The organism is Micrococcales bacterium (genome assembly GCA_009784895.1).
Taxonomy (GTDB): Bacteria; Actinomycetota; Actinomycetes; order Actinomycetales; family WQXJ01; genus WQXJ01.
In genome coordinates this window covers 1-41,411 of sequence record WQXJ01000019.1, presented here as the reverse complement: position 1 = coordinate 41,411, position 41,411 = coordinate 1, and the positions used below count along the sequence as shown (strand labels likewise).

Below are 41,411 nucleotides of genomic sequence, written 5' to 3'. Positions count from 1 at the left end.
TACGATGATCCATGAGTCGAGTCCTTTCAAAACTCTTCGACTTGAAGGCGGCGGGGCACCAGCCCCGCCGCCACTATTGTCCAACCACCAAACCAACCCAGCCAATCACCACATAGTGTCTCGAGGGATGGGGACGGGCTGGGTCAGAATCCGGCAGGATGGACACTATGACAACCGCGATTGTGTATGCCTCGAAGCATGGCACCACCGGGGACATCGCCCAACTGTTGGCGACGGAACTGGGCGAAGACACCGCCTTGTTTGACCTAACCGAGGGCCCGGCGTCCTTGGATGGCTACGACACCATTGTCCTTGGCACGGCCATCTACGCCGGTCAGCCGGTCAAGGCCATGAGGCAGTTTGCTGAGGGGTTTGACCCGTCTGGCCAACAGTTGGCGTTGTTCGTATGCGGCATGGAGCAAGGACAAGACACGCGCGCCAAGGAACTGGCCACAGCCTTTCCGCAAGCCCTGCATGACCAGGCCAAGGCTGCTGTCTTTTTCGCCGGGCGGTTCCAGTTCGACAAGCTGAACAAAGCCGAACGCTTCATTATTCGCCGGGTCGCTAAGACTAAGACCGATGTCGACCAGGTTGACCCAGAGGCCATTGCCAGCTTCGCCGCCAAGGTGCGCGCCTAGGGGGTTGGTGAATAATGCGCGCCGAAACGAGGATCGTCACCAGGTGATGCATCGCAAGGCGGAGGTCTGCCCCGCTAGCAGGGCTAACGGGGTACGGCCGACAACGAAGCGAGGCGCCGCCTGGGGGCGACCGCAGCCGGCGGGAATTGTTCACCAGCCCCCTAGGCCCTCGAACGGCTAAATCGCGGCAAACAGGAATAGGGCTCCGCCCGCGATGAAAAGTGCCGTGATGAACCAGCGGTGTTTGATCTCGGCCACGTAGTGACGTTTCGGGTTATCCGGTTGATAGAAGACGGTCACCACCTGGCCTTCATCCAGCCGCCGGTACTGCAGCCAGGAAACCCGGCGTCTTTTTTCAACACGGGAGCCTTCCGCCGAGTACTCATATTTGACGTAACGGGTGGTGGTCGATGGGTCGTCACCTGCCCCTAGGTTGACATCTACGCGCATGGAGGTAACACGGCCCTGGGCCTGCACTGTGCAGTTCTTCTTGGCGAAGTAGCGACTGAGCACCCGGAAAACGCCTATTCCAAGCAAGCCAAATCCGGCCACCCACATGCCAATATCAAGTGCGTCCACGGTCTACCAGCCCCGTCCTTGCCTAATACCTGGCGACATCTGTCCCCGTGCCGTCCAGCTGTCATGGATGGCAACACAATCAACCCTAGGGCCCGTCCCAAGGCGCGGGCCAGGGGCCAGCGGCCAACGGGCGCAGGGGCGAGGACCGTGACCAGGGGGTCCCCCGGCCCTGTGACCTGGTCAAACGTTGAAGCGGAATTCGACCACATCGCCTTCTTGCATGACGTAGTCCTTGCCCTCTAGGCGTAACTTGCCGTGGGAGCGGGCCTCGGCCAGGGAACCTAGTTCAACCAGATCCTCGTAGCTGACCACGGCCGCCTTGATGAAACCCCGTTCGAAATCGGTATGGATTACGCCGGCGGCTTGCGGTGCGGTGGCACCTTTCCGAATTGTCCAAGCCCGGGTCTCGTCCGGTCCAGTGGTCAGATAGGTCTGTAAGCCAAGGGCGGCAAAACCGACCCGGGCCAGGGTGTTTAGGCCCGGTTCTTTTTGCCCAGACTCAGCCAGCAATTCGGCCGCGTCTGGCGCATCGAGCACGGCCAGCTCAGCTTCGAATTTGGCGTCGAGAATAATGGCCTCGGCCGGGGCAACCAAACCACGCAGAAAGGCACGCTTTTCGCTCGAGCCCAATACGGCATCGTCGGCATTGAACACGCAGAGGAAAGGTTTGGTCGTCATCAATGTCAGCTCGCGCAACGGCGCGGGATCAAAGGTGCCTTGCTGGGCGGCGGCGTGAAGGGTGGTACCGGAGTCGAGCAGGTCGTTGGCCTGTTGGGCCGCCGCAAGTTCTGCCGGGTCGCCCTGTTTGATCCTGACCTGCTTTTCCAGGCGCGGAATGGCCTTCTCGAGGGTCTGGAGGTCCGCCAGGATCAGCTCGGTGTTGATGATGTCAATGTCGGCCGCCGGGTCGACCCGGCCTTCCACGTGGACAATGTCACCGTCCTCAAAGACCCGAATGACCTGGCAAATCGCGTCAGCCTCGCGGATTGAAGCCAAAAACTGGTTGCCCAGACCCTCGCCCCTGGACGAGCCACGTCCAAGGCCAGCAATGTCCACGAACGAAACGGTCGCTGGGGTGATCTTGGCCGAGTCGAAGATCTCCGCCAATACCGCCAGGCGCGAATCAGGCAAATCGACCGCGCCGACGTTGGCCTCGACGGTGGCAAAGGGATAATTCACCGCCGGCACATCGTTCTTGGTCAAGGCGTTGAAGACGGTGGACTTACCCACATTGGGCAGCCCAACAATACCGATGGTAAGAGCCACGGCGTACCACCTTAGCCTCCCGCCGATGCCGGCCGGGGACTTGGCGACGGCAGGCCCCTTTGGTGCGGCAGCCGGTTCGCAGGATGCCAAGACCAGCTTCGACCAGGTCGTCACAAAGCCGGAGGGGCCAAGATCGCCGCCAGCTTGGTACCAGGTGCCTGGTGCCACGAACTTCGTGGCACACTAGGTTCGTGATTGAACAGGGGGTTCATGGTGCCAAATGTCACAATCACCGCTAGCGCCGAAGTGCTGAAACGGCTGCGCATCGAAGCCGCCAACCACAATTTGAGTATGTCCCGGTTTGTTGGGCAGGTCCTGGCCGAGCGGTTCAGCGACCAAGACCACTTTCACCAGGCCATGACCGACCTATTCGCTCGTGGCCCCTACCTTCGACTGCCCGAGCGCGACGACGGCCGGACCGTTCCAACCCGTGCCGAAATCTACGACCGGCCGGTTACGAAATGACGCCAGAAGGCTTGGTTTTTGTCGACACCAACATCCTGGTTTGTTTTCGCGACAACACAGACGCGCGCAAAAACGCCATCGCCACCGACTGGCTGCGGAAACTGGCTCAGTCCAGGCGGGGTCGGATTTCCACCCAAATTCTGGCGGAGTTCTATGCGGTGGCGACTCGGGGCGACGAGTTGGCCCGGGAGACCGCCGCCGCTCAGGCCGATGTCGAATCCTTTACCACGTGGGACCCTGTCCAGCCAGACATCGAACTGTTTCGGCGCGCCTGGAAGGTGGCCGAAAGGTATTCCCTGTCATGGTGGGACTCAATGGTTGTGGCCGCCGCCCTCATGGCCGGCTGCGACACGCTCTTGTCCGAGGATCTGCAACACGGTTTGGTCGTTGAACAGACTCTCACCATCATCAATCCGTTCATCGACCAGTGAAACCGCCGGACTGGAACAGCTAATGGCCAGGCAGAAGCGAGCGACACGAAGGCTGATGGCCGCATGGCTAACCCAGATAGTTCGAAGTGGTGGTCCGCCATGATCAACCATCGGCACACGGGCGGTCCCCCAAGGAAAGTCGCTTGGCTGGGGCCACTGTTATTGGCGGGTGTTTTTGGGCTGATCCTATTTGCCTCAAATGACGAAAAACCCTTGCGGAATGACTGGCGGGCTACGCCCAAAATTGCAGCAGAAGGCGAATTAGCGCCAGGTAACACCGTGCGAGCGTCCCTGGTGGATCTCAAGCTGCCGCAGGAATGCGACATTGGTTCGTTCGAATGGAAAGTGTCGCATGGCGGTTGGCTCGGAGACGGATACTCTGTCCAGGGTGAATCGTTTCAGATTACGCCAATGATGGCCGGCACTAGACTGGAACTGACCATGCGGCCATACGGCATGTGCCCGGGCATGTTTTTTGCCTACGAGGCTAGTTGGGAAATTCAGGTCAACACTGAAGACACCATCAGAAACCTGACCCCTCCCCGCCTGGAGGGGGATTTGCGCGCCGGTGGCACGGCCCAGATTGTGCCAGGTACTTGGCATCCCAGCGCTGCCGACGTGGTCTACGTCTGGGGAGACAGATTGCATTCTGAGAACGAAAATGAGGCTTTGGCTCTAAACGCCGCGATGGCCGGTTACAGCATGTTTCTTAACATTTCGGAAGATCCCCCCGCACTGACCTTTGCTGAGGATCAGACGAATACCATTGCCGTGTGGGCGGTCGTGTCATTCCGCAACTACCAGCCGCTGGCCTACCTCATTGAGGAGGTCAGTTTTGACCCGTGACCGGCGCCTGACAACCTGGGCCAAGCGGCTAACCCAAAAGAGCCGCCGCTGGCTGGTCTTTGCCCTGGTGGGCGCTCTGGTGGTGGCCGGCGTGACCATTTGGTACCTAAGGAAACCGCAGATGCTAGCTGTTACAGGCCACATTGCCTCTGGTGAAACCGTCAAAGCCACCCAGGGTAGCGTGCGCCTGCCCTGGGGCTGCAAACCGAAGTCGTGGCTATGGATTGTGGCGGAGCCGAACTACGGCAGTGGCTCTTACGAAATTAGGGGACAGACCCTGGAAATCACACCCGCCATGGCTGGAGCCAGGCTTGGGCTGTGGATGCTCCCGCAGGGCCGTTGCGACCCAGATGAGCACAAACACTTTGCTGGGTTTTGGGACATTCCCGTAAACCCAGACAACCCAATTGAGAACCTGGCGCCACCAAAGCTGGAAGGTGACATCAGGCTCGGAGGGACCGCTGTGGTGACGCCCGGCGAATGGGCGCCGGCAGAGGTTGATGTCAAATACGTCTGGACACCGGACGGAGTGGATTTCAAATCTGCCGTGGCAGTGGAAGGTTTTCTCCAAAATAGACCGGACATTTCCGGAACCGGCACAGAGGTGATGCTACCCCTGGGTGAATACTACGGTGTAGCGGCGTGGGCAGTCGTGGGTTACCGGGACTATCCCCCAGTCGTCATGCTAATCGATTCGGTTAGCTGGTCCGTGCTGGAGGTCGCCAGCGATTCCATTGCCTCCGAACTTGGGGCTAGACATTGAAGCGGAATTCGATTACATCGCCTTCTTGCACAAGGTAGTCTTTGCCCTCGATCCGTAGCTTTCCTTGGGCGCGAGCCTCGGGCAGCGAACCGATCGCCTCCAATTCATCGAAACCAATGACCTCGGCTTTGATGAAACCGCGCTCAAAGTCGGTGTGGATTACCCCAGCCGCCCGTGGCGCCGTGCAGCCGCGCGGGATGGTCCAGGCCCGGGCCGCTGTCGAATTAGCCGTGAGGAAGGTTTGCAGCCCCAGCGTTTCGAGACCGACCCGGGCCAAAGTGGCCAGTCCGGGCTCGCTTTGCCCAGTTTCCGCCAGCAGCTCCAAGGCGTCATCGTCGTCTAGTTCGATCAGCTCAGCCTCGAATTTGGCGTCCATGATGATGGCCTCGGCCGGCGCCACCAGCTGGCGCAGCTGGCTGACCCGCTCGGGTGATTCCAGAACCGAATCGTCAGAGTTGAAGACGTACAGAAAGGGCTTGGCCGTCATCAGCGACAGTTCACGCAGAGGCTCAAGGTCTATCAAGCCTTGGTGAGCAGCACTGTCAAGCGTGGTTCCGGCATCGAGCAACTCCTTGGCCGCCAGGGCCGCCGCCAGTTCAGCTGGGTCGCCACGTTTGATCTTGACGTCCTTTTCTAGACGCGCGATGGCCTTTTCGAGGGTTTGCAGGTCCGCCAGCATCAGCTCGGTGTTGATGATCTCGATGTCGTCTGCTGGGTCGACCCGGCCCTCGACATGGACCACGTCGCCGTCGCCAAAGACCCGGATGACCTGGCAAATCGCGTCCGCCTGGCGAATGTGGGAAAGGAACTGGTTGCCTAGGCCCTCTCCGGTCGAGGCGCCGCGCACAATACCGGCGATGTCGACGAACGAGACAGTGGCAGCAATGGTCTTTGGCGAATTGAAGACCCCGGCCAGCACTTCTAGCCGCGGGTCGGGCAGCGGCACCACACCGACATTGGGTTCGATGGTGGCGAATGGGTAGTTTTCCGCTAGGACCTGGTTCCGCGTCAAGGCGTTGAACAGGGTTGATTTGCCCACGTTGGGCAGGCCAACTATGCCGATTGTCAGTGCCACGCCGCCCACCTTAGCGCCAACCATGTCGGTGGTTGATGCATAAGTGAATGGCTGACAGCTACTAAGCGCGGTGCGGCAACTGTTCGACCGGCAACCCGGCCTTGACCAAATCCAGGCGCAGTTCTCGCGGCAGCGCGAAGGCCAGAGCATCGGCTGATGTGGCCACTTCTTCGACTTGACCAAATCCCAGCTCGGCTAGCCGGGCCAGCACCTCGTCTACCAGCACTTCTGGCACCGAGGCGCCAGAGGTCAGCCCAACAACCTTGACGCCGGCCAGCCAGGCTGGATCGAGCTCATTGGCCGAATCGACCCGGTGGGCTGCCGCCGCGCCGTTCTCGAGGGCGACCTCGACTAACCGGACAGAGTTGGAGGAGTTGGCCGAGCCGACTACAACTACTACCTCGGCCCGGCCGGCGATCAGTTTGACCGCGTTTTGCCGGTTTTGGGTGGCATAGCAGATGTCGTCAGAAGGCGGGTCGGTTAGTGCCGGAAACCGGTGCCGCAGCTTCGAGACCACTTTGGCCGTCTCGTCAACCGACAAGGTCGTCTGCGACAGCCAGGCCACCTTTGACTCGTCTTTCAGCTCGATCTGGTCGACCTGACCCGGCGAAGAGACGACCGTGATCCGGTTCGGCGCCTCGCCGGCCGTGCCTTCGACTTCTTCGTGTCCGGCGTGCCCAACCAGCACAATCGAGAGGTCCCGGGCGGCGAACTTGCCAACCTCGCGGTGGACTTTGGTCACCAGTGGGCAGGTGGCGTCGATGGTCAACAGCCCAAGGGCGGCCGCCTGGTCGCGCACTGCCGGCGCGATCCCGTGGGCGGAAAAGACCACCCGCGCGCCGGGGGGAACCAGGTCGAGCTCGGGCACAAAGACCACACCTCGCCCAGCCAAACGCGCCACCACCTGGGAGTTGTGGACAATCTCTTTGCGCACATAAAGGGGCGGCCCGTACAGGTCCAGGGCCCGCTCAACTGTCACCACAGCCCGGTCAACCCCGGCGCAGTAGCCTCGAGGCGAGGCCAGCAGGACGTGACCAGCAGGGCGCTGACCAACGGGCTCCGCCCGGTCCGAGCACAGTTGACTCGAAGCATCTACCAGCGAAGATGCGGCCCACGCAGGCTGCCTGGACCCAAGGTTCGGGTCAGATGGCTGGCTCCGGGGGTTCGATCTAGTCACGGAAGTCAATGGTAGGGCGGATTGGTCCGCCGTCGGTGCGTCCATCACACGGCCAGGGCACGATTTGAGAGGGTTTGGGCATGGCGGCGTCTAGTCCTGAACAACCGTGGCCGGTCCATGTTGTCTCCGGCCACGTCAAAGGCTGGGTCGAGAAGCTGGGCTGGGTTTGGATGGAAGGCCAAGTAGTCCAACTCAACCATCGCCCCGGCGCCTCAATGGCCTACGCCGTGCTGCGCGACCCTAACCAGGACGCCTCGGTTGACCTGACCATGTTCACCGGGGTGTTGAGCGGACTGGAGCTTCAGCAGGGCCACAAGGTGGTCGTCAACGCCAAGCCGGAATTCTGGGTCAAGCGAGGCCGGCTCTCCTTCAAGGTCAGGGAAATCCGCCTGGCCGGTATTGGTCATTTGCTGGCCCAGATTGAAAAGCGTAAACGCGCCCTGGCAGCCGAGGGCCTCTTCGACCAAGACCGCAAGAAACCACTGCCCTTCGCCCCGGGGTTGGTGGGCCTGATTACGGGCCGGGATTCGGATGCAAAAAAGGACGTCATCACCGTCGCCACCGCCCGCTGGCCCAGTGTCGAGTTTGCTATCGAAGAAGTTGCCGTCCAAGGTCTTACCGCCACCGACCAAATCTGCCAAGCCCTGGCCAGACTCGAGAACAACCCCAAGGTCGAAGTCATCGTCATAGCTCGCGGCGGCGGCGCGGTCGAAGACCTGCTGCCATTCAGCGACGAGGCCATGATCCGAGCAGTCGCCAATGCCCACAAGCCGATTGTCAGCGCCATCGGCCACCAAGCCGATTCCCCCCTACTTGACCTGGTGGCGGACTATAGGGCAGCCACCCCTACCGACGCCGCCAAACACCTGGTGCCTAACGCCGCTTACGAGGCGACCGGGGTCAACCAGGCGATCAGCCGCATGACGGCGGCACTTCAGCGGCGGCTAGCCAGCGAACGCCAAGGCCTAGCGGCCACCAAATCAAGGCCCGTCTTGGCTGATCCTCAGTGGATCATCGCCGCCAGGCGGCAGGAGATCGCGGCGCTGGCGACCGACTCGACCAGCACCCTGGAGCGGATCTTGACCATTCAAGTGGCCGGCGTCGCCACTCTGGTGGCCAAACTAGCCGCCCTGTCGCCGCAGGGCACCTTGGACCGCGGTTACGCCTTGGTGGTGGCGGAAGACGGCCAATTGGTGACCCAAGTGGAACAGGCCCCGCCGGGCACCAAACTTAGACTCCGCCTGGCCAAAGGCACATTGGCGGCAACAGCAACCAAGGTCGAAAACGGGAGACGAAAATGAGCCAGGCCATCAAGCCGCAGGAAATGACCTATGAACAGGCCCGGGCCGAGTTGATACAGGTGGTCCAAGCGCTTGAGTCCGGTTCGCAATCCCTAGAAGAGGCACTAGCCCAATGGGAACGCGGCCAACAGCTGGCCGCCCGCTGCCAGGAATGGCTTGACCAGGCCAAGGCCCGGATTGAGGCCGCCAGCCCCGAAGCGAAACCGGCCCAAGACTCACCTGAGCCAGCCAATCAGGCCATCTGACTGGCCGGGTCTGGCCGGAACACCGCCCAGCCGAACGCTAGGGCGCCTGGCCGGCTTTGACCTTTGCTACAGCCTGCTCTAAGGGGTCGGTGGTCCAATTGGCAAAGGGGTACATTTTCCCACCCTGGTAGGACAACAAAACCCAAGGGGTGCCTTTGAAGCCCTCAGCCGTGGTCACCGTCGCGGTCGACTGGATGACCCATTCGGCGAACGGCTGTTCAGGCAGTTTGGCCACTACATCGGCCGGCACCCCGGCTTGTTTGGCCAGTTCGGCAAGCTTGGCATCGGAGAGGCCGGGGCCGCCTTCGGCTGGTTGGTTTTCCCACAAAAGCGCGTCGAAGTCGAGGAACTTGGCTGGAGCAAAGGCCGCCACGGTCACGGCCGCGTTGGCGGCGCGGGTCGAATACTCATCTTCTGAAAAAGTGTCGAGGTACCCCAGTGGGTGGACCACCCAAATGATTTCGCCGGCCGCTGACATCGTGCGCAGTTGCTCACCCAAGAGGTCTTCTATGTGCTTGCACCAAGGACAGATGTAGTCGGTGACGACGTCCACCTGGACGGCGTCATTGGGCACCGGACCGCCCGGCTCGCCGTTTTGGCCAATCGTGATGCCACCGATCGGGGTAGCGCCCGGCGGCGCATCTGGCGCGTCCGATGGCGGCGCTTCGGTCGTCTCGGTCGGGGTCGCCTCGGTGGGTCTGGCCTCAGGGGTGTTGGTCTCGGCCGGAGGGCTTTCGTCTTTGGACGAGCAGGAGGCTAGTGGCATTGACAAGCCCACTGCCGCCACCAGGGCGAACAGAGCGGCGACTCGACGTCGCCTTGGTTTGGCTGTGGACCTGGGGTGGTGGGCATTGTTGGCCATGGACGGTCAGTCTAGTGGCACCGCCTGGCCGCTGGCTGTTTGGCTACTCTGGTCAATGCCTTGGGTCCAGCGTGGCTTCTGCAGCCATTGGATCAGGGTTGGGTGGCTGCCTAGGGCATTTCTTCGGGGACTGGTTCGGGGACAGTTTCGTCCTGAGCCGGGGCTGGGGGCAACCCGGCTTTGACGTTGGCCAGGGCCTGGTCGAGGTCAGTCTGTGACCAGTCGAACTGCCACATTTGGCCACCCGGCAGGGACAGCGTGACCAAAGGGGTGCCCTGAAAGCCCTCGACCGAGGCCACTAGCTGGGTCTTCTGCGCCACCCAGTCGGCATACGGCATGGTCGGGATCACCGCCACCACATCGAGCGGCACCTCGGCCTCTTTGGCCAAGTCAACCAGTTCCTCGTCGCTAAGTCCGGGGCCGTTTTCTGGCGGCTGGTTTTGCCAGAGAAGCTGGTCAAAAGCCCGGAATTGGTCCGGCGCCAAGGCCGCCACGGTAACTGCGGCGCCGGCCGCGCGCGATGAGTAATTGGTTGTGGAAAAGTTGTCCAGCAGACCCAGTGGGTGGATCACTAGGGCGATTTCGCCGGCAGCTGATTTCTGCCACAGCGTGGCGCCCATTTGCTGATCGAAACGCTGGCAAAACGGGCAGATGTAGTCGACAAAGACGTCGACTTGAACCACGCCGGGCGGCACTTCACCGCCGGGTTTGCCATCCTGGCCAATCATGATGCCGCCTATTTCTGTGGTCGCTGGCGGGTCACCTGGTGGAACAGAAATAGTTGGCGACGGCAGGGCCGTTTCCTCGGCGGCGTTGGTGCCCCGCCCACCGGTCAGCGAGCCAAACCCGAGTCCAACCGAAAACCCCACTGATAAGGCCACCACAGCTACGGCCCACGGCCCGGGATGGCGCCACCACTTGGCACGCCCAGTTTCTTCCATGAGCCCACAGTCTATGGGCCTTTCTGCTTGTGGGCTCATCTGTCACGGGGCCATGAGGTCTCCCACACCAAATACCCATGTCCGTGAGGTCGAGCTTTGGGTTCTTTCCCCAACCGGGAGGCGGCATCGGGCAATTGACGGACAGCCGGCGCGCAGGCTACGGGCTCCTAGCGCCCCAGGCGGCGCTCTCGGGCGGCGAATGAACGCAAGGCGCGCAAATAGTCGACCTTGCGGAAATCAGGCCAATAGGCCTCGCAGAAATAGAATTCCGAATGGACCGACTGCCACATCAAGAAGCCTGATAGCCGCTGTTCGCCGGAGGTGCGGATAACCAGGTCTGGGTCTGGCTGGCCGGAGGTGTAGAGGTGTTTGGCGATGTGTTCAACGTCGACCTTTTGAGCCAACTGTGCCAAAGTCACGCCAGCCTTGGCTTGTTCGTCGAGCAGCGAACGGACGGCGTCGGCTATCTCCTTGCGCCCGCCGTAGCCAATGGCGACGTTGACATGCAGACCGTCAACCCCAGCGGTGGCGGCCTCGGCGGCGTGCAGACGCTCGACCGTCTGGTATGGCAGCAGGTCAAGCGCACCGACCACCTGGACCTGCCAACGGCCGGCCAGGGCCAAGTCGCTGACCGCCTGCTCAATAATCGTGACCAGTTCCTCCAGCTCGGTGGCAGGGCGGGCCAAGTTGTCAGTCGACAGCATCCAGAGCGTCACCATCTCGACGCCAACGTCTTCTGACCAGGTCAGGAATTCGGCAATCTTGTCTGCACCGGCCCTGTGCCCAGCGGCGGCCCCTTCGCCTGCGGCCCTGGCCCAGCGGCGGTTGCCGTCAAGGATTACGCCGACGTGACGCGGCATGGCGTCCTGCGGCAAGGCCGCCTTGAGGCGACCTTCGTACCAGCGATAAAGGCTGCCAGAGAGTTGCATGGCGCTTAGAATGCTACCGGACTGAAGAACTTACGGTAGCGTAGGTTACGTGACTTCGAGCCTTGCTTCTCCCGCCGCCATGCCGGAGCTGGTAGAGCCCAAGCCGCGGCTGCGCGGCTGGTTCCACGCTGGCATGGTGCCGTTGGTTATCGCCTCCGGCGTGGTTCTGATCGCCTTGGCCCACGGCCGGGCAGCCAAAGCAGCCAGTTCGGTCTTTGTAGCCAGCGCCATCATGCTTTTCGCCAATTCTGCGATTTACCACCTGGGCCGGTGGGGCCGGACAGTTTCTGGCGTACTGCGGCGCCTTGACCACTCGAATATCGCTCTGATCATTGCCGGCACCTACACACCCCTGTGCGTTCTGCTGCTCTCAGGCCGTTCGGAGCGGCTGCTGCTCTGGCTGATTTGGTGCGGAGCTGCGGCGGCGATCCTTATTAGGGTGTTGTGGCTTCGAGCCCCTCGCTGGAGCTACGTTCCGATTTACGTGGTTCTAGGCTGGACAGCCCTCTGGTTCTTGCCGAGCTTTTGGCGGTCTGGCGGTCCGGCGCTGGTCTGGCTGATCCTGGCCGGCGGATTGGCCTACACCGCCGGGGCCGTCATTTACGCCCTCAAGTGGCCCAACCCGGCACCGCGCTGGTTTGGCTTCCACGAGATTTTCCACCTTTGCACCATTGCCGGTTACACCTGCCACTTCACGGCCGTGATGATTGCCGCCCTGCGCTGATGCCAAGCCCTGGACTGGCGGTTGGAGGATGCTGGCTAGCGCAGTCCAGCAAACAAATCGTCTTCGGTCTCTCCTGGCTCAGGGGCCGGCTGGGCTCGCATGAATTCTTCCCAAGGCCAGATTTCACGCTCAATCGCCCGCGGCACGGCGAAAAACCAGCCGTTCGGATCGACCTGAGTGGCATGTGCCCTCAGCGCGGCATCGCGGGCGTCAAGGAACCCGGCAACGTTGATCCGGGCGCTGACGCCGCCTGGCTGTGCGCCTTGGCGGCGCCGGCGTTCAATCCACTCAACGAAAGGTGAATCCAGGCCGCGCTGGGTCATGGCGCGATCAATCGCCTGCAAGCGCTCAAGGGTAAAGCCGCGGTCGTAGTAAACCTTGGCCACTTCATGGGCCGAGCCCAGGTCCGGTAGGGCGGTTGGATCGCAAGCCAGAGCCAGCGCAGCCAGGGTGACAACGTGGGTCTGGATGTGGTCTGGGTGGGGGTATCCGCCTGTCTCGTCATAGGTCGTCAGCACCTGGGGTTTGACTTCGCGGATAAGCGCCACCAGCGGCTCGGCCGCCTCGGCCGGTGGAAGGGCGGCGAAGCAGCCCTCAGGCAAAGGCGGCAGGGGATCGCCCTCCGGTAGGCCCGAATCGACATGACCCAAGAAGCGGTGCTCAACCCCCAGGGCAGCCGCGGCAGCAGCCATTTCGTCGCGCCTGACCTGGGTGAGGTTGTCCAAAATGTCCTGCCGGTGGGCCAACTTTGGGTTGAGGATTCCTCCCCGTTCCCCGCCGGTGAACGTAGCCACCACCACTCGGATGCCTTGGGCAGCGTATTTGGCCATGGTGGCGCCGCCCTTGGACGATTCGTCATCTGGATGGGCGTGGACAGCCAGAATCGACAGGTCTTTCGTCACCCGTCAAGCATCGCCCAAAGCGTCCAATTGGTCTAGCTTGGCCGATCACCACCGAAGCGGGGCAAAGTCCAGGGCATCAGTTGGTGTCCACCGTGGGAGGCCGAGACGGCATCTGGCAGGGTCCAGCCGGATTCGACAGGTAGCATCCAACTCAACAAGGCGCGACCAGTTATCCACAGCCCGGCCGCCAGCTCTAGGCAGGAGGCGGCAAAGTCGGCAGGCTGTGATGGGTGGGGCCGGCTGGGCGGACCCGCCCTGGGGCAGCACCTGCCTAGTAGGGAGGTAAGCATGCAGCTCAAACCTGGGCTGAAGGTCTACCAACGCAGCTATTGCAGCGCCCAAGTGGGCGAAGACCACCGCATCAGAGTCATCTTGGACCTGGAGGGACCCGGCGAAATAGAACTGCTACGAGCGCTGGCCCATGAGTCTTCGAGCGCCAATCTGCGCGGGATCCTCTTGCGCCACGGCGGTGCGCCTCACCGGGCCCACGAACTAACAAAGCAACTGGGCGACGCGGGCTGCCTGACTCGGCGCGCCGCCAACCAATCGCACCAATGGAACGTCCCGCCCCTGCAACGTGAGCGCCTGGCGGCCGAGGCAGAAACCCGGTCTCTGGTCGAACCCGAGGGTTGGTACGCGGCCGCCAGCCGCCTGCGTCAGGCCGTGTCGGTCTACGGCCTTGGGCGAACTGGAGCTCAATTGGCAGTTAACCTGGCCGCCGCCGGCCTTGGCAGCCTCCAGCTGTTCGACCGCCAGGATGTGGCGGGTCGTGACGTGGGGCAGGTCTACAGCCCAGAACACATCGGCATGCCCAGGATCCAGGCGCTGACCAGAATCATCGATTTGGCTGGGTATCCGTGCGAGGTTCGCGCCAAAGGTCCGCTGAGCCAACCCAACGCCGCGGTTATCACCGGCTGCGACGTGGTCGATCCGCATCGCGCTGATTTCCTCTCATCCCACATGGTGCCGCATTTGCCCATCGTCATAGGCGAGATCTCAATCACCTGCGGGCCTTGGGTCAATCCTCTGACTGGACCTTGCACCTGGTGCCAGGCCTTGTGGCGGGCCGAGGCCGACCCGGCCTGGTACGTCGTGGCCAGTCAGCAATGCGCCGCCTCACCCCTGGGCCGGCGCGGTGAGGACACGACTCTGGCTGCCCTGGCCGGTGCCCACGGCGCCGCCCAGGTTCTGGCGGCCCTGGCTGGCGAGACCCCCACCACCCAGGGCCGGTCCATTACTTTCTCGCTGCCCGACTACTCACCGTCCTGGGCTGAACACCAAATCCACCCAGACTGCACCCGCCACGGCACAGCCCGCCTGGGGGACCTAGCCACCAGCTGGAGCATCTGGGCGGCCGACGATCCGGCCTGGTATTGATGTGCCTAGCTAGATTCGTCCGGTTGAAACGCGGCCAACAAGCCCAGCAATTCCTCACCGTAACGCTCAAGCTTGGACGGCCCGATCCCAGGTATGGCAGCCAGGTCCTTGACGGTGGTTGGCCCCTCAACCGCCAGGGCTCGCAAGGTGACGTTGGTCAGAACCGTGAAAGCTGGAAGGCCGGCCTGTTTGGCCAGGTCCAGTCGCCATTGTTTGAGGGCTTCGAACACCGCGGCTTGTTGGGCCGTTAGGTCTGCCAGGGCTGGAACTGCCGGCTTGCCACCTGAGCTGGTGGACCGGCGGGCGCCGGGCCACAGACCCTTGAGGAAGCGCGACGCCCGGCGATTGGCCGAGCCACCGACCACTCTGGCGGCGGCAAAGGACAAGAACAGGTGGACCTTGGCGCGGGTGATGCCAACGTACAAAAGCCGACGTTCCTCCTCAACCTGGGCTGGGGTGTCCGCCAGGGATATTGGCATCAGGCCGTTGGACAGACCAACCAGGAAAACGGCCTCCCATTCAAGTCCCTTGGAGGCGTGAAGCGAAGCCAATTGCACACCGGCCGGCGTGGGGGCGTGCTGGTTCGAGGCCCTGAAGTCGATTTGGGCGACCAGCTCGGCCAACGTGCCGGCTCCGCCGGACAGCAGGTCTTGACTCAAGGAGGCCAAGGCATCGAGCGACTCCCAGGTCTCACGCTGGGCGCCGCGCGTCGACGGCGGCTGCGGCGTCCAACCGCTACCCCGCAGCACTTCATGCACCCGCTCCAACTCAGTCAGGTCGGAACTTGTCTTTGATTCGGCTCGCAACAAAACCAAGGCCTGGCGCACCTCAGGTCTGTCGAAAAAGCGTTCGCCGCCGCGCACCTTATGGGCAATGCCGGCGCTGGCCAGAGCCGCTTCGAAGGGCTCAGATTGGGAATTGGCGCGGTACAAAACCGCGATTTCCTCCGCCGGCACACCCTGTTCGATCAGGTCTGCAATTTGCTGGACCACCCCGGTTGCCTCTTCGGTGTCATCGCCGTAACGCTGGAAGCGAACCTCAGGACCCGCAGGGCGTTGCGCCACCAATTCAACCGCGCCAACCCCTGGCCCAGCCCGGACAACGGCGTTGGCCAGCCCAACGACTTGGGGGGTTGAACGGTAGTCCCGCACCAACTCGAGCCGGACCGCCTTGGGGTAGCGACGGGTGAAACCAGTCAGGAAATCGGATCGCGCCCCAGCAAAGGTGTAGATGGTCTGGGCAGGGTCACCGACCACACAGACTTCCTGCCTCTCCCCCAGCCACAAATCCAATAGGCGCTGTTGCAGCGGCGACACGTCTTGGTATTCGTCCACCACATAATGCCGGTATTGCGACCGGACTTGGTTCGCCACCGCCGGATGGGACATCAACAAACCCGCCGTGGCCAGCAAAACGTCCTCGAAGTCCATTGCCTGAGACTCGCTCAGGATCTCCTCATAGAGATTCATTAGCCTGGCCACCGCCAGCGGCGCATAGCCACCTGGCTGGCCCCGGCCGGCCTTGGCGGCCTTGGTCTGATAGTCCTGGGCGGTCCACAGGTTGACTTTGGCCCATTCGATCTCTGCCGCCAGGTCACGAATGGCCGCCCGGTCTACTTCGAGCCCAAGTCGCCGCGCCGCCGTTGCCACCAGCCGAGCCTTATGTTCCACCAACCGCGGCACCGCTCGATGCTCAACCCGCGGCAGGAAATAGCTCAACTGCCTCAGCGCGGCCGAATGGAAAGTCCTGGCTTGAACCCCGCTAACCCCCAAGGCGGCTAAGCGTTCACGCAGTTCACCTGCCGCCTTGGTGGTGAAGGTCAATGCCATGACAGCCGCCGGGTTGTACGTACCGGTGCGCACGCCATAGGCGATGCGGTGAGTTACTGCCCGGGTTTTGCCCGTGCCTGCCCCGGCCACCACACATACTGGACCCACCAGCGCGGCTGCCACTTGCCGCTGTTCGGGGTCCAAACCCTCCAGGATGCGCTCGGCATCGTCATGTCTTGACACGCTGACCATCTTCTCAAGTACCACCGACATTCGACCCTACGGTTAGAGGGTGGTAGACACCAATGCGAATCCCTATGCCCTGGCGGCGCTGGCAACTGCGGCGGTGCCGGGGCTGGACCTGACCAGCGTGGCAATGAGCCACATTGGCGCGGATTTCAGTTATGCCACAGCCCAAGACGCCACCAAGCGCCGCTGGGTTATTCGCATTCCCCACAACAAGGCCGCCGCCGACGGCCAAGAAGCCGAAGTCAAACTACTGCGCCTACTTGAAGGCGCGGCCGGTGGCGGCGCGCTGCCGTTTGAAGTGGTCCGCCCACGTGGCTTTGCTGTCGCTCCCACCGGCATGGCCGTAATGGTCTACCCCGAGCCGCCCGGTACCCAGCTGGTCATCGAACTACTCGACCCCGGCCCAGGTTTGGCCGCAGGCTTGGGCCGGGCGCTAGCTGCATTCCACACCCTGCCACCGGAACTGCCGCGCAAAGCCGGTCAACCGGTCCTAACCCCAGACACTTACCGCGGCAACTTGCGCAAAGAGGTTGGCCGGGCCGCGGCATCGGGCCACGTCACCGAACGCCTAGTCGACCGCTGGCAAGCCCGCCTTGACGACGATGACATGTGGGTTTTCACCCCCGTGGTGATACACGGCGACATGGCACCCGAACACGTCCAAGTTGAAGCCGGCAGGGTGACGGCCCTGCTTGACCTGGCCGCCGTGCGGGTATCCGATCCAGCTGAGGATCTAGCCCCACTACTGGCGGCGACAGCCCCTGATGTGGCCGAATCAGTCATCGCCTCCTATCGCCGCCACCGCCTTGACCTCGAAGATCCTCACCTTGAGGGCCGGGCTGGTTTCCTGGCGGAGATCGCGGTTGTGCGTTGGCTGCTTCATGGCCTGGACGCGTCCGAAGCCGACATTGTCGAAGACGCTCGGTCAATGCTGGCGGACCTCGACCAGGCCGTGGCGGCTGAGGACGCCGAGGCCGAACACCAGGCCGCCCTAGCCGAAGACAACCGGCAACGCCTCGAAGCCGCCAAGCGGGCCTCGGCCGCGGCTGCCCGCGAACACCAGCGCCTGACTTCCGAATCAATTCCAAAGGTCGGTGAGGCGCTGGCTGAGACCGAGACCGTCCGGTTAGACCGGCCAAAGCGGTGGCAGGAACCAGACACGTCCGATGACGGCCCTCGCCCAGGTGGACCGACTCGCCTGCCGGTGACGGCTGGTGGGGTTGATATGTGGGGCAACACCGGTTCGCAGATCCCAGCCTGGGGCGACGAACTGGCCGATATCGCGCCAGTGGCTGAGCCGGCCCAAGTGCCTGGAGACGAACCCGGCGCCGAACCTAAGTCTGGTTTCAAGTCCAGATTCGGCACTATCACTAAGCCAGCGCTCGACCAGGATGAGGCATCAGAACCAGGTGGCGAACCCGGCGCTGAACCTAAGCCCGGTTTCAAGTCCAGATTCGGCTCTATCACCAAGCCAGCGCTCGACCAGGATGAGGCATCAGAACCTGGGCCTGAATTCGAACCTAAGGCTGGTTTCAAGTCCAGATTCGGCTCTATCACCAAGCCAGCGCCCGACCAGGATGAGGCATCAGAACCAGGTGACGAACCCGGCGCTGAACCCAAGTCCGGTTTCAAGTCCAGATTCGGCTCCATTGCTCAACCTAGGCCCGCCTTCGGGTCCAGACTCGGCTCCGCGGCCAAGCCGGGACCGGAACCAGAACCGGAACCAGAGCTAGAGTCCGCCGCTGAAGACCTTGAAAGTGCCCAGTCCAATTTGCCGGACTTTTTGCGCGATCAAGCCGAGGCCCCGGCAGATCTGCCTGACGATGACGCCCAAACCGGCCAGGACAAGAACTAGGCGCCCAAGGCTTTGAGTTGGGCCGCTAGCTCGGTCGCGGCCGAACCGGCCTCAGCCTGACCGGCTTCCACATCCTTGCCAGTGCCGGCGTAGTGGGCCACGGCCCTTATGGTGCTTGGGTCCACATCTTGGTGAAGGGCCAGCATGGCCCGGTATCGCCTCAGTTGATCGAGATGTGATCGGTTCTCGCTGCCGGTCTTCCAATCGACCACCACCAAATGGCCGGTCTGGTCCTCGAAAATGGCGTCGACCCGTCCGCGCAGTACCGTGCCGGACAGGCGCACTGCTAGATCGTGTTCGGTGGCGACTAGTTTCAGGCCCGAGCTCGGATTGACCCACTTTGATTGCTTGAACTTCTCCACCAATTTGGCTACGCGCCGGCTGTCTGGATCGTCACTGCCACTGTCTGCGGCTTCTTCTAGGCCAAGTTCACCTTGGCCCGAACCGGCCCAGAGCAGGGCCTCAACTTGTTGATGGAACAACGTGCCCACGTTGGCCGAGGCCTGGGGTGGTTGGGGCATGGGCCGGCGGATCTGTTGGGCATAAGCCATTGGGTCCTGAAGCCAGCTGTCCAAGGCTGTGACCGTGAAGTGTCTGGGCGCGTGAAGCGTTGCCTCAGCCTTGCCTCGGGATTGTTCCCGCAGCAGCAGTGCGGCCTGGCTCGCCAAAGCACCATCCATGGCGCTCAGCCGTCCGGTCAACTCCGATTGGTCGATCTCGCCGCCAACCAGCTCCATGGCTGCCCTAACCCGGCCGGCCGCTGTCACCACCGCCGCGCGGTGAACGCCCTCGGCCCCTTCGGATGGTGGAACAGGCGGCCAGAGCTCGCTGCGGCCCTCGGCCCTAAGCGCTTTGTCGCCTTCCCCCGGTTCAGCTGCCCATTGGTCCTGGCTAACCAGCCCTTCTTCGACCAGCTCGTTTAGGAAGATCGATGGCGGCAGCGGGTCCTTGCGGCTGCCGCCAAAATAGGAACCGGTCAAAAGCAGCCGAGAGCGCGGCCTGGTCACGGCAACGTATGCCAGGCGCCGTTCCTCCCTGAGCCTATGCTCACCGGCCTTGGCCACGAAGCGGGCATATTCCTGGTTGAGTTCAACTGTGTCTTGGCAGCTTTGGTACCCGAAACTGGGCAACGAAGCCGAATCCAATCGCAGCGACCAGGGCAAAGCCCCTGTCCCGGCACCAAAGTAGGCAGAATCCCTGCGCTGGCCGTCCCTATTGGGGGCGACAACCGGGAACTGGGTTTCGCTTAGGCCGCAGACCACCACCAAGTCCCATTCCAACCCCTTGGCGGCGTGAATCGTCATTACCTGGACGGCCTGGTCGTTGACGTTGACCTGACCGGGTTCCAGCCCGCGGTCCTGGGCGGCCTCCTCGTCCAGCCAGTCAAGGAAGTCGACGGCGCTGCCCCCGTAACTGCCAGCGAACTGGTGGGCCAATTGGACCAGCTGTTCGACATGCACCCGGCCGGTAGGCCCGCGGCGGGACATCAGGTCAATATCCAATCCCAGCGCCCGCTCGGCCCCAACAACCTGCTCCGCCAAAGGCAGTTGTCCGGCCTGTCGGATCCGCCTCAGCGCCCCGGCTAAGCTGCGCAGACGTCGCCAACCCGACTTGGAAAAAGCAACCGCCTGCTTGGCGTCAAGGCTGTCCAACACGTCAATTATGGAGATTTGGCTATCAGGACCTTCTAGACGCGGGCCGTCAGCCAACGCCACCTGCTGACGAGTCGAGCGCTTGGCTATTGCCCCCAGGGCGCTAAGATCCCTCAAACCCAAGGCGTAGCGGGCTCCAGCCGCCAGGCGCATCAGGGCTTCGCCGTGGTCTGGTTGGTGGGCCGCCCGCAGGGCCGCCAGAACGTCTTGGACCTCCGGCAGGGCGATCAAACCACCGGTACCCACCACTTCGTATTCCAACCCGGCTTTTTTCAGCGCCTCGACCACTGGTCCAAAGAAGTCTCGCTTGCGGCAAAGCACCGCCGCCGTTCGCGGCCTGGAACCAACCTTTGGTTTGTCCCGCCACTCGCGCGCCAGGTATTCCGCAATGCCCAGGGCCTCCGCCTGGTCGGTGTCGAAATAGGCAGCCGTGACCTGCCCCTGGCTAGCCCCTTTCTTTGGATCCAGAATCGGTAGCTTGACCGGTGAGACTTGCCTAAGGGGCTTAGCAACGGCGTTGGCTACATCCAAAATGGCCCGGTCGGAGCGCCAAGCCATACCAAGAGTCAGCGTCGTGGTGTCCGCTTCGGCTTGGTCGGCAAACGACCGGCCAAAACCGGCCAGCCCTTCAGCGCTGGCCCCGCGCCAGCCATAGATCGACTGGTTCGGGTCGCCCACCGCCATGACGGGATGGCCCCGATACAACTGGGACAGGAGCTTGATTTGAATGGCCGAACTGTCTTGATATTCGTCTAACAAAACCGTGGTGAAGCGCTGCCGCTCACCGTGGCCAATCTCGGGACGCTTTTGAACCAGCTCCAGGGCGATGGCCTCCTGATCGATGTAACTGACAAAGCCACGTTGTTTTTTTAGCTCAATCAGATTCTCAACCAGCTCGAACAAGTCGACACGTTTAGCCAAGTTGGCCCCGGCTGCTTTGACCGGGTCATCTAGCCCTTTCATGCGCCCGGATTTGGGGTTGACGCCGCGTGGTCTGGACGCAAAATGTGCGGCCATGGCTTCGACCGCTTGACGCGCCTGAGCGGGCGTAGTGAGGTTCCCAACGCATTCCGCAGCCAGCGATAGGACCCGGCCGGCCAGCGTCGAGGCGGCCAACTCAGGTTCTTTGCACGGCCAGGCCTCGACCACTTCCATGGCCAGCCGCCAGGCACCTCCCTCAGTTAGGAGCTCGGCCTCTGGGTCGAATCCCAGGCGCAGGGCATGATCACGCATCAAACTGGCGGCGTATGAGTTGTAAGTCGAGACGTTGGGGGCGTCGACGCCTTCGAAGTTCAGCCGGGCCAAATAGGAGCTGATCCGCTCGGCCAATTCGCCAGCGGCCTTTCGGGTGAAGGTCAAGCCCAGGATGTTGCCAGGCTCAACCAGATGGTTAGCCACCAAGTAGGCCACCCTTAGCGCCATGGTGGCGGTCTTGCCCGAACCAGCCCCGGCCACCACCAAAACAGGTTCCAGCGGCGCCTCAATCACCCTGGCTTGGTCGTCTGTGGGCTGAGGCAGGCTCAGGTCGCTGGCCAAGGATTTGGCCGAACATTTGGCCAAAGTCATGCCGTCACCTGCCTGCCTTGATCATCGACCGGACAACAGCCCGCGACCGGGCAATTGCGGCAGTTTTCGTTGGTGCTGGCTTCGATCTGCCTGCCCGTCCCGGCCCAGTAACAACGTTGAAGCAATTCAGCCGCCCAGTTGGGGTCTTCGGAGTTGACCAGGGCGGGCTGTCGGTAGGTCCTGATGGGCTCGGCTTTGGTGCCGTTGTCCGCCAGGTAGATCAAGGCAGCCTCGGCCACCTGACTGTCCTGACTGGCGTTCCAAGCCAGTTGGTAAACGCCAAGCTGGCAATTGAGCTGAGCCTGTTTCCCGGTTGGCAACTTCGAGCCGGTCTTGTAGTCGACCAGCCGCACAGCGCCGGGTTGGCCACACTGCTCGACCCGGTCGATCGAGCCGAACACTCGCACCGAGGGAGCGCCGGCAGACTTGGCCACACCGGCCGGAGTTGTGCTGGCCAAGACCGGCCCGGGCGAGGCTTCTACCCGCCTCAAATCCTCAGGGCCAAAAGTTGCCTCGACCCTAACCTCGCTGCCAAGACGGTTGCGGTGGTCTTGCTGGTATTGCCCCAGGTGCGTCACCATTTTCTCCGCCATTCGGCGGAGTTTGCTGGCGCTGTATCCGGGCGTCAAGCCAAGAGAGGCCCAGCGCTGGTCGAGCGCAGCCAACAGTTGGTTGGCACCGGCCTCTGGGTAATCCTGAGCCAGCCCGTGGATCAGGCTGCCAAGGGTGGCCACTTCAACCTGCGGCGGCGAACCGCCAGCTTGTTCCAGGGCCCAGCGCAGCGGGCAGGTGTCTAGGGCTTCGATCTTTGACGGACTCAAGACCACGGTTTGGCCGGGCGCAAACACCGGCTCATCGCTCGACCGTGGCGCCAGCCCGGCCCATCGCTCCGGGTCAGCTCCTGGCACGCCGGCCTTCGCCAAAAGCGCCAACACCTCGACCGCCTTGGCCGCCTCAGCGCTGCCCGGCCGCTCGACCACCTCTTGCCTGGCCTGAGCCACCAAACCTCGCAGGTCAAAGGGGGTTTCCATTGATTGGGGCTGTCTCAACAACAAGAGCCGCTCGGCGTAGTTGTCCCAGTTCTCGTCTTGGCCCTTTGGTGGCCATGGGACCATGGCGTCAACAAAGGCCGAGGGGCTGGTGTCGGTGTCGTTGACCACCACCAGACACAAGTGTTGCTTGGCCCGGGACACGGCCAGCACCGCCATACGGGCTTCATCGTCTATGACGGCCCGGCGCCGCTCTAGAAAATCGCTGTCTTGGCCCCTGCCATCCAGGAAACCCGCCAAGACCCCGGCTCCCAGCAGTGAATCCCTTAGCCGGGTGTTAGGCCAAACGTCGCTTTGCAGACCCGTCACCACGACGGTGTCCCACTCGCGGCCAACTGCCGCAGCGGCGGTCGCCACGGTCACTTGGTCTCCTGGCGGGGCATGCCCAGCCACCGTGTCACTGGGAACCTCCTGGCCTTCGAGATAGCGGGCAAAACCGGCCGGCCCGGCCCCAACCACCCTGGCGTCAAACCGCTCGGCTGCGGCAAACAAGGCACAAATCGCGTCCAGATTCCGGTCCGCCCGCCGCCCATCGGTGCCGCCGCGCAAGGCTGCCTGACGCCAGGGCTCAGCCAAGTCAGAGGCCTGCCACAACTCCCAAAGGACCCCGTGTGCCCCCATTGACTGGGCCACGGCTCGACGACCCCGTTCCATCACCTGCGCCACTTTGGCCACAGGCGCTGCCAAATCAGGGTCCAGATTGGCCAGGTCAACCGACCCGGCCAGCGCGCCGGCCACAAGCTCGCCGGACGTCAGGGCTTTGTCATCAACCGACCGCCTGGCCCGCAACAGGCGCCGTAGGCGCCGCAGTGCGACTTGATCCATTTGGCCAATGGGGCCGGTCAACAAGGCTTTGGCCGTGTTGGTCTCAAGCCAATTGGCGCCAGTGGGACCAGACACTGCCGAAAGCGCTGTCAGAAAGGCCCGGGCGGCCGGCTGGTCCAGGCTCAGCACCTCAGAGCCCGGAACCTGCGCCGGTACGCCTGCTAAGGCCAGCCCGGTTCGCAATTCGCTGACCTGGCGCCCGGTCCGGGTCAGCACAGCCATGTTGCCCCAGGCCACACCGCCCAGCAGATGGCGCTGACGCAGTCTCCGGGCGACGGCCGCAACTCCTTGGGCTTCAGAACCGGCTACCAGCACGCTGGTGGCCGCTTCATATGAGGCACCCCAGGGGCCGCCAGTTCCACCACCCGGTTTCCCGGGCCCACGGGCAGTAGTCACTAGCGCGTTCTGGCCAGCGCCACCAGGCCCAGGCAAGGCGGCCAGATCTAACGCGGACCGCAGCTTGTGCCCCAGTTGCCGCGTCCGGATCAACCGGCAGGTTCGCCCGGTTACGCCCGCTAGTTCGCCGGCCTGCCGGTGGACCTGTTCCAACACCATAGGCTTGGCGCCAAACCCCGCCGGCGGGTCATCACTGGCCCGTTCTAGTTGATCCGCAATGGCACCGCGATAGCCCTGAACTGCCAGGTCAGGGCAGCCCAACAGGACAATTTGGGCGCCGTGGCCGGCCAGCAAACCAAGCAGCTTGGCCAAGGCCGAACCGGCCTCTTGGTAGTCGTCAACAACCACCAGATCCCAGCTAGGCCGCAGCCTGGGGTCGAGGCGCAGGCTGACGCCCCCGGCCGGAGGTTCATACGGTTCCGCCCAGAGCTGAAGGGCCGTCGCCGCCATTGACACCATGGCCGCGGCGTCCAGGGCCAGGCCGGCATCTGCCGCCGTTCGTAACCCCAGGCCATCAAGGTAAGCGCCGAAGATTTGGGCCGCCGCCACCCATTCCGGCCGCCCTTGTTGATCACCCAGCGCCGCCAAGCCCTCCGGGCTGAGGCCGCGCTCGGCCGCGCGCATCATCAAGTCACGCAACTCGTTGCGAAAGGCCGCCAAACCAAGGGCCTGGGGCGGCACCGACGGGGGCCACGGCGTGGCCGCCACCTGCCCGCTTCGCTCCGCCTCCAAAAGCGAGGCGATGGCCGCTGCCTGGTCCGCCCCGCTGACCATTTGTGGCCGCTCGGCGCTAGCCCAACGCGCCGCCCCGGCCTGGCCGGAGGCGGCGATGGCATCTGCCCGCCGGTTGAGAATGCTCATTGCCAGCGCCACCGGGGTCATCACCACTTGGCCCTCGATTTGGTTGACCGTCGCCTCAAGCCGTTGGCGCAACGATGCCGCCGTTCGCCGGGTTGGCGACAACAACGCCACCTTTGATCCACTAGCCAAAGCCGTCACCGCCAAATGCAAGGCCAGGTTGGTCTTGCCGCTGCCAGGCGCACCGGCCACTGCCACCGCCCCACCAGCGGCCACAGCCCGCACCACGGCTTCACCGCTGGCGTCCAAACTCGCCAGGGCCTCCACCCCGGCGGCCGGTACCAGTCGCAATTCCGCTTGCATGGTTCCATCCCACCACACGGCACGGACACGGCTCAGTTCCCAGGGCCTAACAACGCAACTAGGGGGCTGGTAGAAAATTCCCTAGGCGTCGCCAACCAGTCGGTGTTGTCCATCGCCCAGGCGCAGTCAGTAGGATCGCCCTGTGGAAATCACCATCGGGCTGCGTCAAGCTCAACGCGAACTGACCATCAAGTCGCCACCCGACCAAGATCAGATCAGAGCCAAAGTTGCCACCGCCATTGAACAGGGCAGCGGCCTGCTTGAACTGGCTGATCAGAACGGAGATACCCACCTGATTCCAGTCCGGGCCATCGCCTATGTCACCATTGGCAACAGCGCGCCACGCCGAGTCGGGTTTGGTTCCTGACCAGTTGCTGACCACCACGGACAGCCGCCTTCACTCGATCAGCGAACACCCGCCACCGCCAGGGCGGCTAGACTGGAGGCAAAACGACGGCTGACCGGCCGCAAGCGAGATGTAACCAGAGATTTGTGCGATCGGCTGCCACGGGACGCTACCTAGTCCACGTCCCGACCGATCTATAACTGGAGATATTTTGACTGCCACCTATGCGGCGCCGGTCGGCGAGACCTTTTTAGACCTGGGCGTTGACCAACGCATTGTCGACGCTTTGGCGAGCTACGACATCGTCCATCCCTTTCCCATCCAAGCTCTTACCCTGCCTGTCGCCCTAGCCGGCCACGACATTATTGGCCAGGCCAAAACCGGCACCGGCAAGACCCTCGGTTTCGGCATTCCGCTGCTGCAAAAGGCCGCCGGACCAGATGAAAGCGGTTGGAACGGGCTTGAAGCACCGGGCAAGCCACAAGCGGTCGTGATAGTGCCGACCCGCGAACTGGCCGTCCAAGTGGCCGGCGACCTTGAACTGGCCGCAACCAACCGCTCCGTCAGGGTGCTGCAGGTTTACGGCGGGCGGGCCTTCGAGCCGCAAATCGCCGCCTTGAACTCCGGGGTTGAGGTTGTAGTTGGCACACCAGGCAGAATGATCGACCTGATGCGCCAAGGCCGCCTCGATTTGGGCCACGTCACCACAGTGGTACTGGATGAGGCTGACGAGATGCTTGATATGGGTTTCTTGCCAAATGTCGAAACCCTGCTGGCGGCTATGCCGACTGAACGCCACACCATGTTGTTTAGCGCCACAATGCCCGGCCCGGTGGTGACAATGGCCCGGCGCTATATGGTCCAGGCCACCCACATCCGCGCCCAAGACCCAGAAGATGAAGGCGCCACCGTCAAAGACATTCACCAGGTCGCCTACCGGGTGCATTCGCTCAACAAGGTCGAGATCCTGGCCCGGCTCTTGCAGGCCAAGGACCGCGGCCGGACCATCATTTTCGCCAGGACCAAACGCACTGCCGCCAAAGTGGCGGACGACTTGGCCGGCCGGGGTTTCGCCGCCGCCTCGATCCATGGAGACCTTGGTCAAGGCGCCCGCGAACAGGCCCTGCGAGCCTTCCGCAAAGGCAAGGTTGACGTGCTGGTGGCGACCGATGTGGCTGCCCGGGGCATCGATGTCGACGATGTCACCCACGTCATCAATTTCCAGTGCCCGGAGGATGACAAGATCTACCTGCACCGTACCGGGCGCACCGGACGGGCTGGCAACAAAGGCACCGCCATAACCTTCGTCGACTGGGATGAGATGCCGCGCTGGGGTCTTATCAATAAGGCCCTTGACCTTGGCATTTCCGAACCGCCAGAGACCTACCACACATCTGACCACCTCTATTCAGACCTGGACATAGACGCCTCAGCTGGTAGCTTCCTGCCCAAGGCGCAGCGAACCCTAGCCGGCCTGGCGGCAGAGGAGGTCGAAGATCTGGGTGAAACCGGAAAGCGTCGCTTCGATGGCCGGTCCAAAGCCAGGTCGCGGGCCAGCGGTTCCGCCCCCCGGACGCATGACCCCAAGCGTCGCCAAGGCGGGGGCAAAAGCCGGCAGGGCGCTCAGGGTGGCCAGGCCAAGGACCGTCCGTTGCCCGATGCCGAGTCGCCAGTTCGCCGGCAACGCTCCAGGCGCCGTACCCGAGGGGGCAAACCAGTCGCGCCTAGTTCGCCGCGCGGCTAGTCGTGTGGCCTAGGGGACTGGTGTTCAACACCAGTCCCCTAGGCCACTAACTGTGCTTGCCACCGCGTTTTCGCAGGTGGCGCTCGCGCCACCTTGCGTGCAAGGCGGCCGGGGCGTGGTTATTCACCACGCCCCTAGGGCCAAATCTGTATTAGCCAGTAGATTCCGGGCAAGGTCAGGAACATCATGGCGTTGGACTGGACCACACTTTGGGCGCAGAAACGGTAGGCCCGGCCGCTGCGGGCTGCCAGCATCACGGTCATAGTGCCACAGGGCATGGCGAACAAGATGGTGGCCGAATTGACCGCCAAAGTGTCCAGCCCCAAAAGCCGGCCTGCCACCAACACCAGCACCGGCCAAAACAGCAGCCTCATGCCGCCAGCCAGGTAGCCAAAGGGATTCCTGATCAGCTCGCCCAGGTAAGACTCAGCCAACCCAAACCCAACAATCATCATGGCGATCGGCGCCATGGCCCCACCCAACATGGCGAAGGCCGAGCCAAAGGCGTCCGGCACCGGCAGCCGGCCAAAAAAGATCACCACCGCCACGACACAGGCAATCACCACCGGCGAGGTCACTATGGTCTTCAGCTTGAAGCCGACCGAGCCCATGTAGTTTTCGGCGAAGGTGAAGAAAAACAGGTTGAAGACCAAATTGGCCACCACCGCGCAGAGCAACCCGGCCGCCCCGAACAGCTCGGCCACAATCGGCATACCAATGAAGGTCATATTAGGGAAGGTTGAAAGGCAGACCAAAGCCCGGCGTTCTGCCACCTCCATTGGCGTCATCCGGGAGACGGCCACACCTAGGGCCACTGCCAGGACAAAGTAGGTCACCGAAACCGCCAGCGTGGTGTACAGCGAGGAGGCCAGCTCAGCCTGGTAGGGGCGAGTGGCTGCGGCCACAATGGCGAACGGCGCGATCACGCTCAGCAGCAGTTTGCCCAGATCCTGGGCCAGCTCGGCCGTGACGAAGCCCTTTCGGCGCAGCCCAAACCCCAACAGTCCAGCTAGGACAACTTTGACGCCAACGCCAGCCAGCGCGCCCACTAGATTTTGTCGGCCCCCGCCGGACCAAGCTCGCCTTGAGCCACGATCTCTAACAGAACCTCCAGTGGAGTGGTGTTTTCGCCCAGCCGGTTAGCCTTGCCTTCGCCGTGATAGTCAGAGCTGCCGGTTACCAGCAGGTCGAGCTGCTCGGCCAGGGCCAACAACCGGGCCCGCTGCGGCGCGGGGTTGTCGCGGTGATAGACCTCGAGCCCGGCCAGGCCGGCCTCGGCCATTTCCATAATGGCCTGGTCTCCCACTAGGCGCTGGCGGTGAATTGCTCCGGGATGGGCAAAGACGGGCACGCCACCGGCGGCCCGGATAATCTCAACCATGACTATGGCATCGGAGGAATAATGCCGCACGCAATAGGGACTGCGGGAGTGCAGGATCTCTTTGAAAGCGGCCGTCCGGTTTGGCGCCACACCAGCGGCAACTAGGGCGTCGGCCACATGCGGGCGGCCAACGGCGGCCCCCGGCCCGGTCTGTGCCACCACGTCCTCCCAGGTGATGGGGAAATCCTGGGCCACCATTTCGACCATCACCCTGGCTCGGTCCAGCCTGGCCTGACGCACCCGGTGGAGTTCTTCGACCAGCGGCGGGAAGGCCGGTTCATGCAGGTAGGACAGCATATGAACGGCCACACCCTGCCACAGGCAGGTAAACTCGGCCCCCCGGATGAGGCAAACTCCCGACCTCGACGCGGTCCGCACGGCATCATCCCAGCCGGCCGAGGAGTCGTGGTCGGTCAGAGCGACCACATCCAGTTCCGCCTCCGCCGCCTTCCTGACAAGCTGTATTGGCGTGTCGGTACCGTCCGAGACGGTCGAGTGGGCGTGGAGGTCGATTTTCACAAGGTTAAGTGTGACAGGTTTGCCCGATGCTGAGTGCCCCAGTTGTGTAGGCGAAGCCACCTTTTTTGCCCCCGACAGAGGGCCGGCCGGATTGACAGCCCGTTACAACCAGTCTTTGCGCTTGAACAGGAAGAACAACAGCCCGGCCGAGACCAGCATCATACTGACGGCGAATGGGTAACCCATAATCCAGTCCAGCTCTGGCATACGCTTGAAGTTCATGCCATAAACGCCGGTGATGACGGTCGGGGTGAAGATTATGGCGGCCCAAGCCGAGATGCGTCGCATCTGCTCGTTCTCGGCCTTGGATTGCTCCGCCAAGTGTTTCATCTCTTCGTTCTGGCGCTGGGCCACCAAAGTGGCGTTGACAGTCAGAATGTCGCGCAGCGAATGGTGGAAGGCGTCGGTTCGTTCCCTGACTTCCGTGACGTGATCAGCCACGTCACGCAGGTATGACTGCAGTTCGGGGGCGACGTGGTACTTGGCGAAGCCAGCCGAAAGGTCGGTTAGGATTCGTCCGGTTGACCTGACAGCGCGGCCAAAATCGGCCACCTCTTGGGATAGCTCGTAGATGCGTCGTGAGACATCCGCGTCGCCTCTGAACACCTGGAACTCGATCTCATCAATGTCATTGTCTAGGCCGTGGTAAACCGGCACGTACTGGTCCACGACCGCGTCCATGACGGCGTACATAACTGATTCTGGCCCGGTCGAAAGCAAGTCGGGCTCGGACTCCAGGCGCCGGCGCACACTGCCCAATTCGGGGTTCTCGCCATGACGGATCGTGACGACATAATCGCGGCCCAGCACCACGTGAAGCTCGCCAAATTCGACTTCTTCTTCGGCGTTGAGGTAGCGCGCCGGGTGCAACACCACCAGCAGCGTCGAGTCGTAACGCTCCAGTTTGGGCCTTTGATGGGCTTGGATAACGTCTTCGACTAGCAGTTCGTGCAGATGGGCGTGCTCTGCCAGGGTGCCGATGGTCTCGGCACTGGGTCGGTAAAGGCCAATCCAAGCCATGGCGCCGGGGTTGTCGCGTAGCTGGCCAAAAGTCTCTGACAGCGAGCCGGTTGTGGCCACACGCTCACCGTCCTGGTAGATGGCGGCGGTGACCAGTGATTCAGCCTCGCTGCGAGCCTTGGCGGCGGGCGGCGGATCGGCTGGCGCAGGCGGGTCTGGCTTTCGTTCTGCAACCCCGTTGGTGCGGGATTCCCGGTTGGTTTGACGGATTCCAGGAACAATGCGCATAGTCGCCTCCCCTCGCTTGTCTACCAAAGGACTGTCTCGCTAACCGCGCTCAAACTCGTCTGCGGCCAACAGGCAGACCTGCAAACCCGGACCAGCCCAGCGCGGCTGACAGTGGTTGGAGCCCAGGCGGGCACCAGCGCCAACCCTACCAACAACCCCGGCCAGCCTTCCTAGTTCCGCCAGTCCGGGCTTTGGTTTGGGGCCGGGGCGGCGCGCAGTTGTGGTCACGCGCCGTGACTTGGGGCGATGCCAGCATCGCCAAAGTCACATGCCCGGAGCCAATCCCTGACAACAACCCTGGCCCCGCCCCTCAGTTGGCACAACGCCCAGACTCGTGAGGTTGGGGTTTGGCACGATGCTGGACCCAGAACTCGGTTTTGGGCAGATGTCGCCGGGCTTGGGCTAGCCCAGCGAAGGTGACACCATTAGGGCATGGACGACCAGCCAATCACCGAGCGCGTCGCCAACCGGTCGATCAAACCGACCTCGAAGGCCTTCCGCGAGTTCATGACCAAGGACTGGGGCCAGGCCCCGGTTGAACCGGAACTCACTCGCCGCCTCGAAGGGGCTGGCGCCGCCGCCGCCCGCCGCCAGGCGCTGGGCAACGTTTTCCCAGGCGATCGGCTGGTTTTTCCGGCCGGCAAGCCCAAAGCCCGCTCCAATGACACCGACTACCGCTTCCGCCCAAACACGGCCTTTGCCCACCTGACCGCCTTGGGTTTGAACCACGAGGCCGAGGCCGTGCTGGTGCTCGAACCAGTCGAGGAGACCGAAGCTGCCCTGGGCGCCGGCCAACCCACCCATGAGGCCGTGCTGTATTTGAGCCCTCCCGGCACCAAGGACACAGCCGAGTTCTACGCTGACGCCGCCCGCGGCGAATTCTGGGTGGGCCGGCGGCCCTCGCTGGACCAAATGGCCACCGTCACTTCCATCCGCACGGCCCACCTCGATACCCTGCCTGACGCTCTGGCCAAAGACGCCGGCATGGTCCAGTTGCGTGTCATCGCCCATGCCGAGGCCCAGGTCACCGAGCTGGTCCAAAAGATCAGGGCGGAAGCAGGCTGTGCCGTGGCGCCCGGCGACGACCCCGCCACCAACCCCGACGCCGCCCTAGCCGAAGCGGCGGCCGAAGCTCGGCTGATCAAGGATGAATACGGCATCGGCCAAATGAAAAAAGCCATCGCCGCCACCATCAAAGGCTTTGAAGAGGTGGTCAAAGCCCTGCCCCAAGCCGTCGCCGCCGAGCGCGGCGAAAGGGTGATCGAAGCCACCTTTGAGGCCGGCGCCCGCATAGGTGGCAACGGCGTCGGTTATGAGACCATTGCCGCCGCCGGAAGTCATGCCACCACGCTGCATTGGACCGACAACACCGGCCCGGTCAGACCCGGTGACCTGCTGCTACTTGACGCCGGCGTCGAGGTCGACTCGCTTTACACGGCCGATCTGACCCGTACTATCCCGGTTAGTGGCCGCTACTCTGCGACCCAGCGGCGCGTCTGGCAGGCCGTGGTTGAAGCGGCCGATGCCGCCTTCGCCGCCGCCGTGCCTGGCAACTTGTTCCGCGATGTGCATGAAGCTGCCATGCAAGTCATCGCCGAACGCCTGGAGGAATGGGGCTTGCTACCGGTGACAGCGGCCGAGGCCCTCGCGGCGGAGGGTCAACAGCACCGCCGCTGGATGGTCCACGGCACCTCTCACCACCTGGGGCTCGACGTCCACGATTGCGCCCAGGCGCGCAAGGAGCTCTACGTTGACGGCCGGCTGGAGCCAGGCATGATCTTCACCATTGAGCCTGGCCTCTACTTCAAGCCGGAAGACCTGGCCATCCCGGCCGAATACCGCGGCATTGGCGTGCGCTGCGAGGACGATATCCTCATCACCGCCGCCGGGCCGGTCAACCTCTCGGCCGCTTTGCCACGCAGCGCCGATGCCATCGAAGCCTGGATAGCCCAGCTGGCCGCCTAACATCTAGCCGTCTGGCAGCGCATCTGCCAGGCCCGGCGGTCTGGCAGTGCATCTGCCGGGCCCGGCCGGCGGTTCGGCGGCGCGGCCAGACTAGACTGACAAACCGTGTCTACACCCACCGTTGAATCTGTCACGGCCGCCCTGGCCAAGGTCATCGATCCTGAGATCCGCCAGCCCATTACTGAGCTGGGCATGGTCCGCTCCATCGAGGTAGGCGAGGCCGGCGCCGTCAGCGTCGAAATCGCCCTGACCGTGGCCGGCTGCCCCATGCGCAAGCAGATCGAACGTGATGTCAAAACCGCGATTGCTCAGGTGGGTGGCGTCGGCTTGGTCACGCTGAAAATGGGTGTGATGTCCGATGACGAAAGGCAGGCCCTGCAGGAAAAGCTGCGTGGGCAGGCTCCGGAGATTCCTTTCAACGATCCAGAAAGCAAAACCCGGGTTTTCGCCATCGCCAGCGGCAAAGGCGGGGTCGGCAAGAGTTCGCTGGCGGCCAACTTGGCTTTGGCCCTGGCCGCCAAAGGCCTCGAAGTGGGCGTATTGGATGCCGACATTTACGGTTACTCGATGCCGCGCATGATGGGCGTGACGGCCGAGCCGATGCAAATGGAAAACATGATTTTGCCGCCGGTGGCCAGCGGGGTGAGAGTCTTTTCGATGGGCATGTTGGTACCGCCGGGCCGGCCAGTGGTTTGGCGCGGCCCAGTCCTGCACCGGGCCTTGACCCAGTTCATGACCGACGTTTACTGGGGTGATCTCGACATTCTCCTAATCGACCTGCCGCCTGGTACCGGTGACGTGCCGCTATCGATCGCCCAGTTGATCCCCGGATCGGAGATCATCGTTGTGACCACGCCCCAAGCCGCCGCCGCCGAGGTGGCACAACGGGCCGGTGCCATGGCGCTGCAAACCAAACAGCCCATTGTCGGGGTGGTGGAAAACATGAGCTGGCTGGCCCAGCCGGACGGCTCGAAGTTGGAACTCTTTGGCACCGGCGGTGGCCAGCAGGTCGCCGCCAATTTGACCCAGTCGTTGGGGCAGCCAGTCGATCTACTGGGCCAAATCCCGCTCGACATTGCGATTCGCCAAGGCGGGGACGAAGGCAAACCGGTGGTCCAAAGCCATCCGGGCTCGCCGGCATCGGCCGCCTATGGCGCGGTGGCGGACAACCTGGCCAAACGAATCGGCTCTGCCTAAGAGGCCGCGTGCCTCAGCCAGAAAGGCTTGACCAGGCCCACACCGGCCAGCTCGACCGGCTCGCACGGCTGAAGTTGCAGGTCAACCTCGTCGTTTAGGACAACCGCGGTGGCTTGGTCAACCACCACCTGGCGTGGCCCGGCCAAATCCGCCAGCCGTGAGGCCAGGTTAACCGGCGGCCCAAAAAGATCACCGAAACGGCCCAGCACCCGGCCCCAAGCCAGGCCAACGTGAGCCGGGGGCGTGCGGCCGTCGGCCCCGATGTCCCGGGCCAAGTCCAAGGCAATCTGGGCCGCCCTAACTGGTTCGTCAGTGGCGAACATGATGCCGTCGCCCATTTCCTTGACCACCCGGCCACCGCCGCGGGTGACAATGTCACGGCCCTGAACCATGAAGTCGCCCACCAAAGCCTCAAGGGCGGCGGCGTCCAGGTCGTGGGAGATGGTCGAATAGCCCACTAGGTCGGCGAAACCAATGGCACGTTCTAAGGGCAGATCGCCCCCTGACCGGTCGACTGCTTCCCCGGGGCCGCCTTCGCCGGCTTCGAGGGCCAGACCTGCACCCATGAACCGGATAATCGAGGAAAGATGACGCCGCCAGGCGTAGACCATCTGGGGTTCAAAAATATCGGCCAGGTCGCTGATCCGGTCCAAGACCACCAACCGGGCGCTGAGATCATCCAGTTCAAAGCGCGCGGCCGCATCAGCTACCAAGCTTTCGATCTGCCACCAGGCCAGTCGCTCGGACGTGTGGGAAAAGGCCCGGAGCAGGGCGGTTTCGGTTTCCCGGCCCAGCACGCCGTAGTCGACCACCTCGGTCGCGGCGATTAGCGCGTCTACGTCTGCTGAGGTGAAATACTCGGCCTCCTCCGGTGGCAGCGCCATACCCATGGCGGCCCAAAACGCCGCGATCCGCTCGCGGGACACGCCGGCCTGATCAGCCACCTGGCCGAGCGTCAGTAAGGTCGGGGCACCAGCAATGGTCGACGCCCTGTCTTCCGCCGTCGAGTATTCGCCTGGGGCCGCGGACCGGGGGTCCTCTTGGGCCACGCAGTACACCCTAGGTGATGGCGGTCAATTTGGCAGGGCGCGGCATGCTTCAGGGTTGATGCCCGCATAGCGGGGCCCGTGCCTCAAAGACAAGTGCCCGCCAAAGGTTGTGGACCTGCTGCAAGTGGCGGTGGTCACCTGGGACTAGGCCCGTCACGACTTCCGGTTCTGGCTACCTGGGACTAGGCGCGGCATGCTTCAGGGTTGATGCCCGCGTAGCGGGGGCCCGTGCCTCAAAGATAAGTGCCCGCCAAAGGTTGTGGACCTGCTGCAAGTGGCGGTGGTCACCTGGGACTAGGCCCGTCACGCCTTTCGACTTAGGCTACCTGGACGCAGATGCGTCACCTCGCCGGCATCGAGGCTGGCGAGCCGCCCGCTGTCTAGGCGCAAACTCAACCGGCCAGCCTGGTCGAGGTCAATAGCGGTGCCCGTCAGAGTCCTGCCTCCAAGCAGACTAGCCATGACGACTTGCCCCAAAGTACTCATGTGAGGCCGGACCTGGTCAATCAGGCTGGCCGGGCGAGCCCGCCAGGTTCGGTAGTGCCGGCCAAAGCCCTCAAGGATAGAAATCGCCAGCTCGGTCCGGTTGGTTTGGTAGCCCTCAAGCCGCAGCGAAGTGGCGGCTTGGCTAGGCAACTCACTTTGGCTTTGGTGGACGTTCAGCCCCAACCCAACGACGATCCTGCCATCTGCGCCAACCTGGGCCAGGATTCCGCCCAGTTTCTTGTGGCCAATTATCAAGTCATTGGGCCACTTGATCGACAGGTGGCGGTCTTGGGTGACCGGCCTCGGGCCAAGTGGCGAGACAAGTCTTGGCGGGCCGGTTTCGTTAATGGCCTCAAGTGCGGCCAGGGCCATGGCCAAAGTCAGCTGCGGGCCACCCACCCGCGGGCGGACCAACACCGAAAGCAGTAGCGCGCGCAGGGGCGGGGCCTGCCAGGTCCGCGTGGCCCCAATTGGACCGGCTTCGAGCCGGCCGCGTCCTTGGGTCTGGTGCTCGGCCAATAGGGCTGTCATGTGGCCCGGACTAGGCGCGGACAGTAGCTGGGCGTTGGTCGAATCGATCTGGTCCACCACGCTGATGGCGTGGTATTGCCCGCCGGCCACAAGGGCAGCTTCAAGGCGTTTTTGGTCCAAGAAGTCTGTCTGTTTCACCGGGCAGCATGCTAGCCCAGGCGGCTGGAGCGGCTTGGGCATGGCTTAACCGGAGCCAGACGGCCTGCTAGCCCGGGCGCCCGATCCTTTGCCCCGACCTGTATCAAGCCGACCGGTGTCCAGGTGGTCTTTGGGACTGGGTATTGCCCGGGCCAAAACTAAGGATGGCCCGGGCCGTAACGATCAGGCGTCGCGACCCGGGCCACCAACCCGAAGACGGGACCGGGTTGACAGTCAGCTACAACGCCTGGGCTCTCGGATTATTCCCACAGCGAAGAACCGCCCCAATTCCGCGACTCCGAGGAACGTCACCACCACCGAGTCTGACGACTCCAAGCTTCGGCTGGTCCCAGGCTGACTGCCGGGCAGCCCACTGACGAACCGCCGCTGGATCGAATGTGGCTGTTACAACATTTCGCCCAATCGTGTGGCGTCGTTACACCGTTTGGATCTTTCAGGCGAACCAGCCACCTGTGCCATTGCCCAAGTCTTGATCGCCGAAACGGTGTAACGACGCCGCACGATGAGAGGTTTTAGTGAAACGACACCAAACGTCACCCGCAGCGGCCTAGAAGCACAATCCCTGGCTGACTTGGCACAGCCAAACAGCGGATTGGCCAGTTTTGGCGACTCAAGGCCTAGTCAGGCGCCAGACCACTTCGACCAGCCCGGCGCCAATGGCACCAACCAGAACCGCCACCGGCACGGCCTGCCACTTGACCGCAAAGTGGAACAACTCCGCCAACCAGGGCACCGTCACCATCATTATGTACAGACCGGCCACCGCCGCAATCAGCGCCACTTTCCAAGGACGCAGCGGCCGGGCCAAGCAAAACAGCACCCACCAACCGACAATTACCAGCACAATCGAGGTCGATGTGCCAGCCTCGACGGTGCTGACCTCAGATTTCTGAATCAGCGTGTAGTTCACCATCATGGCGGCAGCACAGATCACCCCCACCGGGATGGCGAACTCCAAGACCCGTTTCAAGAAGCCCGGCTGGTAGATCCGGCTGTTAGGTCCAAGGGCCAAGAAGAAAGCCGGAATACCGATCGTCAGTGCTGATATGACTGTCATCTGGCTGGGCTGATAGGGGTAGGCGAAACCCGCCACCGTCACCGCCAGAGCCATGGCCAGTGAATAGACGTTCTTGATCAGGAACAGGTTGGCGACTCGTTCAATATTGGCGATGACCCGCCGGCCCTCTGCCAAGACCTTAGGTAGATGGGAGAACTTGTTGTCCAGCAGAACCAACTCGGCCACGGCCTTGGTGGCGGCCGCCCCGGAGTTCATGGCGATGCCAATATCGGCGTCTTTCAAAGCCAAGGCGTCGTTGACGCCGTCACCGGTCATGGCCACGACCCGGCCCTGAGCCTGCAGGCACTGGGCGATTTGCCGTTTCTGTTCAGGTTGGACCCGGCCAAACACAGCGCAACGGTTGACGATCTCCTCAAGGTCGGGGCCGGCATCGGGCAAATCACGGGCATCAAAGGCCACGGCCTGACCTTGCCCCACACCGACCTGGCGCGCCACCGCCGCCACAGTTAGCGGCGAGTCGCCAGAGATGATCTTGATGTCGACGCCCTGCTGGGCGAAATAGCCCAGAGTCTCACCGGCGTCCGGCCTAATCCGCTCGCTCAGAACAATTAGCGCCTGGCAGCGCATCTGGGGAGGCAGGGTTTGGCCGGCCAGTGGGCCAGTGCCGGACATCAGCGCCAGCACACGCTTACCCTGGGCGGCGGTTTCCTTGGCTTTGACGAAGTGCCGGTCGGTGGGGCTGGCGGCAAACAGGATCTCTGGTGCGCCCATAACCCAGGTCGTTTTGCTGGTGGTGATGGCGCTCCATTTGCGGGCCGAACTGAAAGGCACCTCCCCGCTGACCTCGAACGGCTCGGTGTTAGGGAAAGCTTCCAAAATGGCTAGATTGGTCGGGTTGGCCGAGCGGCTGGCCAGAGTCACCAAGACCTGGTCAAGGCGGTCTTTGGCTTGGTCATTTGCCTCTACCTCGGCCATGGCCTCGAAGCGGATGCTGCCTTCGGTCAGGGTGCCAGTCTTGTCGAGCAGCAGTGTGTCGACCCGGGCCAGGCCCTCAACCGCCGGCATTTGCTGGACCAGGACCTGGCGGCGGGTCAGCGCCACGGCCGCCAGCATGAAAGCCATCGACGTCAGCAACACCAGGCCTTCGGGGATCATGCCAACGATGGCCGCAGTCGCCTTGACCACGGCTTGGCGCCAATTGTCGGTGCTGATCCGCAATTGGCCCCAAATCAGCACTGGCGCTACAACAATTAGCATCCAGGAAATCCACTTCAGCAACCGGTTAGTTGAGTGAAGCAACTCGGATTTGGCCTGCCTAAAGCGTTTGGCGTGGGCGGCAATCTTGTATGAATAGGAATCGGCGCCAACGGCGGTGACGTGGATATGCCCGCTGCCGGCCACGACAATCGAACCGCTCAACACCTGCTCGTTGACCGCTTTGACCACTGGGTCAGATTCGCCGGTTAGCAGGCTTTCATCGATTTCCAGCTCGCGCGACTCGATGACCTGGCCATCTGCCACAACTTGGTCGCCCAAGGTCAGCTTGAGGGTGTCACCCAGGACCACCTGTTCGACCGCGACCTCCTGGGCCTGGCCGTCGCGGACAACTGTGGCCCTTGGCGCATTGAGGATGGCTAGTCGGTCCAATTTGCGTTTGGCTCGCAACTCCTGGAATATGCCAATGCCGGAGTTGAATACCATGACCATGCCGAAAAGTGCATTCATGAACCCCCGGTCAACGACGATCACCACAGCGGCCAATGACAGCAGCAGTGCGTTGAAGGGCGTGAAAATGTTGGCCCGCCAAATGTCTGCGGCAGATCTGCTCGAGCCTCCTGGTGTGGCGTTGACCTGACCGGCGGCGACACGCTGGGCTACCTCAGCGCTGCTCAGGCCGGCGACAGGCTGGGTCGCCTCAGCGCTGCTCAGGCCTTGGGCAGGCTGGTTGGACACGCCGCAAGGCTACCAATCAGGCCTAGTCAGTGGTGGACAGGCCGAATTGACGCGCCGCAAGGCTACCGATGAGGCCAAATCAGCGGTTAGCTATCTCCTGTGGTTCTAAGGGCCGGGCTTCGCCTGACATGGTTGCTGCTCGGGTTGTTCGCCTTCGGCATCGCCATTGCCGCCATGATTCAAGCCTCGATTGGGATCCCGCCATGGGATGTGCTGGCCCAAGGCCTGTCTAGAACCACCGGGATGTCCTTTGGCCTGGTGACAAACTTGATTGGCCTGGTGGTGCTGCTCTTTTGGATACCACTGCGGCAAAGGGCCGGAGTCGGCACGGTCATAAATGTGCTCCTGGTGGGGCCAGCTGCTGAGTTTGGCCTGCACGTCATCCCCCAACCTGACCACCTGTTGTGGCAGATCCTGCTCTTTACCGGCGGGTTGTTGCTACTGGCTTGCACCACCGCGATCTACCTGGCGCCGCAGCTGGGACCTGGACCGCGCGACGGGTTGATGACGGGCTTGCACGGGCGCACCGGCTGGCCAATTTGGGCGATTCGCGCGGGGATAGAAATCACCGTACTCATCATTGGCTATGTGTTGGGCGGCCAGGTCGGGGCCGGCACTCTGGCCCAGGCGTTACTGATTGGACCGCTGGTTCACCAAACCCTGCCGTTCTTCGAGCGCATCTACGCCTCGACGATTGATCGCTCCTGAGACCTGGCTGACCGGGCTAGTTGCGTCGGGGCCCGTTGCCTGCACTCAGGTTCGAACCGAACAATCCAGCGCCGTCCATGGCGATCTCTGTGCCACTAGCGGCGTTATCGGGGTGGGGCTGGGATTGAGAATTGGGGCTCGAGAAAAACGGAGGCCGGAGCTGCGGTCGATTGCCACTCAGGATTTATCCGCTCCCAATAGGGCCGCCGGGTTGGTCCAGGTCAGGCCTTCGAAGCGAGCAAAGTCAGTGTCAAAGCTGACCAGCTCGGCCCCAACTTCCAGCGCCAAGGCTGCCAGGTAGGCATCATTGACGGTGTTGCCACCAACCCCGCTCTGTTTCAGCGCCTGGCGCAGCCGGGGCAAGACCCCGCCGCTAGCGATGTCCGTACGCACAGCGGGGGCGGCCAGCCACCGCTCCACCACGTCCAACGCCTGATCGACGGTGAGGGGTCGTTCGTAAAGCCGAGGGTTGGTAGTGATGCGAACAAAGGCCAGCAGGCAAAGCCAGGGCAAGACGACCGGTTCGGGACTCGACAAGGCCTGGTCCATCCACCGGCGGGCTTTGCTGTGGTGCTGACCATCTGAATCAATCGAATAGACCAGCACGTTTGCGTCGACCAGTTTCACTTGCCCATCTCACGTTTCTTGGCCAGTTCGATGTCCTCAAGCAAACCGGCCAGGGCGAGAGCTTTGTTTTGGTCATAGTCGAGCCCCAAACCAACTGGATTGAACTTGCCCAAGGAGTAGGTCTGGCTATGAAAGGGCCTGGTTTGCCCTGGAGCCAGCGCACTTACGATCGCCTCGTTGACGACGTCCTTGAACGACCTGCCTTGGGCCATGGCCGCCCTGACCCGGGCCTCAGCCTCCGGCGTCAGAGTTACGGTTGTGCGCATGAAGGAATACTACATCACGCCATCACAAGAGACTGCATCATGATGTGATAGCCCTGCGGCTGACCCGCCCGAGGCGCCGTAGCATGATCGTCGTGGCGCTTTGACTGCGCTGTTTGCCCGTCCACATCCTGTCAACAATTCCATTTGAGCTTGGCCGGGCTTGGTTCGTTCTCCACCGCGACCGCAAGCAGGGCGTTGGTGTAGTCGAGGCAAACCTCCTCGGCAATCTCGGCATAGGCCTCACCGCTGGCATCGAGCCCCAGCCGGTCGTAGGCCACCGCCGCGGCGGCATAGAAGAACAAGCCCAGCGAATGCGTCAAGGTGTGGACCACCGCCGAGCCTTGCCCAACACCCCTGGCGGCTGCTTGGGCGATCGGTTTGGCGTCAAGTTCGCGAGCCGCCGCGTGGCATTGATTCAGAATGATGTCCTTAACTGCGGGGAACTTGACCTTGCCGTCGAGATAGTCGTGTGCGGCGCCGATGGCGTTTCGCGGCCGGGCATCGTCCGGACAGTGCTTCTCAAAGATCGGCAAAACCTTGTCTTCGGCGTAGTCGAGACACCACTTCCGGATGGTGTCCTTGCTCTGCGTGTCAATCAATTCTCTCAACGCGACGGTTGACGGCGCATTGACGTCACCCAGCATTTTCCGCAGCTTTTTCGCCATGTCAGACTTCCTCAATTGCCCTGGTGATCAGCGCCGACGCGATCCGAAATGCCTCGATTCGGTTTCTAGTGAGAGAATGCTGCGGAGTGCCCTCTTTGAGCTTTTCCTGCACCTTTTCACATTTGCTCATCGCCGAGACAATGGCCCGCAGCGCTTGTTCCAATTCCTCCCTGGTGAAATCCATCTCCAAGCACCCCAACCTCGACGTTTTTGTCCGCTCATCGTAGTGGAAGAGGCCGCCGCCAGAAGCGCCCGCTACTTATGCTCGTCGGTCCTTCAGGCCTCGTCAACAGGCATCAATCGGCTCGGAAATCGGAAGCAAGCTTCCATTTCGCTCACCTCATCTGTCAGTGCGCCTCGGCCTGTCTTACTCACACAAGTCATAGACCGACAGGCCGGCGGCGTGGCGGGCTCGGCGCAGATTGAGGTCAGGGTAGGAAAAACACAGCGTCTAGTCGTCGCTGAGCAATTCCCCAGCCGGTACGCCCAGTGCCCGCGCCAGTGCC

The 41,411-nt window shown here is 62.8% G+C and carries 36 protein-coding genes; 15 read left to right on the top strand and 21 right to left on the bottom strand.

All coding sequences use genetic code 11. The annotated features are described in order from the left end of the window. Positions 1 to 167: 167 nt before the first annotated feature. A complete protein-coding gene (locus FWD29_05080) occupies positions 168 to 638 on the top strand; it encodes a flavodoxin domain-containing protein (protein ID MCL2803308.1) in 471 nt (156 codons plus the stop codon). 177 nt (positions 639 to 815) lie between these two features. Here the strand turns inward: FWD29_05080 and FWD29_05075 are convergent, their stop codons facing one another. Together FWD29_05075 and ychF (FWD29_05070) are read right to left on the bottom strand one after the other, a co-directional pair. Further along, positions 816 to 1,217, bottom strand: coding sequence for a DUF3592 domain-containing protein (locus tag FWD29_05075; GenBank protein ID MCL2803307.1), 402 nt, complete (start codon positions 1,215 to 1,217; stop codon positions 816 to 818). A 180-nt stretch (positions 1,218 to 1,397) separates the two neighbouring features. Further along, complete coding sequence (gene ychF / locus FWD29_05070; protein ID MCL2803306.1) at positions 1,398 to 2,483, bottom strand: redox-regulated ATPase YchF; 1,086 nt, start codon at positions 2,481 to 2,483, stop codon at positions 1,398 to 1,400. 195 nt (positions 2,484 to 2,678) lie between these two features. Here ychF (FWD29_05070) and FWD29_05065 point away from each other — a divergent pair, with 195 nt between their 5' ends. The 4 genes from FWD29_05065 (at position 2,679) to FWD29_05050 (ending at position 4,988) form a co-directional block, all read left to right on the top strand. Continuing rightward, the gene (locus FWD29_05065; GenBank protein ID MCL2803305.1) at positions 2,679 to 2,948 is read left to right on the top strand and encodes a hypothetical protein; all 270 of its coding nucleotides are present in this window, start codon (positions 2,679 to 2,681) and stop codon (positions 2,946 to 2,948) included. Continuing rightward, entirely contained in the window at positions 2,945 to 3,379 is a 435-nt protein-coding gene (locus FWD29_05060; GenBank protein ID MCL2803304.1) for a PIN domain-containing protein, read from the top strand. The genes FWD29_05065 and FWD29_05060 overlap by 4 nt, the downstream gene beginning before the upstream one ends. A 63-nt stretch (positions 3,380 to 3,442) precedes the next feature. Beyond that, on the top strand, positions 3,443 to 4,225 hold the full coding sequence (locus tag FWD29_05055; protein MCL2803303.1) for a hypothetical protein: 783 nt from the start codon (positions 3,443 to 3,445) through the stop codon (positions 4,223 to 4,225). Continuing rightward, the gene (locus tag FWD29_05050; GenBank protein ID MCL2803302.1) at positions 4,215 to 4,988 is read left to right on the top strand and encodes a hypothetical protein; all 774 of its coding nucleotides are present in this window, start codon (positions 4,215 to 4,217) and stop codon (positions 4,986 to 4,988) included. Before FWD29_05055 ends, FWD29_05050 begins: the two co-directional genes overlap by 11 nt. On the opposite strand, the gene ychF (FWD29_05045) is transcribed toward FWD29_05050, so the two are convergent. Together ychF (FWD29_05045) and FWD29_05040 are read right to left on the bottom strand one after the other, a co-directional pair. After that, positions 4,978 to 6,063 carry a redox-regulated ATPase YchF gene (ychF, locus tag FWD29_05045; GenBank protein MCL2803301.1) on the bottom strand — a complete coding sequence of 362 codons (1,086 nt, stop codon included), beginning with the start codon at positions 6,061 to 6,063 and terminating at the stop codon, positions 4,978 to 4,980. The genes FWD29_05050 and ychF (FWD29_05045) overlap by 11 nt on opposite strands. A gap of 61 nt (positions 6,064 to 6,124) precedes the next feature. Then, entirely contained in the window at positions 6,125 to 7,141 is a 1,017-nt protein-coding gene (locus tag FWD29_05040; GenBank protein ID MCL2803300.1) for a 4-hydroxy-3-methylbut-2-enyl diphosphate reductase, read from the bottom strand. A 179-nt stretch (positions 7,142 to 7,320) separates the two neighbouring features. On the opposite strand from FWD29_05040, the gene xseA reads away from it, so the two are divergent. Both xseA and FWD29_05030 read left to right on the top strand, forming a co-directional pair. Next, entirely contained in the window at positions 7,321 to 8,541 is a 1,221-nt protein-coding gene (gene xseA / locus FWD29_05035; GenBank protein ID MCL2803299.1) for an exodeoxyribonuclease VII large subunit, read from the top strand. After that, positions 8,538 to 8,786 (top strand): exodeoxyribonuclease VII small subunit, encoded by a 249-nt coding sequence (locus tag FWD29_05030; GenBank protein MCL2803298.1) that lies wholly within the window; start codon positions 8,538 to 8,540, stop codon positions 8,784 to 8,786. The genes xseA and FWD29_05030 overlap by 4 nt, the downstream gene beginning before the upstream one ends. Before the next feature lie 37 nt (positions 8,787 to 8,823). Here FWD29_05030 and FWD29_05025 read toward each other — a convergent pair whose 3' ends face one another. The 3 genes from FWD29_05025 to FWD29_05015 all read right to left on the bottom strand — a co-directional run bounded on the left by FWD29_05025 (position 8,824) and on the right by FWD29_05015 (position 11,518). Further along, positions 8,824 to 9,648 (bottom strand): thioredoxin domain-containing protein, encoded by an 825-nt coding sequence (locus FWD29_05025; protein MCL2803297.1) that lies wholly within the window; start codon positions 9,646 to 9,648, stop codon positions 8,824 to 8,826. A gap of 110 nt (positions 9,649 to 9,758) precedes the next feature. Continuing rightward, positions 9,759 to 10,589, bottom strand: coding sequence for a thioredoxin domain-containing protein (locus FWD29_05020; GenBank protein MCL2803296.1), 831 nt, complete (start codon positions 10,587 to 10,589; stop codon positions 9,759 to 9,761). 167 nt (positions 10,590 to 10,756) lie between these two features. Further along, positions 10,757 to 11,518 carry an isoprenyl transferase gene (locus FWD29_05015; protein MCL2803295.1) on the bottom strand — a complete coding sequence of 254 codons (762 nt, stop codon included), beginning with the start codon at positions 11,516 to 11,518 and terminating at the stop codon, positions 10,757 to 10,759. Positions 11,519 to 11,567: 49 nt separating this feature from the next. On the opposite strand from FWD29_05015, the gene FWD29_05010 reads away from it, so the two are divergent. Continuing rightward, positions 11,568 to 12,242 carry a hemolysin III family protein gene (locus FWD29_05010; protein ID MCL2803294.1) on the top strand — a complete coding sequence of 225 codons (675 nt, stop codon included), beginning with the start codon at positions 11,568 to 11,570 and terminating at the stop codon, positions 12,240 to 12,242. A 35-nt stretch (positions 12,243 to 12,277) separates the two neighbouring features. Here the strand turns inward: FWD29_05010 and mca are convergent, their stop codons facing one another. After that, the gene (gene mca, locus FWD29_05005) at positions 12,278 to 13,144 is read right to left on the bottom strand and encodes a mycothiol conjugate amidase Mca (GenBank protein MCL2803293.1); all 867 of its coding nucleotides are present in this window, start codon (positions 13,142 to 13,144) and stop codon (positions 12,278 to 12,280) included. A 288-nt stretch (positions 13,145 to 13,432) separates the two neighbouring features. Here mca and FWD29_05000 point away from each other — a divergent pair, with 288 nt between their 5' ends. Next, positions 13,433 to 14,521: a hypothetical protein gene (locus FWD29_05000; protein ID MCL2803292.1), complete on the top strand. Its 1,089-nt coding sequence runs from the start codon at positions 13,433 to 13,435 to the stop codon at positions 14,519 to 14,521. A 5-nt stretch (positions 14,522 to 14,526) separates the two neighbouring features. Here the strand turns inward: FWD29_05000 and FWD29_04995 are convergent, their stop codons facing one another. Beyond that, complete coding sequence (locus FWD29_04995; GenBank protein ID MCL2803291.1) at positions 14,527 to 16,542, bottom strand: ATP-dependent DNA helicase UvrD2; 2,016 nt, start codon at positions 16,540 to 16,542, stop codon at positions 14,527 to 14,529. Between the two features lie 40 nt (positions 16,543 to 16,582). Here FWD29_04995 and FWD29_04990 point away from each other — a divergent pair, with 40 nt between their 5' ends. Beyond that, complete coding sequence (locus tag FWD29_04990; protein ID MCL2803290.1) at positions 16,583 to 18,394, top strand: phosphotransferase; 1,812 nt, start codon at positions 16,583 to 16,585, stop codon at positions 18,392 to 18,394. Here the strand turns inward: FWD29_04990 and FWD29_04985 are convergent. Both FWD29_04985 and FWD29_04980 read right to left on the bottom strand, forming a co-directional pair. Next, complete coding sequence (locus FWD29_04985; GenBank protein MCL2803289.1) at positions 18,391 to 21,612, bottom strand: ATP-dependent helicase; 3,222 nt, start codon at positions 21,610 to 21,612, stop codon at positions 18,391 to 18,393. The two genes, FWD29_04990 and FWD29_04985, sit on opposite strands and share 4 nt — an antisense overlap. After that, positions 21,609 to 25,043, bottom strand: coding sequence for a PD-(D/E)XK nuclease family protein (locus FWD29_04980; protein MCL2803288.1), 3,435 nt, complete (start codon positions 25,041 to 25,043; stop codon positions 21,609 to 21,611). The genes FWD29_04985 and FWD29_04980 overlap by 4 nt, the downstream gene beginning before the upstream one ends. 142 nt (positions 25,044 to 25,185) lie before the next feature. Here FWD29_04980 and FWD29_04975 point away from each other — a divergent pair, with 142 nt between their 5' ends. Both FWD29_04975 and FWD29_04970 read left to right on the top strand, forming a co-directional pair. Further along, positions 25,186 to 25,410, top strand: a complete 225-nt coding sequence (locus FWD29_04975; GenBank protein ID MCL2803287.1) for a DUF3107 domain-containing protein — start codon at positions 25,186 to 25,188, stop codon at positions 25,408 to 25,410. 190 nt (positions 25,411 to 25,600) lie between these two features. Continuing rightward, positions 25,601 to 27,133, top strand: coding sequence for a DEAD/DEAH box helicase (locus FWD29_04970; GenBank protein ID MCL2803286.1), 1,533 nt, complete (start codon positions 25,601 to 25,603; stop codon positions 27,131 to 27,133). Between the two features lie 134 nt (positions 27,134 to 27,267). Here FWD29_04970 and FWD29_04965 read toward each other — a convergent pair whose 3' ends face one another. The 3 genes from FWD29_04965 to FWD29_04955 form a co-directional block, all read right to left on the bottom strand. Then, entirely contained in the window at positions 27,268 to 28,182 is a 915-nt protein-coding gene (locus FWD29_04965) for an AEC family transporter (protein ID MCL2803285.1), read from the bottom strand. Then, positions 28,182 to 29,033 carry a PHP domain-containing protein gene (locus FWD29_04960; protein ID MCL2803284.1) on the bottom strand — a complete coding sequence of 284 codons (852 nt, stop codon included), beginning with the start codon at positions 29,031 to 29,033 and terminating at the stop codon, positions 28,182 to 28,184. The genes FWD29_04965 and FWD29_04960 overlap by 1 nt, the downstream gene beginning before the upstream one ends. A 102-nt stretch (positions 29,034 to 29,135) precedes the next feature. After that, positions 29,136 to 30,281, bottom strand: coding sequence for a magnesium and cobalt transport protein CorA (locus tag FWD29_04955; GenBank protein MCL2803283.1), 1,146 nt, complete (start codon positions 30,279 to 30,281; stop codon positions 29,136 to 29,138). A gap of 432 nt (positions 30,282 to 30,713) precedes the next feature. On the opposite strand from FWD29_04955, the gene FWD29_04950 reads away from it, so the two are divergent. Together FWD29_04950 and FWD29_04945 are read left to right on the top strand one after the other, a co-directional pair. Next, positions 30,714 to 32,246, top strand: coding sequence for an aminopeptidase P family protein (locus tag FWD29_04950; GenBank protein MCL2803282.1), 1,533 nt, complete (start codon positions 30,714 to 30,716; stop codon positions 32,244 to 32,246). A 105-nt stretch (positions 32,247 to 32,351) separates the two neighbouring features. Next, a complete protein-coding gene (locus tag FWD29_04945; GenBank protein ID MCL2803281.1) occupies positions 32,352 to 33,443 on the top strand; it encodes an Mrp/NBP35 family ATP-binding protein in 1,092 nt (363 codons plus the stop codon). On the opposite strand, the gene FWD29_04940 is transcribed toward FWD29_04945, so the two are convergent. The 3 genes from FWD29_04940 to FWD29_04930 all read right to left on the bottom strand — a co-directional run bounded on the left by FWD29_04940 (position 33,440) and on the right by FWD29_04930 (position 38,639). Beyond that, complete coding sequence (locus FWD29_04940; protein ID MCL2803280.1) at positions 33,440 to 34,492, bottom strand: adenylate/guanylate cyclase domain-containing protein; 1,053 nt, start codon at positions 34,490 to 34,492, stop codon at positions 33,440 to 33,442. The genes FWD29_04945 and FWD29_04940 overlap by 4 nt on opposite strands. Positions 34,493 to 34,795: 303 nt before the next feature. Continuing rightward, complete coding sequence (locus tag FWD29_04935; protein ID MCL2803279.1) at positions 34,796 to 35,647, bottom strand: biotin--[acetyl-CoA-carboxylase] ligase; 852 nt, start codon at positions 35,645 to 35,647, stop codon at positions 34,796 to 34,798. Between the two features lie 631 nt (positions 35,648 to 36,278). Beyond that, entirely contained in the window at positions 36,279 to 38,639 is a 2,361-nt protein-coding gene (locus tag FWD29_04930; protein MCL2803278.1) for an HAD-IC family P-type ATPase, read from the bottom strand. Between the two features lie 99 nt (positions 38,640 to 38,738). Here FWD29_04930 and FWD29_04925 point away from each other — a divergent pair, with 99 nt between their 5' ends. Then, entirely contained in the window at positions 38,739 to 39,347 is a 609-nt protein-coding gene (locus FWD29_04925) for a hypothetical protein (protein MCL2803277.1), read from the top strand. A 177-nt stretch (positions 39,348 to 39,524) separates the two neighbouring features. On the opposite strand, the gene FWD29_04920 is transcribed toward FWD29_04925, so the two are convergent. The 4 genes from FWD29_04920 to FWD29_04905 form a co-directional block, all read right to left on the bottom strand. After that, positions 39,525 to 39,974: a PIN domain-containing protein gene (locus tag FWD29_04920; protein MCL2803276.1), complete on the bottom strand. Its 450-nt coding sequence runs from the start codon at positions 39,972 to 39,974 to the stop codon at positions 39,525 to 39,527. Next, positions 39,971 to 40,240 (bottom strand): hypothetical protein, encoded by a 270-nt coding sequence (locus tag FWD29_04915; GenBank protein ID MCL2803275.1) that lies wholly within the window; start codon positions 40,238 to 40,240, stop codon positions 39,971 to 39,973. Before FWD29_04915 ends, FWD29_04920 begins: the two co-directional genes overlap by 4 nt. A 131-nt stretch (positions 40,241 to 40,371) precedes the next feature. Further along, on the bottom strand, positions 40,372 to 40,905 hold the full coding sequence (locus FWD29_04910) for a hypothetical protein (GenBank protein ID MCL2803274.1): 534 nt from the start codon (positions 40,903 to 40,905) through the stop codon (positions 40,372 to 40,374). 1 nt (position 40,906) lies between these two features. Further along, positions 40,907 to 41,089: a hypothetical protein gene (locus FWD29_04905; protein MCL2803273.1), complete on the bottom strand. Its 183-nt coding sequence runs from the start codon at positions 41,087 to 41,089 to the stop codon at positions 40,907 to 40,909. Positions 41,090 to 41,411: the final 322 nt, after the last annotated feature.

Bases quoted from the DNA above. Each gene is read 5' to 3' on its own strand.
- FWD29_05080 (MCL2803308.1), top strand. From the start codon at position 168: ATGACAACCGCGATTGTGTATGCCTCGAAGCATGGCACCACCGGGGAC.
- FWD29_05060 (MCL2803304.1), top strand. From the start codon at position 2,945: ATGACGCCAGAAGGCTTGGTTTTTGTCGACACCAACATCCTGGTTTGT.
- FWD29_05055 (MCL2803303.1), top strand. From the start codon at position 3,443: ATGGCTAACCCAGATAGTTCGAAGTGGTGGTCCGCCATGATCAACCAT.
- xseA (MCL2803299.1), top strand. From the start codon at position 7,321: ATGGCGGCGTCTAGTCCTGAACAACCGTGGCCGGTCCATGTTGTCTCC.
- FWD29_05030 (MCL2803298.1), top strand. From the start codon at position 8,538: ATGAGCCAGGCCATCAAGCCGCAGGAAATGACCTATGAACAGGCCCGG.
- FWD29_05025 (MCL2803297.1), bottom strand. From the start codon at position 9,648: ATGGCCAACAATGCCCACCACCCCAGGTCCACAGCCAAACCAAGGCGA.
- FWD29_05020 (MCL2803296.1), bottom strand. From the start codon at position 10,589: ATGGAAGAAACTGGGCGTGCCAAGTGGTGGCGCCATCCCGGGCCGTGG.
- FWD29_05015 (MCL2803295.1), bottom strand. From the start codon at position 11,518: ATGCAACTCTCTGGCAGCCTTTATCGCTGGTACGAAGGTCGCCTCAAG.
- FWD29_05000 (MCL2803292.1), top strand. From the start codon at position 13,433: ATGCAGCTCAAACCTGGGCTGAAGGTCTACCAACGCAGCTATTGCAGC.
- FWD29_04995 (MCL2803291.1), bottom strand. From the start codon at position 16,542: ATGGTCAGCGTGTCAAGACATGACGATGCCGAGCGCATCCTGGAGGGT.
- FWD29_04985 (MCL2803289.1), bottom strand. From the start codon at position 21,612: ATGACTTTGGCCAAATGTTCGGCCAAATCCTTGGCCAGCGACCTGAGC.
- FWD29_04980 (MCL2803288.1), bottom strand. From the start codon at position 25,043: ATGCAAGCGGAATTGCGACTGGTACCGGCCGCCGGGGTGGAGGCCCTG.
- FWD29_04955 (MCL2803283.1), bottom strand. From the start codon at position 30,281: ATGCGCATTGTTCCTGGAATCCGTCAAACCAACCGGGAATCCCGCACC.
- FWD29_04950 (MCL2803282.1), top strand. From the start codon at position 30,714: ATGGACGACCAGCCAATCACCGAGCGCGTCGCCAACCGGTCGATCAAA.
- FWD29_04915 (MCL2803275.1), bottom strand. From the start codon at position 40,240: ATGCGCACAACCGTAACTCTGACGCCGGAGGCTGAGGCCCGGGTCAGG.
- FWD29_04910 (MCL2803274.1), bottom strand. From the start codon at position 40,905: ATGGCGAAAAAGCTGCGGAAAATGCTGGGTGACGTCAATGCGCCGTCA.
- FWD29_04905 (MCL2803273.1), bottom strand. From the start codon at position 41,089: ATGGATTTCACCAGGGAGGAATTGGAACAAGCGCTGCGGGCCATTGTC.